55 protein-coding genes and 1 tRNA gene are annotated in these 57,451 nt (G+C 54.8%); 20 read left to right on the top strand and 36 right to left on the bottom strand.

The genetic code is table 11. The features are described from left to right. Positions 1 to 23: 23 nt before the first annotated feature. From IEX96_RS14135 to IEX96_RS12805, 3 genes are all read right to left on the bottom strand, one after another. Positions 24 to 395 carry a Plug domain-containing protein gene (locus tag IEX96_RS14135; RefSeq protein WP_229773737.1) on the bottom strand — a complete coding sequence of 124 codons (372 nt, stop codon included), beginning with the start codon at positions 393 to 395 and terminating at the stop codon, positions 24 to 26. Positions 396 to 636: 241 nt separating this feature from the next. Then, positions 637 to 1,671, bottom strand: coding sequence for an adenosine deaminase (gene add / locus IEX96_RS12800; RefSeq protein ID WP_229773738.1), 1,035 nt, complete (start codon positions 1,669 to 1,671; stop codon positions 637 to 639). Continuing rightward, positions 1,661 to 3,079, bottom strand: coding sequence for an amidohydrolase (locus tag IEX96_RS12805; RefSeq protein ID WP_150006373.1), 1,419 nt, complete (start codon positions 3,077 to 3,079; stop codon positions 1,661 to 1,663). The genes add and IEX96_RS12805 overlap by 11 nt, the downstream gene beginning before the upstream one ends. A gap of 111 nt (positions 3,080 to 3,190) precedes the next feature. On the opposite strand from IEX96_RS12805, the gene IEX96_RS12810 reads away from it, so the two are divergent. Further along, on the top strand, positions 3,191 to 4,018 hold the full coding sequence (locus IEX96_RS12810) for a phytanoyl-CoA dioxygenase family protein (protein ID WP_150006372.1): 828 nt from the start codon (positions 3,191 to 3,193) through the stop codon (positions 4,016 to 4,018). On the opposite strand, the gene guaD is transcribed toward IEX96_RS12810, so the two are convergent. From guaD to uraH, 7 genes are read right to left on the bottom strand one after another with little or no spacing between them, the layout of a single operon-like run. Continuing rightward, positions 4,000 to 5,322 carry a guanine deaminase gene (gene guaD / locus IEX96_RS12815; RefSeq protein ID WP_150006371.1) on the bottom strand — a complete coding sequence of 441 codons (1,323 nt, stop codon included), beginning with the start codon at positions 5,320 to 5,322 and terminating at the stop codon, positions 4,000 to 4,002. The two genes, IEX96_RS12810 and guaD, sit on opposite strands and share 19 nt — an antisense overlap. Further along, the gene (locus tag IEX96_RS12820) at positions 5,319 to 5,843 is read right to left on the bottom strand and encodes an ureidoglycolate lyase (RefSeq protein ID WP_150006370.1); all 525 of its coding nucleotides are present in this window, start codon (positions 5,841 to 5,843) and stop codon (positions 5,319 to 5,321) included. Before IEX96_RS12820 ends, guaD begins: the two co-directional genes overlap by 4 nt. Continuing rightward, entirely contained in the window at positions 5,843 to 7,060 is a 1,218-nt protein-coding gene (locus IEX96_RS12825) for a urate hydroxylase PuuD (protein ID WP_150006369.1), read from the bottom strand. Before IEX96_RS12825 ends, IEX96_RS12820 begins: the two co-directional genes overlap by 1 nt. Next, positions 7,060 to 8,076, bottom strand: coding sequence for a xanthine dehydrogenase accessory protein XdhC (xdhC, locus tag IEX96_RS12830; protein WP_188874045.1), 1,017 nt, complete (start codon positions 8,074 to 8,076; stop codon positions 7,060 to 7,062). Before xdhC ends, IEX96_RS12825 begins: the two co-directional genes overlap by 1 nt. Beyond that, positions 8,069 to 10,423: a xanthine dehydrogenase molybdopterin binding subunit gene (gene xdhB, locus IEX96_RS12835; protein WP_188874046.1), complete on the bottom strand. Its 2,355-nt coding sequence runs from the start codon at positions 10,421 to 10,423 to the stop codon at positions 8,069 to 8,071. Before xdhB ends, xdhC begins: the two co-directional genes overlap by 8 nt. Further along, positions 10,416 to 11,888: a xanthine dehydrogenase small subunit gene (gene xdhA / locus IEX96_RS12840; protein WP_150006367.1), complete on the bottom strand. Its 1,473-nt coding sequence runs from the start codon at positions 11,886 to 11,888 to the stop codon at positions 10,416 to 10,418. The genes xdhB and xdhA overlap by 8 nt, the downstream gene beginning before the upstream one ends. A 3-nt stretch (positions 11,889 to 11,891) precedes the next feature. Continuing rightward, positions 11,892 to 12,245, bottom strand: coding sequence for a hydroxyisourate hydrolase (gene uraH, locus IEX96_RS12845; RefSeq protein WP_150006366.1), 354 nt, complete (start codon positions 12,243 to 12,245; stop codon positions 11,892 to 11,894). A 207-nt stretch (positions 12,246 to 12,452) separates the two neighbouring features. Between uraH and puuE the strand changes: the two genes are divergently transcribed. From puuE to alc, 3 genes are read left to right on the top strand one after another with little or no spacing between them, the layout of a single operon-like run. Beyond that, positions 12,453 to 13,361 (top strand): allantoinase PuuE, encoded by a 909-nt coding sequence (gene puuE, locus IEX96_RS12850; RefSeq protein WP_150006376.1) that lies wholly within the window; start codon positions 12,453 to 12,455, stop codon positions 13,359 to 13,361. Further along, positions 13,358 to 13,876, top strand: a complete 519-nt coding sequence (gene uraD, locus IEX96_RS12855; RefSeq protein ID WP_150006365.1) for a 2-oxo-4-hydroxy-4-carboxy-5-ureidoimidazoline decarboxylase — start codon at positions 13,358 to 13,360, stop codon at positions 13,874 to 13,876. The genes puuE and uraD overlap by 4 nt, the downstream gene beginning before the upstream one ends. 20 nt (positions 13,877 to 13,896) lie before the next feature. Continuing rightward, entirely contained in the window at positions 13,897 to 14,907 is a 1,011-nt protein-coding gene (gene alc / locus IEX96_RS12860) for an allantoicase (protein ID WP_150006364.1), read from the top strand. Positions 14,908 to 14,916: 9 nt separating this feature from the next. Here alc and leuD read toward each other — a convergent pair whose 3' ends face one another. The 4 genes from leuD to IEX96_RS12880 form a co-directional block, all read right to left on the bottom strand. Further along, positions 14,917 to 15,528 (bottom strand): 3-isopropylmalate dehydratase small subunit, encoded by a 612-nt coding sequence (leuD, locus tag IEX96_RS12865; RefSeq protein WP_150006375.1) that lies wholly within the window; start codon positions 15,526 to 15,528, stop codon positions 14,917 to 14,919. Further along, positions 15,528 to 16,958, bottom strand: a complete 1,431-nt coding sequence (gene leuC, locus IEX96_RS12870; RefSeq protein ID WP_188874047.1) for a 3-isopropylmalate dehydratase large subunit — start codon at positions 16,956 to 16,958, stop codon at positions 15,528 to 15,530. Before leuC ends, leuD begins: the two co-directional genes overlap by 1 nt. A gap of 136 nt (positions 16,959 to 17,094) precedes the next feature. Further along, positions 17,095 to 17,844, bottom strand: coding sequence for a glycosyltransferase family 2 protein (locus tag IEX96_RS12875; protein ID WP_150006363.1), 750 nt, complete (start codon positions 17,842 to 17,844; stop codon positions 17,095 to 17,097). Then, positions 17,841 to 19,022 carry a hypothetical protein gene (locus IEX96_RS12880; protein ID WP_150006362.1) on the bottom strand — a complete coding sequence of 394 codons (1,182 nt, stop codon included), beginning with the start codon at positions 19,020 to 19,022 and terminating at the stop codon, positions 17,841 to 17,843. The genes IEX96_RS12875 and IEX96_RS12880 overlap by 4 nt, the downstream gene beginning before the upstream one ends. 258 nt (positions 19,023 to 19,280) lie before the next feature. Between IEX96_RS12880 and IEX96_RS12885 the strand changes: the two genes are divergently transcribed. Continuing rightward, complete coding sequence (locus IEX96_RS12885; protein WP_188874048.1) at positions 19,281 to 20,105, top strand: nucleotidyltransferase family protein; 825 nt, start codon at positions 19,281 to 19,283, stop codon at positions 20,103 to 20,105. Between the two features lie 46 nt (positions 20,106 to 20,151). Here the strand turns inward: IEX96_RS12885 and queF are convergent, their stop codons facing one another. Beyond that, a complete protein-coding gene (gene queF, locus IEX96_RS12890; RefSeq protein ID WP_150002008.1) occupies positions 20,152 to 20,616 on the bottom strand; it encodes a preQ(1) synthase in 465 nt (154 codons plus the stop codon). 215 nt (positions 20,617 to 20,831) lie between these two features. On the opposite strand from queF, the gene hspQ reads away from it, so the two are divergent. The 3 genes from hspQ (at position 20,832) to metC (ending at position 23,381) form a co-directional block, all read left to right on the top strand. Further along, positions 20,832 to 21,176 (top strand): heat shock protein HspQ, encoded by a 345-nt coding sequence (hspQ, locus tag IEX96_RS12895; RefSeq protein ID WP_229773741.1) that lies wholly within the window; start codon positions 20,832 to 20,834, stop codon positions 21,174 to 21,176. Positions 21,177 to 21,297: 121 nt separating this feature from the next. Then, positions 21,298 to 22,155: a 3-mercaptopyruvate sulfurtransferase gene (gene sseA, locus IEX96_RS12900; RefSeq protein WP_150006360.1), complete on the top strand. Its 858-nt coding sequence runs from the start codon at positions 21,298 to 21,300 to the stop codon at positions 22,153 to 22,155. Between the two features lie 53 nt (positions 22,156 to 22,208). Continuing rightward, positions 22,209 to 23,381 carry a cystathionine beta-lyase gene (gene metC, locus IEX96_RS12905; RefSeq protein WP_188874049.1) on the top strand — a complete coding sequence of 391 codons (1,173 nt, stop codon included), beginning with the start codon at positions 22,209 to 22,211 and terminating at the stop codon, positions 23,379 to 23,381. A 9-nt stretch (positions 23,382 to 23,390) separates the two neighbouring features. Here the strand turns inward: metC and IEX96_RS12910 are convergent, their stop codons facing one another. The 5 genes from IEX96_RS12910 to IEX96_RS12930 form a co-directional block, all read right to left on the bottom strand. Continuing rightward, positions 23,391 to 24,068: a DUF502 domain-containing protein gene (locus IEX96_RS12910; RefSeq protein ID WP_150006248.1), complete on the bottom strand. Its 678-nt coding sequence runs from the start codon at positions 24,066 to 24,068 to the stop codon at positions 23,391 to 23,393. Between the two features lie 53 nt (positions 24,069 to 24,121). Next, the gene (locus IEX96_RS12915) at positions 24,122 to 25,270 is read right to left on the bottom strand and encodes a GNAT family N-acetyltransferase (RefSeq protein ID WP_188874051.1); all 1,149 of its coding nucleotides are present in this window, start codon (positions 25,268 to 25,270) and stop codon (positions 24,122 to 24,124) included. A gap of 76 nt (positions 25,271 to 25,346) precedes the next feature. Further along, a complete protein-coding gene (locus IEX96_RS12920; protein WP_188874053.1) occupies positions 25,347 to 26,897 on the bottom strand; it encodes an oligosaccharide flippase family protein in 1,551 nt (516 codons plus the stop codon). Between the two features lie 2 nt (positions 26,898 to 26,899). Continuing rightward, positions 26,900 to 28,018, bottom strand: a complete 1,119-nt coding sequence (lptG, locus tag IEX96_RS12925; protein WP_150006244.1) for an LPS export ABC transporter permease LptG — start codon at positions 28,016 to 28,018, stop codon at positions 26,900 to 26,902. Continuing rightward, a complete protein-coding gene (locus tag IEX96_RS12930; RefSeq protein ID WP_150006243.1) occupies positions 28,015 to 29,220 on the bottom strand; it encodes an LptF/LptG family permease in 1,206 nt (401 codons plus the stop codon). Before IEX96_RS12930 ends, lptG begins: the two co-directional genes overlap by 4 nt. 250 nt (positions 29,221 to 29,470) lie before the next feature. Between IEX96_RS12930 and IEX96_RS12935 the strand changes: the two genes are divergently transcribed. Genes IEX96_RS12935 through IEX96_RS12945 form a run of 3 tightly spaced genes read left to right on the top strand, consistent with a single transcriptional unit; the run spans position 29,471 to position 32,039 of the window. Beyond that, on the top strand, positions 29,471 to 30,064 hold the full coding sequence (locus IEX96_RS12935; protein WP_150006242.1) for a DUF2141 domain-containing protein: 594 nt from the start codon (positions 29,471 to 29,473) through the stop codon (positions 30,062 to 30,064). Further along, positions 30,064 to 31,059, top strand: a complete 996-nt coding sequence (locus tag IEX96_RS12940) for a diacylglycerol/lipid kinase family protein (RefSeq protein ID WP_150006241.1) — start codon at positions 30,064 to 30,066, stop codon at positions 31,057 to 31,059. The genes IEX96_RS12935 and IEX96_RS12940 overlap by 1 nt, the downstream gene beginning before the upstream one ends. Before the next feature lie 14 nt (positions 31,060 to 31,073). Then, positions 31,074 to 32,039, top strand: a complete 966-nt coding sequence (locus IEX96_RS12945) for a hypothetical protein (protein WP_150006240.1) — start codon at positions 31,074 to 31,076, stop codon at positions 32,037 to 32,039. Here IEX96_RS12945 and spt read toward each other — a convergent pair. The 4 genes from spt to IEX96_RS12965 all read right to left on the bottom strand — a co-directional run bounded on the left by spt (position 31,957) and on the right by IEX96_RS12965 (position 36,412). Beyond that, positions 31,957 to 33,225, bottom strand: coding sequence for a serine palmitoyltransferase (gene spt, locus IEX96_RS12950; protein ID WP_188874055.1), 1,269 nt, complete (start codon positions 33,223 to 33,225; stop codon positions 31,957 to 31,959). The two genes, IEX96_RS12945 and spt, sit on opposite strands and share 83 nt — an antisense overlap. Before the next feature lie 6 nt (positions 33,226 to 33,231). Continuing rightward, positions 33,232 to 33,480, bottom strand: coding sequence for an acyl carrier protein (locus IEX96_RS12955; RefSeq protein WP_373293771.1), 249 nt, complete (start codon positions 33,478 to 33,480; stop codon positions 33,232 to 33,234). A 148-nt stretch (positions 33,481 to 33,628) separates the two neighbouring features. Next, a complete protein-coding gene (locus IEX96_RS12960) occupies positions 33,629 to 34,582 on the bottom strand; it encodes an NAD-dependent epimerase/dehydratase family protein (RefSeq protein WP_150006238.1) in 954 nt (317 codons plus the stop codon). A gap of 30 nt (positions 34,583 to 34,612) precedes the next feature. Then, the gene (locus tag IEX96_RS12965) at positions 34,613 to 36,412 is read right to left on the bottom strand and encodes a fatty acyl-AMP ligase (RefSeq protein WP_188874067.1); all 1,800 of its coding nucleotides are present in this window, start codon (positions 36,410 to 36,412) and stop codon (positions 34,613 to 34,615) included. A 282-nt stretch (positions 36,413 to 36,694) separates the two neighbouring features. Between IEX96_RS12965 and IEX96_RS12970 the strand changes: the two genes are divergently transcribed. Further along, positions 36,695 to 37,897, top strand: a complete 1,203-nt coding sequence (locus IEX96_RS12970) for an aminotransferase class V-fold PLP-dependent enzyme (RefSeq protein WP_188874057.1) — start codon at positions 36,695 to 36,697, stop codon at positions 37,895 to 37,897. Positions 37,898 to 37,920: 23 nt separating this feature from the next. On the opposite strand, the gene IEX96_RS12975 is transcribed toward IEX96_RS12970, so the two are convergent. Then, on the bottom strand, positions 37,921 to 38,886 hold the full coding sequence (locus tag IEX96_RS12975; RefSeq protein ID WP_150006235.1) for a DMT family transporter: 966 nt from the start codon (positions 38,884 to 38,886) through the stop codon (positions 37,921 to 37,923). A 46-nt stretch (positions 38,887 to 38,932) separates the two neighbouring features. On the opposite strand from IEX96_RS12975, the gene IEX96_RS12980 reads away from it, so the two are divergent. After that, positions 38,933 to 39,607: a regulatory protein RecX gene (locus IEX96_RS12980; RefSeq protein WP_188874059.1), complete on the top strand. Its 675-nt coding sequence runs from the start codon at positions 38,933 to 38,935 to the stop codon at positions 39,605 to 39,607. A 249-nt stretch (positions 39,608 to 39,856) separates the two neighbouring features. Next, the gene (locus IEX96_RS12985; protein WP_229773742.1) at positions 39,857 to 40,945 is read left to right on the top strand and encodes a fatty acid desaturase family protein; all 1,089 of its coding nucleotides are present in this window, start codon (positions 39,857 to 39,859) and stop codon (positions 40,943 to 40,945) included. Here the strand turns inward: IEX96_RS12985 and IEX96_RS12990 are convergent. Genes IEX96_RS12990 through IEX96_RS13000 form a run of 3 tightly spaced genes read right to left on the bottom strand, consistent with a single transcriptional unit; the run spans position 40,921 to position 43,346 of the window. Beyond that, positions 40,921 to 41,571, bottom strand: coding sequence for a nucleotidyltransferase family protein (locus tag IEX96_RS12990; protein ID WP_150006232.1), 651 nt, complete (start codon positions 41,569 to 41,571; stop codon positions 40,921 to 40,923). The genes IEX96_RS12985 and IEX96_RS12990 overlap by 25 nt on opposite strands. Before the next feature lie 19 nt (positions 41,572 to 41,590). After that, positions 41,591 to 42,673 carry an XdhC family protein gene (locus IEX96_RS12995; protein ID WP_150006231.1) on the bottom strand — a complete coding sequence of 361 codons (1,083 nt, stop codon included), beginning with the start codon at positions 42,671 to 42,673 and terminating at the stop codon, positions 41,591 to 41,593. Between the two features lie 4 nt (positions 42,674 to 42,677). Further along, the gene (locus IEX96_RS13000) at positions 42,678 to 43,346 is read right to left on the bottom strand and encodes an SRPBCC family protein (protein WP_150006230.1); all 669 of its coding nucleotides are present in this window, start codon (positions 43,344 to 43,346) and stop codon (positions 42,678 to 42,680) included. Positions 43,347 to 43,549: 203 nt separating this feature from the next. Between IEX96_RS13000 and IEX96_RS13005 the strand changes: the two genes are divergently transcribed. After that, positions 43,550 to 44,101 (top strand): cold-shock protein, encoded by a 552-nt coding sequence (locus IEX96_RS13005; RefSeq protein ID WP_150006229.1) that lies wholly within the window; start codon positions 43,550 to 43,552, stop codon positions 44,099 to 44,101. Between the two features lie 39 nt (positions 44,102 to 44,140). After that, positions 44,141 to 44,677 carry a DUF192 domain-containing protein gene (locus IEX96_RS13010; protein WP_188874061.1) on the top strand — a complete coding sequence of 179 codons (537 nt, stop codon included), beginning with the start codon at positions 44,141 to 44,143 and terminating at the stop codon, positions 44,675 to 44,677. A 66-nt stretch (positions 44,678 to 44,743) separates the two neighbouring features. On the opposite strand, the gene IEX96_RS14140 is transcribed toward IEX96_RS13010, so the two are convergent. From IEX96_RS14140 to IEX96_RS13025, 4 genes are all read right to left on the bottom strand, one after another. Continuing rightward, on the bottom strand, positions 44,744 to 44,935 hold the full coding sequence (locus tag IEX96_RS14140) for a hypothetical protein (protein ID WP_229773744.1): 192 nt from the start codon (positions 44,933 to 44,935) through the stop codon (positions 44,744 to 44,746). Positions 44,936 to 45,031: 96 nt separating this feature from the next. Then, entirely contained in the window at positions 45,032 to 45,418 is a 387-nt protein-coding gene (locus IEX96_RS14145) for a hypothetical protein (RefSeq protein WP_229773745.1), read from the bottom strand. 40 nt (positions 45,419 to 45,458) lie between these two features. Continuing rightward, entirely contained in the window at positions 45,459 to 47,528 is a 2,070-nt protein-coding gene (locus IEX96_RS13020) for a TonB-dependent receptor (protein WP_188874062.1), read from the bottom strand. Between the two features lie 25 nt (positions 47,529 to 47,553). After that, the gene (locus IEX96_RS13025; protein WP_188874063.1) at positions 47,554 to 49,737 is read right to left on the bottom strand and encodes a malate synthase G; all 2,184 of its coding nucleotides are present in this window, start codon (positions 49,735 to 49,737) and stop codon (positions 47,554 to 47,556) included. A 205-nt stretch (positions 49,738 to 49,942) separates the two neighbouring features. Here IEX96_RS13025 and IEX96_RS13030 point away from each other — a divergent pair. The 3 genes from IEX96_RS13030 to IEX96_RS13040 all read left to right on the top strand — a co-directional run bounded on the left by IEX96_RS13030 (position 49,943) and on the right by IEX96_RS13040 (position 53,112). Next, positions 49,943 to 50,019 (top strand) — tRNA-Pro (locus IEX96_RS13030). Between the two features lie 302 nt (positions 50,020 to 50,321). Continuing rightward, entirely contained in the window at positions 50,322 to 51,761 is a 1,440-nt protein-coding gene (locus IEX96_RS13035; protein WP_188874064.1) for a sigma-54 interaction domain-containing protein, read from the top strand. Next, positions 51,739 to 53,112 (top strand): transporter, encoded by a 1,374-nt coding sequence (locus tag IEX96_RS13040; protein ID WP_188874065.1) that lies wholly within the window; start codon positions 51,739 to 51,741, stop codon positions 53,110 to 53,112. The genes IEX96_RS13035 and IEX96_RS13040 overlap by 23 nt, the downstream gene beginning before the upstream one ends. A 57-nt stretch (positions 53,113 to 53,169) precedes the next feature. Here IEX96_RS13040 and IEX96_RS13045 read toward each other — a convergent pair whose 3' ends face one another. The 4 genes from IEX96_RS13045 to IEX96_RS13060 form a co-directional block, all read right to left on the bottom strand. Then, on the bottom strand, positions 53,170 to 53,760 hold the full coding sequence (locus IEX96_RS13045; protein WP_150006223.1) for a hypothetical protein: 591 nt from the start codon (positions 53,758 to 53,760) through the stop codon (positions 53,170 to 53,172). A 12-nt stretch (positions 53,761 to 53,772) separates the two neighbouring features. After that, positions 53,773 to 54,486, bottom strand: coding sequence for a C39 family peptidase (locus tag IEX96_RS13050; RefSeq protein WP_229773746.1), 714 nt, complete (start codon positions 54,484 to 54,486; stop codon positions 53,773 to 53,775). A gap of 12 nt (positions 54,487 to 54,498) precedes the next feature. Next, positions 54,499 to 54,954 carry a hypothetical protein gene (locus tag IEX96_RS13055; RefSeq protein ID WP_150006222.1) on the bottom strand — a complete coding sequence of 152 codons (456 nt, stop codon included), beginning with the start codon at positions 54,952 to 54,954 and terminating at the stop codon, positions 54,499 to 54,501. A 73-nt stretch (positions 54,955 to 55,027) separates the two neighbouring features. After that, a complete protein-coding gene (locus IEX96_RS13060; RefSeq protein WP_150006221.1) occupies positions 55,028 to 56,278 on the bottom strand; it encodes a hypothetical protein in 1,251 nt (416 codons plus the stop codon). Between the two features lie 157 nt (positions 56,279 to 56,435). Here IEX96_RS13060 and IEX96_RS13065 point away from each other — a divergent pair, with 157 nt between their 5' ends. Further along, positions 56,436 to 57,353: a hypothetical protein gene (locus IEX96_RS13065; RefSeq protein WP_150006220.1), complete on the top strand. Its 918-nt coding sequence runs from the start codon at positions 56,436 to 56,438 to the stop codon at positions 57,351 to 57,353. Positions 57,354 to 57,451: the final 98 nt, after the last annotated feature.

The following is a 57,451-nucleotide window of genomic DNA, read 5'->3' on the forward strand; positions in this document are numbered from 1 at the left end:
CCTTTGCCATGGTGAATCACGTATTACAACAAATGGGAATCCCCGAATTTAATAGGTCCTGACCCTAGGCCGCGAATATAGAAACGCGGAAAGGTGCGGCCAAAAGACGATTCAATGGTCAGGCTGGGGATGCGGCCAGACAAAAACCGGATATCCGATCCGGCGGAGTTCAGCACATCGAGCTTTTCCCCGGCAAGCGCCGCGACAGAACTGGGAACGTCTTGCAGGCTCTGCTCGCGCTTTTGCGCCGTAACAATAATTTCTTCCAGAACAAAACCGCCGCTTTCATCACGGCTCTGAGCGAAAGCCGGCGCGGCAACACTGCTGGCAGCAATGGCTGCAAGACTTGCACAAGCAAGCCATTTGGTCCGCATGGATGTCATTTCGAAACTCATGTCTTTCTCCACTCTGTCTGGTGGGATTTCATTGAATTGGCCGCTCAAATACACTTCACAGGATTTGCCAGCCTCACATCGGCGGATGTTGTGCACCATCCGCACGGCGCTGTTAATTAAAATCCTGACTCTACGGTCCATTTTATAGCAATTTGTTGCAGCACGGCACCAGTATGGGATGGGCGAACCATAACGGCCTCTCATGGTTCCAGACACAAATCGCCTCCCAAAAGAAAAATTTTCAGGCGTTCAACCTGCTCAACAGCTTTTCCTTGGTGTCTGCATCGCAAAAAGCACCTTCGATTGCCGTGCGCGTAAACCGCAGCAGATCCGCATCCTTGAAACCATGAACGCTTTGCGCCTGTTCATATTCCTGCTGCATATGCGTATGGAAAAAAGGCGGATCATCGGAACTGAGCGTCACACGCAAACCATTGTCCACCAATGCCCGCAAAGGATGGGCCGCCAGATCGGGATAAACGCCCAATGCAATATTGGAACCGGGGCAGACCTCCAGAATAATCTCCCGATCACGCAGTTCAGCCATCAATGCGTCATCCTCGATGGCCCGCACCCCATGGCCAATACGCGACAGCTTCAATGACTCAAGCGTATCGCGGATTCTTTCCGGTCCGCAGATCTCGCCGGCATGGGCGGTCAGCCCCAAGCCCGCATCAGAGGCCATGGCATAGGCTTTGGAAAAATCATGGGGCCACAAAAACTGTTCGTCCCCTCCCATCCCGAAGCCGGTAACAAAGGGATGCGGATATTTATGGGCCAGATCCGCCAGCTTTTCCGCCTTTTCTACCCCATAATGGCGCACGGCAATCAGGATAATCCGGCAGACAATGCCAAAATCGCGCTCGGCGTCTTTCATCGCCGCCGATACGCTATCGATCAGCGTTCGATAGGCTATGCCGTGTTGCAGGGCATGATCGGGCGAGACGAAACTCTCCCCATAAATCACTCCGGATTGCGCCACCTTGCTGTAATAATCATAGGTGATGTCATAATAATCTTCCGGCGTGCAAATGGCCGCCGCCATCCGATCATAGGCACTGAGGAATTCCTGAAAATTTTTCCAGGAATACTGACCATTCGCATCAATTGTATCCGACAGATCAATGCCATGCCGCGCCCCAAGCCGCATCGCCATAACTGGCGATACGGTTCCTTCCAAATGGCAGTGCAATTCCGCCATCGGTACGGAGGATTTCGGTCGTTTTTGGGCGTTTTCCGGCGTGAACTCTGATCTCATCTGCAGATCAGCGCTCATTGCGAATGCCGCCCTCCAAGGTTTCGGCGAAGGCTTTTACCCGGTCTTTTACCGCGTTCCACTCGGCATCATGGCTTTCCACATCGATGGTAAGAATCGTCCGGTCTTCCATCACCCGCTGGCCATTGACGATGGTGGTCAGCACATTGCCCGGATAAGCACCAAAGGCAATGGCGGCATAGACATCATAGCCCGGCTGCATATTGGGGGCATCCCGGTCGATAATGATCAGATCGGCGCGTTTTCCGGCCTCCAAAGACCCGATATCCTCTTGTTTATCAAGGGCGCGCGCGCCGCCAATGGTGGCCATTTCCACAAGTTCAAGGGGCGTATAAGGGCGGGCATCATGAAGCCGCAACCGCGCGACAGAGGCCACATAATGCATCACCGTCAGGATATCCATCTGGTTCGAGCTCATAGGACCATCGGTACCAAGACCGATATCGACGCCTTTTTTCATCATTTCCCATGCGGGAGAAATGCCGCTGGCAGCCTTGGAATTGGCCTTGGGATTATGGGCAACGCCCACGCCGCGCTCTTTCAAAAGATCCATATCCGCATCATCCAGATGGATCACATGCTTGGCCAAAAGGCGCGGGCTCAAAAAGCCGATCTCGTCCAGATAAGCGATTTCGGAACGGGCATTTGCCATATCGGGATGACGCTCAAGCACCATCTCATATTCATCGGGGAACTCGACCATATGCATCAGCATGGGCACGTCATATTTGTCGGAAATGGCCCTTGCCGCCAACAGATGTTCTTTATCCACCGTATAAGGCGCATGGGGGGCAATGGCCGGTGTAATCAGATCATCATCCTTGAAATCCTGGATGAATTTTTCCGCATAAGCCAAGCCGCCATAAGGCTTTTCTGAATCGACAACGGGAAAGCCGATTACCGTTTCGCCCAGCACGCCGCGCAAGCCCACCTCTTTGGTCGCCCGCGCCACTTCATCCTCGTGATAATACATATCGGCAAATGTGGTCACGCCGCCCATGGCCAGTTCAATGGCTGATTGGCGGGCAGACACATGGATCAGATTGCGGTTCAACAGCTCTTTCTCGAGCGGGAACATCACATCGAACAGCAGGTTTTCCACCTCATATTCACCAAGCCCGCGAAAGGCCACCATGGAAATATGATTGTGCAGATTGATCATGCCCGGCATCACAATGTCGCCCCCGGCATTGATCACATGATCCGCTTCATAAGACGCTGCCAGATCAGCCCCGCCAATGGCCACGATGTCACGCCCCTTGATGGCCAGTGCTCCATTTTCAATCACCCGCCGCTCGGCATCCATGGTTACGATGGTGGCATCGGTAATCAGGATATCGACAGGCTCTGCCAAGACAGGGGCAGCGATCGAGAGACACAGTCCAATGAGGCTTAAACGTCGCGACATATTTTTCATCCTTTTTTTTCAATTGTTGTCGGTGAAGCCGGTGGGATAGGCTTTGATATATGGCAGAGAAAAGGCCGTCATGGCTTTTTTCTTTAAAAACAGAGAGCCCACATGCCTGAATTGACAGTCGATCCGCGCGCCTATGGCTTTGAATGGCAAAACAAACCCACTAATGACCTTCGCATAGCTTCGCCTGCCCAGATTGCACAGTTCAATCAGGATGGCTATTTTCTTTTGGAAAAAGCCATCAGCCCGCAATGGATAGAGAAACTTCTCGCCCAGATCGACCCCATTGAGGCCGGCATCACGGACACCACCCTCACTTTGGAAGGCGACCGTTCCTTTACCTACAAGGCCGATGCCATCACTTTTGTGCGCAATCTGGTGGCCCATAGCGATATGGTGCGGGATTTGGTAAAAAGCCCGGTCTTTCGCGGCCTTGGCCATGATCTTATCGGCCCGGATGTGCGGCTTTATTGGGATCAGGCGGTTTATAAAAAGCCGGAAAAGGCGCGCACATTTCCGTGGCATCAGGATAACGGCTATACGTTGACAGATCCGCAAGCCTATCTCACCTGCTGGCTGGCGCTGACCGATGCCACCTTGGAAAATGGCTGTCCATGGGTGCTGCCGGGCCTTCATAAACACGGCACCTTGATCCATGACAGCACGCCCGATGGCATCCAGTTGCGTGGGGCCACGGCCCCGCTTATGGAAAAAACGGCGGTCTGTGTTCCGGCGAAGGCGGGGGACATGGTGGTGTTTTCCTCGCTTACCCCGCATAAAACCGGGGCCAATACCACATCCAGCATCCGGAAAGCATTGATCATTCAACTGATGCCAGACGGACTGGCCTTCATCAAAGAAGACGGCACGCGCAGCATCAAGAACGATCCCGTGCTGAATATGCCAATCCTGTCTCATGGCGCCGCCTGTTGAGTTGCCGCAAAGGCATGGCCCGCAACGGGCTTGCCCGCCAGATAGACATGACGCACGGCCCGATCGTCGCCCAGCATCATCAAAACGAACAAACGTTCCATGAAATCACGGGCCACGGCCATGCGTCCGGCAATCACCGGCGTTGCCGCATAATCAAGCACCAGAAAATCCGCTTCCATACCGGGCTTCAAACTGCCCACCCGATCCGCCATATGAAGGGCGCGCGCGCCGCCCAATGTGGCATGATAAAAGGCCTGTTCGGCGGCAATCACCGTGCCTTTTATATGGGCGACCTTATAAGCCTCGGACATGGTGGCAAGCAGCGACAGGCTGGTTCCCGCCCCCACATCACTGCCCAAGCCGATTTCAATCCCTGCCTTGCGCGCGGCTTCATAATCCATCAGGCCGCTGCCCAAAAACAGGTTCGAACTGGGGCAAAAGGCAATGCTGGAACGGGCCTTGGCCAGCCGCGATAAAGCCCCCTCATCCAGATGCACGCAATGGGCAAAAACCGAACGGTCCCCCACCATGCCGCTTTGCTCATAAACATCCAGATAATCATCCGCTTCGGGGAACAATTCAGCGACCCTGGCGATTTCCGCATGGTTTTCCGACAGATGCGTTTGCAAAAGAATATCGGGATATTCAGCCAATAAACGGCCTGCGCTTTGCAGGCTTTCCTTGCTGCAAGTCGGTGCAAAACGCGGTGTCACCGCATAGCCAAGCCGTCCTTTTCCGTGCCAGCGCTCGATCAGCGCCTTGCTTTTTTGGTAGCCTTCCTCTGCTGGCTCCAACAAGGCATCCGGCGCATCCCGATCCATCAACACTTTACCCGCCACCAAGCGCATATTGCGGGCATAGGCAGCTTCAAACAAAGCCTCTACCGATTGTTCATGCACACTGGCAAAAACCAGAGCCGAGGTGGTGCCATGCGCCAATAACGCATCCAAAAACACCGGTGCAGCCGCCTTGCAATATTCCGGGTCGGCAAAAGATTCTTCTGCAGGGAAGGTATAGCTTTTCAGCCAATCCATCAGTTGCTTGCCGGGGCTGGCGATCATCGACAATTGCGGGAAATGCACATGCGCATCCACAAAGCCCGGCACCATCACGCCGTTTTTGTGATGGGTAACCGGCATATCGGGCGATAATGTCGGGCCCAGGCTGTCCCACGCACCGCAAGCGGTGATGAGGCCGTCTTCAATGACCAGCACACCATCGGCATGATAGACCGCAGCCCCGGCCCCCTTGGCCGGATCGTCTGTCAGGGTGAAAATCTCACCACGATGGGCGGATGCATTCATAGCTCTGCCTCTTCCAGATCAATGGTCATCGCCGGGTCAAGGCGCACTTCATCCAGATTGGCACCGGCAGCGTCTTTTGGTCCTCCCCGGTCGATCACCAGAAAATCGCTCACGCCGCCCAAAGCCAGCGAATAATGATGCCATGTACCCGCATGATAATTCACCCCTTGGTCCGGACGGGCCAAAAAGGCCACCATCGCCTTTTGGTCGAACGGCCCTTTGGGGGCCACCACCACCAGATATGGATTGCCGCTCAAGGGATAAAATGCCTGACTGCCAAGGGGGTGACGTTCCATCAGCTCCAAGCGTAAGGGCCGGGCTTTTGGTGTGGAGCGGAAAATACTGATCAAAGGAAGCCCGCCTTCACGCCCCAGATCCAAAGCCGCCAGATCATGAAAGCGTGTGGTATGGCCTTCATTGATCGAGAGCGCCTCCTTGGCCGACGCACAGTCGATCACATCGCCATAAGGGGCGAAGGCCGCCGCTGTCAGCGGTTGCAGGGGAAGAATGCGGCTCGACATCACTGCCCTGCCCCATTGGCCGCTTTTTCCGCATCAAGGCTATTGATCCACGCCCCCAATATCGCGCGTTCTTCCATTGTCATGCCGGTTTCATTCCCCAAGGGCATCATATCTGCATCCACGGCCTGGGCCCGCACCCGGTCCGCATATTGCTGGATCTGCGCCTTTGTTTCCAGCATCACACCGGATGGAGCCACATCGAAATATTCATGTGTGGGCTGTGCCGCATGACAGGCCGCACAGTGCTTCGAGATAAGCGGAGCCACATCCGCATAGGTGACCGCATTTTTGGGCGCCAGCGCCTGCGATTGACGGTGCTGCATATCGGCAGCGAAGATCATGGTCAGCACAAAAATCAACACTCCCAGAAAGATCAGCCCGGTCTTTACCTCGCCCCGATGACGCAGATTGAAGAAATGCCGGATCGCAATCCCTGAAAGGGCAATGCCCGCCAAAACCGCCCAGCCATAAGGGTTGGAAAAGGTCATGGGATAATGGTTGGACACCATGATGAACAGCACCGGCAGCGTCATGTAATTATTGTGCAGGGATCGCTGCTTGGCGGCGATGCCCAAAGCCGGATCGGGGCGCTTGCCCGCCAGCATGGCTTTCACGGCTTTTTTCTGATTGGGAATGATGATGAAGAACACATTGGCCACCATGGCCGACCCCACCATCGCCCCCACATGGATATAGGCCCCCCGGCCCGAAAAAATCTGGGACAAGCCATAGGCGGCGGCCGTCAAAATCCCAAACCACAAAATGCCCAGAAGCCGGTTGTTCTTGCCCAGCGGAGATTTGCACAAGCCATTATAGACCAGCCAGCTTACCGCCAACGAGCCAAGGCCAAGGCCAATGGCTTCCATTTGGCTAAGATCGGCTTTGGTGCGGTCGATCAAATAAAGCTCCGCCCCATAATAATAGACCACACCCAAAAGCAAGAACCCGCTTATCCAGGTGAAATAGGCTTCATATTTGAACCAGTGCAGATGATCGGGAAGATCATCCGGTGCCACCAGATATTTCTTGTTGTGGTAAAATCCACCACCATGCACGGCCCATAATTCGCCCGCCTCGCCTTCTTTGGTGGCGGGGCCTTTGCGCAAATTATTATCCAGCCACACGAAATAAAAAGACGATCCGATCCAGGCGATGCCCGTAATCAAGTGCAGCCACCTGATGGCAAGGCCGATCCAGCTTGCCCAATCAATACTCATCACAGCGCATTTTCCTCAGTTATCGGGCTCAAAGACCGAACCATATCCAAAAGTTCGGCCGCCACGGCAATGGCAATCACTTCCGGTTCTTTGCCTTGAGGACCGCCCAGTCCTATGGGGCAGGTCAGGCGACCGATTTGTGTTTCATCAAGGCCCACATCATCGCGGAACCTTTTTAAAAATCTTGATCGTTTCGTTTCCGAACCGATCAATCCGCAATAGGCGGCATCGCCCCGTTTCAAGATTGCGGCGGTGATATCGAAATCCAATGGATGGGAATGTGTGAACACCAGATACAAGGCATCTTTCGGGGCGCTTTCTACCACAGCCACGGGATCTTGCGTCACCAAGCGCCTGACCCCTTCGATGGGACTGGGAGGAAACGCCTCGGCCCGGCTGTCGATCCATGTCACATCAAAAGGCAAGGTGCTCAATATCCGCGCCACCGCCCGGCCCACATGGCCCGCACCAAACATATAAAGCGGCGCATAAGGCGATCCCAATACCTGCACCACAGCCCCCACATCGGCGACATCCACCCGCATGTCCCCATGCGGTTTACCTGCCTTATCCAGCAAGGCCACCACCTTGCCAGCCTTCACCAGTGCTTTGGCATCATCGGGCTGGCAATAAATATGGGGGGCATCACAGCCCAGCTTCGTAATCAGATGGGTAGAACCATCCCCCTGTGCGGCTTTTATCGTGTGTGCTTCATCGGGTGTGAAAAGGTCGAACAGCACCATCACGCGGCCGCCGCAACACTGATCCAGCTTCGGCCCCAAGGCATAATCGCGGACAAAAGCAGCACCGCCCGATTGCAACAAAGCCTTTGCATCGGCAATGGCTTGATATTCCAATGCGCCACCGCCAATGGTGCCACTGACAGCCTCCATCGTCACAACCATCCGCGCTCCGGGTTCACGCGGGGCAGAGCCGTAACTTGCCACCACGCTTACCATCACCGCCCGGTGCTGCACCAAATGCTGTGCAGCCAATGCGGTCAGCCAGTCAGCCATCGCCCCTCTCATTTTGTGCGGTAACCGCCTCTACCGCCCGTAGGATCGCTTCCGGCGTTGCGGGCGCATCCAATGGCGGAAGCTGCGTTCCATCGCCAAGGCTTGCCACCGCATCCAAAAGAGCGGAATGCACCGATACCGCCAGCATGAAGGGCGGCTCCCCTACAGCTTTGGACCGATGAATGGTGGCTTCCCGATTGGTATTGGAAAACAGCGTGATATTAAACGCATCCGGACGATCGCTGGCCACCGGAATTTTATAGGTCGAAGGCGCATGGGTGCGCAGCCGCCCCTCAGCATCGCTAACCAGTTCTTCCGTGGTCAGCCATCCCATGCCCTGAATAAAGCCGCCTTCGATTTGCCCCAGATCCACCGCCGGATTGAGCGACCGGCCCACATCATGCAAAATATCCACCGCCAGAACCCGGCTTTCGCCCGTGAGAACATCAATCACCACTTCAGACAGTGCCGCGCCATAAGCAAAATAATAAAAAGGTCTGCCCGTATGGCTGTCGCGGTCATAATGGATGTCGGGGGTTTTATAAAATCCGGTGGACGACAAGGAGATGCGCGCCAAATAGGCCTCATGCACCAGATCATCAAATGTCACGAAATCATTGCCAATAAACACTTTATTGGATTGAAAGCGAATTTGATCCTTGGGAAGCCCGCGGCTTTCGGCAATAAAATCAACCAACCGTTCCTTGATGGTACGGGCCGCCGCCTGTGCCGCCATACCGTTCAGATCAGACCCCGATGATGCCGCCGTGGCCGAGGTGTTAGGCACCTTGCCGGTATGGGTGGCCGTTACTTTTACCCGATCCACATCGATCTGGAACTCTTCGGCCACCACTTGCGCCACCTTGACCATCAGGCCCTGGCCCATTTCCGTGCCGCCATGGTTAAGATGCACCGATCCATCGCTATAAACATGGACCAGCGCACCCGCTTGATTGAGATGCTTGGTGGTAAAAGAAATGCCGAACTTCACCGGCGTCAGGGCAAGGCCTTTTTTCTGCCAGCGATGGGCCGCGTTGAACGCCTTGACCGCTGCCCGACGCTTTGCATAGTCCGTCTCTTTTTCCAGCGCCCCAATGATTTCGGGGATCACATTATCGGTAACCTGCTGATGATAAGGCGTCACATCCCGGCCCGGGCCGCCATAAAGATTGGCTTTCCGCACCTGCAAGGCATCAAGGCCCAAATGCAAGGCAATGGCATCCATCACCCGTTCAATGCCGATCACCCCTTGCGGGCCACCAAATCCGCGAAAAGCCGTGTTAGACACTGTATTGGTACGGCAGCGGAACGATTTGATTTCCACATTCGGCAGATAATAGGCATTGTCCGCATGGAACATGGCGCGGTCCGATACCGCCAGCGACAGATCGGCCGCATAGCCGCATTTGATGAACTGCTCAAAGCGAATACCATCAATCCGGCCATCGGTATCGAAGCTTACATCATAAGCGATTTCCGCCTCGTGCCGTTTGCCGGTGATGATCATATCGTCATCCCGGTCGAGACGGAATTTCGCCGCCCGCCCGGTGCGCTTGGCCGCCACCGCTGCCAGTGCTGCGAAAATCGCCGCCTGGCTTTCCTTGCCGCCAAAACCGCCACCCATACGGCGCACTTCCACCGTCACCGAATGGCTGGCCACGCCCAACACCTCCGCAACCAGATGCTGAAGCTCGCTGGGATGCTGGGTGCTGGAATATACATGCACATCCCCATCTTCACCGGGAATGGCCAAAGATACCTGACCTTCCAGATAAAAATGATCCTGCCCATTGACCGACAAGTGCCCCGACAAACGGTGCGGCGCACGGTTTAGCGCGGTTTTTACATCACCACGCCCCATGCTTTGCGGCGGTTCCAGATAGGATTGGGCTTCATGGGCATCCTTGATGCCAAGGATCGCGGGCAGCACCTCATAATCGATCTTGGCAAGGGCGGCCGCAGCCCGAGCCTGCTCGATGCTCTTTGCGGCCACCACAAACACCGGATGGCCGTTATAAAATACTTCGCCGTCGGCCAGCAAAGGTTCATCCTTGAACACCGCGCCAATCTGGTTATGGCCGGGAATATCCGCCGCCGTGATCACAGCGACAACACCGGAGGCTTGGCGCACGGCATCCAGATTCATGGATGTGATGCGGGCATGGGCATGGGGGCTTTGCGCCGCATAAAGGTGCAGCATGTCCTGTGGTTCGGGCAGATCGTCCACATAAAAAGCCGCACCGGCCACATGCTTATGGGCGCTGTCATGGGTGATCGGCTGCGCCACGCCACCATGGATCGGGTCGCACAAGGATGCAGTATCGGGTGCCATGCTTTGATCAGACATGCGCGGCCTCCTTCCCCACAAGGCGCAATGGCCCTTCATCCCCTGCACTTTCAAGCCATGCCTTTAACAAAAGATTTTGCGCGACCTTCAAGCGATAGTCCGCACTGGCACGCATATCCGTGATGGGTGCAAAATCATCGGCCAGTTTTTTCATGGCTTGACGCATGGTCGCCTCTGTAAATTTTTGCCCCATCAAAGCGGATTCTGCGCGGCTGGCACGTTTGGGCGTTGCCGCCATGCCACCAAAGGCAATGCGCGCCTCGCACACCCGGTCCCCTTCAAGGCGTATAGAAAAGGCGGCACAAACGGCGGAAATATCCTGATCGAAGCGTTTGGAAATTTTATAGCATTTGAAGATCCGGTCCGCGATCGGCAAAGGCACATGCACGCTTTCCAGAAATTCACCGGCCTGACGGTCTTGCTTGCCATAATCGATATAGAAATCTTCCAAGGCCAATTCACGGCGCACATCGCCCCGGCGCAGCACAATTCTTGCGCCCAAGGCAATCAGCGGAGGTGGGCTATCGCCGATGGGAGAGCCATTGGCGATATTCCCCCCCAAAGTGCCGGAATTGCGCACTTGCACCGAACCAAAACGCCGCAGCAGCTCTCCCAAATCGGGATAAAGCGCTCCAAGCCGGTCCATGGCATTGCTATGGCGCACGCCCGCGCCGATTTCCAGCCACCCGTCGCGCTCTCGTATGAACCGCAGATCCTCCACCGCGGTCAGCGAGATGACGTGATCCAGCCGCTTATGTTGTTTGGTGACCCACAAGCCCACATCTGTGCCGCCCGCCAACAGCACGGCATCAGGCGCTTCCACCAGCATATGTGCCAGTTCATCGCTGCTGAGCGGGGCCTGATAGCGCTTGGGTTTGCCGCTGATCGGGCATGTGGCCACAATATCCAGGGGAACATCCCGCTTCAAAGCGGACAAACGTTTGGCAGCGCCATGATGGTCATGGTCGCTTGACGCTTCTTTGCCGATGCGTTCTCCGGCATCCAAAATCGGCCCATAGCCGGTACAGCGGCACAAATTACCCGCCACAACATCTTTCAACACCGCACGCTCGAACGAGCCGCCATTCAAATAATGCGCATAAAGCGCCATCACGAAGCCGGGGGTGCAAAAGCCGCATTGCGAGGCATGAAGGTCCACCATGGCCTGCTGCACAGGATGCAAGGTGCCATCCGCACGGCGCAAGCCTTCCACCGTATAAACATCTTTGCCATCCAGTTCAGGCAAGAACAAAATACAGGCATTGACCGCCCGATAGCGCAGCTTGTCACCTTCCAAAGAGCCCAGCACCAATGTACAGGCCCCGCAATCGCCTTCGGCACAGCCTTCTTTGGTGCCTGTCAGACGCATGCCATAACGCAAAGCGGACAAAACACTTTGCGTGCTATCGCTCACCGGCCGCTCGATCAAGGTGCCGTTCAGATAAAATCGTATAGAATCAGACATGTATCAGCTTCCGCGATAGGTGCTGTAGCCAAAGGGCGACACAAGCAAAGGCACATGATAATGGGTCGTGCTGTCGGATACACCGAAATCGATGCACACCACATCCAGAAATGGTGGATCGGCCAGCACAACACCGCGTGCCTTGAAATAAGCCGCCACATCGAACGTCAATCGATAACGCCCGGATTTCATATCTTGCGCCGAAAGCAACGGCGCATCGGTGCGACCATCGGAATTGGTGCGCGTTTCAACAAGCAGCGTATCACCGGCATCCGAGCGGCGATATAGGCGAAGCGCTACATCCGCTGCAGGTTGGCCGTGGCTGGTATCCAGAATATGAGTCGTTAAGCCGGCCATTGCCGCCCTTTCTTCGGTCTGATTGTCGGTTTTTTCCTTATGACTTGCCAGTTTCGGGCGTGTCGAGGATGAATGCAAGGCAAATTGTTAGCAATTTTGCGTTGAGAAGTTTACAACTTGGCACAATATCGTAAACGGATATAGTAATCACATCCAAATCCAACCCTTGAGGCACCCACAGTGACGCACGCGCCCTATCCTCGTGACATGATCGGCTATGGCCCCACCCCACCCCAGGCAAACTGGCCGGGAAAAGCCCGTTTGGCGGTGCAGTTCGTGCTCAATTATGAAGAAGGCGGCGAACGCACCATATTGCATGGCGACCGGGAAGCAGAAATGTTTCTATCGGAGATCGTTTCGGCCCCACATATCGAAAACGCCCGCCATATGAGCATGGAATCGCTTTATGAATATGGCAGCCGTGTCGGTGTCTGGCGTCTTTTTGATCTGTTTCGCAGCTATGACATCCCCCTCACGCTGTTTGCGGTGGCCATGGCCATGGAGCGCAATCCCGCCGTGGTGGAAGCCGCGCTAAAAGATGGGCACGAGCTGTGCTCTCACGGCTATCGCTGGATCGATTATCAAACGATGCCCGAAGAACAAGAGCGCGAGCATCTGGAGCGGGCCATCGAAATCCACCGCCGTCTCACAGGGTCCCCGCCACTTGGCTGGTATACCGGACGCACCGGCCCCAATACCCGCCGTTTGGTGGCGGAAAATGGCGGCTTTTTATATGATGCCGATGATTATAATGACGACCTGCCTTTCTGGACCTATCCCGTGGGAAAACCGCATCTGGTTGTTCCTTATACGCTGGATGTGAACGATATGCGCTTTGCAACGGTGCAGGGCTTCAACTGTGGCGATCAGTTTTTCAGCTATCTGAAAGACAGCTTCGATACGCTTTATGCAGAAGGTGCGCATACCCCGCGCATGTTGTCGGTGGGGCTGCATTGCCGGATCGCTGGCAAGCCCGGACGCATCGCCGCCTTGCGCCGTTTTCTGGATTATATTCGCGGATTTGACGATATCTGGCTGTGCCGCCGCATTGATATCGCCCGCCATTGGAGACAGATGCACCCCGCCCCGAACCCCACCGGGGAGACAGCCCCATGAGCGTTCTTTCGCCCCGCCCTTCGGCATTAACCACCGATGCATTCATAAAGGCTTTTGGCGGCATTTATGAACATTCCCCATGGGTGGCCCAAGGCGTGGCATCCAAGGCGGCCAGCGGCGCACTGGATAGCCCTGCCGATCTCCATAAAGCCATGAACGCCACTGTAGAAGCCGCGAGCCACGCGCAAAAGCTGGCGCTTATCAAAGCGCATCCCGATCTGGCCGGACGCGCCGCCCTTGCGGGAAATTTATCCAAAGAATCCACAACGGAACAAACGGGCGCGGGGCTGGACCGTTTGACGCCAACACAGTTCGCGCGCTTTCAAAAGCTGAATGATGCCTATCAATCCCGCTTTGGCTTCCCTTTTGTGATTGCCGTTCGGGGCCTTGTGGCCGATGACATTCTCGCAGCCTTTGAAACCCGCCTGCAACAAGACAGTGCGGCCGAATTCAAAACCGCCCTTGCGGAAATTCACAAAATCGCCCGCCTGCGCCTCAATGCCATGGCGGCTTGACCCTTGAATGGATCTTAGCAATGACAGACACGCTTTCCATAAATCCTCGCTGGACCGATCTTGCAAGCCCACGCCTTGGCAGTGAAGTCATCTTTGCCAGTGACGATTTCTTCGCCGACAAGACCCGCCTGATCGATCCTGATGACCCGGTGTTCATTCCCGGAAAATATGACGACAATGGCAAATGGATGGATGGATGGGAAACGCGGCGGCGACGTGCGGCGGGCCATGATCTGTGCATTATCCGCCTTGGTCACAAAGGCATCGTCAAAGCCTTTGAAATCGATACCCGCCATTTCACCGGCAATTTCCCGCCAGCGGCCTCCATTGATCTATGTATGCGGGAAAGTGGTGATCCTGATGCCAATACCCTGTGGCGTGAAGCGGTTCCCATCACAGCCCTGAAAGGCAATGACCGCTTGCTGGTCACCCTGCCCGATGCCATGGAAGCCAGCCATATACGGCTCAATATCTATCCCGATGGCGGGGTGGCACGCTTGCGGGTTTATGGCCATGTGGCATTTGATCCCCAAAGCCTGGCAGCCGGGGAAAGCATCGACCTTCTGGCGCTTGCACATGGCGGACGGGCCATTGCAGCCAATGATGCGCATTTTGGCAAACCCGACAATCTGATTGCACCGGGGCGCGGCATCAATATGGGCGATGGATGGGAAACACGGCGCCGGCGCGAGCCGGGCCATGATTGGGCCATCTTCGCCCTTGGCTGCCCCGGAGACATTGAAGAGGTCTTGATCGACACCGCCCATTTCAAAGGCAATTTCCCCGACCGTTTCTCCCTGCAGGCCGCTTATTGCCCCGACAGCCCCGATGAACTGGCCATTGTGCAATCGCAATTCTGGCCGGTTTTGCTAGAGGAGCAGACATTAAAAGCCCATGCGGAATTACGTATCCGCGATGGTCTGGCAGCGCTTGGCCCCATCAGCCATGTGCGGCTGAACATCATCCCCGATGGCGGGGTCAGCCGCTTGCGTTTGTTCGGAAAGCCAGCACAAGGCCAGACTAAGGGGTAAAAAAACGCTTCAGCCCCGATAAAGCCAAGGCATTTCCAGCTTTTGCCGCTCTTCAAAGGCGGCAATGGCTGGGCCATGGTTTTGCAAGGTCAGCCCCACCTCATCCAACCCTTCCAGCAGGCACCGCCTGCGGAATGGATCAAGGGTGAAAGGATGGCATTGCCCATCAGCACGGGTAACGGTTTGCGCGTCCAGATCGACAACAAGCGCCCGGCCCGCTTCGCCTTCGGCGGCCAGTTCCGCCACGATATCTGCATCCAGGCTGATGGTAAGAATACCGTTCTTGAAGGCATTGGACGCAAAAATATCCGCGAAATCCGGTGCGATGACACAGCGATAGCCCAAATCCGCCAAAGCCCATGCTGCATGTTCACGGCTGGAGCCACAGCCGAAATTATCCCCGGCCACCAGAATTTGGCTGTCTTTATAGGCCGGCTGGTTAAACACGCTTTCCGGATCGGGATCGCCATTTTCCAAAGTGCGTATGCTGGAAAATGCCCCCTTGGCCAATCCACTGCGCGACACGGTTTTCAACCATTCTGCCGGAATGATCACATCCGTATCCACATTATCGCGCAAAAACGGTGTGGGGATCGACGTTACACGTTGAAACGGCTCCATCATGCGGCCCCTTCTTCTAAACGAGCAATGGTTCGAATATCGGTCAAATGGCCGGTAATGGCCGCAGCCGCTGCCATAGCAGGGGACAATAAATGCGTGCGCGATCCCGGCCCTTGTCGTCCGACAAAATTACGGTTCGAGGTGGATGCACAACGGGCCCCCGGCGGTACTTTATCGGGATTCATGCCAAGGCACATGGAACAGCCCGGCTCCCGCCATTCGAACCCCGCATCCAGAAAGACTTTATCCAGCCCTTCCGCTTCTGCCTGATGCTTCACAAGGCCCGATCCCGGCACCACCAATGCCTGCTTGATGCCAGATGCGATCTTTTTACCGCGCAACACCGAGGCCGCCTCACGCAGATCCTCGATCCGGCTATTGGTGCATGACCCGATAAACACATGATCCACAGCAATGCTCTCAAGCGGCATACCGGGCTGAAGCCCCATATAGGCCAGCGCACGGCTGGCAGCCTCTTGTTTGCCCGCATCTTCAAATATGGTCGGATCGGGGATGACCGCGCCGATGGGGGCCACCTGTTCAGGGCTGGTGCCCCATGTGACCTGCGGTTCGATCTCGCTCGCATCCAGTGTCACATCTTTATCGAATACGGCATCATCATCGCTATACAGCGTTTTCCATACCGACAGCGCTTGCTCCCACTGTCCGGCTTTCGGGGTGAAGGGGCGGCCCTTGAGATAGGCAAAAGTGGTCTCGTCCGGAGCAATCAACCCGGCCCGTCCACCAGCCTCGATGGACATATTGCACAGGGTCATGCGCCCTTCCATGCTTAGGCTGCGCACGGCATCACCCGTAAATTCGATCACATGCCCAGTGGCCCCTGCCGTGCCGATCTTGCCGATAATGGCCAGCGCCATATCCTTCGCCGTCACACCTTTCGGCAAGATGCCATTGACCGTCACCCGCATATTTCTGGATTTCTTCAAGGTCAGCGTCTGGGTGACCAGCACATGCTCCACCTCCGACGTTCCAATGCCAAACGCCAAAGCACCGAACGCCCCATGGGTAGAGGTATGGCTGTCGCCGCACACCAGTGTCAGCCCGGGCTGGGTGAAGCCCTGCTCTGGCCCGATCACATGCACAATGCCTTGGCGGCTATCCAGCATGTCATACAGCTCGATGTTCCAGCGCTTCACATTGTCACGCAAAAGATCAATCTGCTTTTTCGACAAGGGATCGGCAATCTTTTGCGACCGGTCCGTTGTGGGAACATTATGATCGGGAACCGCCAAAGCCGCATCGGGACGACGCACTTTGCGCCCATCCAGCTCCAGCTTTTCAAAAGCTTGTGGGCTGGTCACCTCATGCACCAGATGGCGGTCGATATAAATCAGCGCCGATCCGTCATCCGATTTGGCCACTTCATGTCTGCGCCATATCTTGTCATAAAGCGTCTCAGGATTTGACATGAACATACTCCGCATCCAGCATTAAAGACATTATCTTTCCCTAAAGAGTGGGAAATTCTTTTGCAATGCAAAAAAGGCGGGCCCTTATCAGCGCCCGCCTTAATCATAGATCTGTTCGTCCAATAAGGATCGTGCGTTACCGGGTCTGGGTTGGCCAATAACCCGATAGAAGACGCTCGCCCGTATGGCCGCCACCAATTTCGTCAATCACACGGCTGCCGATGCCAGACAAATTCTGGCCATGCATCCGGTAAGAGAACAAAGGTTCGGCAATATGTTTGCCGCGCCAGCCATTCTCGATAATGCGCCGCCATTTATGATGCTTGGTCCCCTTGCGGATCGTTTCATCATAGGGGCTGGCTTCCATCACCGCAGCCATCAGCGTCACCGCCGGTTCAGGGATAAAGCTGAAACGCTCGATCAGGCTGGGATCAAAGGCCGTGGATTTGCCGCGGCCAATATCGGCCCCATTTTCATCCACAAGTTGGCAATTGGAATAAATGAAGCCAAGCTGCGGATCCTCCTTGCGGCCTTCATTCAGCTCGTGAATGCATCGGCTGGCATAGCTATCCGTCAGCAGATCATCCGCATCGAGCACGATCACATATTCACCGACGCAATATTTCAGGCCGGCATTCATCGCCGCCAACTTGCCCGAATTGGTGGGCATTTCCACCACTTCGATCCGGGACAACGAATTCGGGCGCTTTATGGCATCACGGATGGCCTCCAAAGAATGATCCGTGCTCCCATCGTCAACGACCACCAGCTCGATAGAGCCATAGTCCTGACGGAACACACTTGCGATCGTTTCAGCGATGAAGCGACCGTAATTGTAATTAGGGATAATAACGGACAAGAGGCCCGGCGATGATAAAGATTTCATTGGTGCTGTCTCGCAAAAGTCTTCTGAGAATCGTCCCCCCCAAACGGGGCGTTTTTAGCGAAAAGGTTTCGCTTCGAATGGTCGAGTCGTGCGATCAAGTCTGCGCAGGTTTCTTCAATCCGCGCACGCTCGTCTTCAGAGAGCGCAGCCTGCTTGGCCGCACGGTCATCTGAAAAAGTGCTGGAATTACTATCGTCCTTAGAGTGATAGCGGAACTGTTCAAGCATGGCTAGACGGTCGTCTTCCTTTAAACATAAATCTAACCCCTGTTCAGCAACTCTCGTGAAGCTGTGTGGACCCAAATCCCTATAATTCACAAGAGAAAGATTGCATTTTGCATCTTCAACCACTTCAAAATATCGTGCATAGCACGCTGTCAGATAGTCCACATCACTCAATTCTGCGCCTTTTTCACGGGGTAAACCGGTTAAAAAAGCGCCTTGATCTGTGCCTCTTGTCAGAAGGGCGGCAGTGGTATCGCGTTTAACGGAAGCAATCACCTCAACGGGATCACGATACAGAAAAAGCGCCGGGACATCAGGAAAGGCCGCGGCGATCAGATCCACATAAACCACATTCCAGCTGATAAACTTCACAAAGGCCCGGTGCTCGTCACCACATCTGGGGCGTGTCATGGCCAAGACAAGTGTGCGCAATCGCCGCAGGGTTTTTTCGTCCGGTTCGGCGGGTCGGGTCCAGTCTTTGGTGATATGGGCCCAAAAACCACGCTGCAACGGCCCGCCCTGACTAATCATCATATGGCCATTGGGCCGTGCCAATGCTTTGGCGGTCAGCGTTGATCCGCAACGAGAGATATGGTGAATAAAGCCGGAAGGATAAAGACTGTCAGCAAACAACTCTTCATGGTCGAGAATGTCTATCGGCGTTGAAAACGCATCGCCAATGCTTTCCTGCGCTGCCAAATGCTGGATGGTGAAGATATATTGCCATTCCCGGAAGGGATGGACACCCAGATCGCCCCATATCACCCGGCCTTCCCCACGGGGATCAATGGCCAGTGGCACAAGACCGGTATATGTGCGGATCAGACGCGCGGCCTCTTCCACCGCCACATGCCGTTCCACGGCACGGGGCAGCAAGACCTCCACCACCTCATGGTCCGGCAAGGCATAAAGCGCATGTTTTTGCGTGGCGTTATGGTGCGTGCGCATCGTCATCCGGTTTCAGACACCTCTAAATGATACAGGGACGCAGAGCCCCCATCGAAGCGCATCAGCAAATACGCCCATTCATATTGTCTCCAAGAATGAAGGACAACAGCCACCCAAACATGGCGGAAAAAGGGCAATGCGCCCAATTCTATGTGAGCACCCCTTCCGATCTTGGAGAATCACCATGACAAATATCTGTTGACAGAGCGACAAGCAAGCAGCAGTTCAAAGCCCAGCCAAATCAATCGCCACGGAAAGCCCGACATGCCTCACAAAACCGCGCCCGCCCAGCCTTTTACTGCTCTTGTTCTGGCCGCCAGCCGCCGCGGCCCGGACGATCCCGTTGCCCGCCTTCAACAAAAATCACATAAATGTTTCGTGGACATTGCAGGCCAGGTCATGCTGGAACGGGTAATCGACACCTTGCTCGAAAGCCAGCAATTCCGCACGGTTCTGGTCTCCATCGAACAAGAAGAGCTGTTACATTCTACGGCGCGCTTGAAAGCGTGGATGGACGAAGGCCGCATTGCCTTTGTTCAAAGTGAAGGCACATTGGCCGACAGTGTTATGGCCGCAGCCAAGGCGATGGATGCGCCCTTCCCCATGGTGATCACCACCGGCGACAATTCCTTGCACACGCCGCAATTGTTGCGCGATTTTTGCGAAAGCTGCCGCAATAGCACAAGCAGCATCGGCGTTGGCATCACCCCTGAAAAAATGGTGAAAGACGATTATCCCGATGCGCCCCTTGCCTATCATCGCTTTAGCGAAGGGGCCTATTCCAACTGCAATTTGTATATGCTGCGCGACAAGCAGGCACTGGCTTCGGCAGAGGCCTTTCGGGGCGGCGGCCAATTTGGCAAAAAACATGCCCGACTGATCAAGGCGTTCGGTTTTGCTTCTTTCCTTTATTACAAAATGCGGCTTAAAACCGCCGCGGACTTTCTGATGCATGTGGGCCGCCGCTTTGGCACCACGGCTGAGCCGATTATCGTGCCTTATGCCTTTGCGCCCATCGATGTGGATAATGCCGCCAGCTTCAAACTGAGCGAAGACATTCTGTTAAAACGCCAAAAGGCCGCTCAATAAGCGGCCTTTTCCTCCAAGGAACGTCCATCCGATAGCAACAGATGCCCTAGCCTCGGCCGCGATAGGGCTGAACGCCGTGATCGGGAATCCATAAATTTTGCGGCGGTTTTCCGCTTTGGAAAAACACATCGATAGGAATACCGCCACGCGGATACCAATAACCGCCCAAACGCAACCATTTGGGCTGCAATTCCTCGATCAACCGCTCGGCAATGCCCACCGTGCAGTCTTCATGGAACCCCGGATGGTTACGAAAGCTGTGCAGATAAAGTTTTAGCGACTTGCTTTCCACCAATAACCGCGCAGGCACATAATCCAGCACAAGATGCGCAAAATCTGGCTGGCCTGTCACCGGGCATAAGCTGGTGAATTCAGGACAGGTGAAACGAACCAGATAATCCGAGCCGGGACGCGGATTGGGAACAGTCTCAAGAGTTGCCTCTTCGGGGCTGGCTGGCATCGGGGACGAGCCGCCAAGCTGAGACAGATTTTCATATATATCGTTGCTCATAAGAATGGCTTATGATGCGCTATCGGTCATTTGTCAAAAGCATATGGCCTTCGGGCTTTCCGGATGTTCAGATTCCGTTCAGCTTGGGTCCGATATAATTTCTATGTGGCGATAAGCTGTGAGCGGATTTTTTCGATTTTCGCAAACAGCACATTTCACAAAGCTTGCTTCCCACCGACCAGATGCAGGGATTCCTGCCACCAAAGGAGCTTTTCATGGCCATGGCCGAACTGCCAAAAGCACGCTTCTCGATCGGACAGGTCGTGCGCCACAGGGTGTTCGGATATCGTGGACTGATCTTCGATGTGGACCCGTTTTTTTCCAGTAGCGCCGATTGGTATGAAGACGCGATGGCCGCCCGGCATCAAGATTGCGGACCGCAGAAAAACAGCCCTTGGTATCATGTTATGGTGGATGGGGCAGACCATGTGATCTATGTGGCGGAACGCAATTTGATGGCCAGTGAAAAATCGGACGATCCCATCCAGCATCCGCTGGTGCCAGAATTTTTCACCTCCCGCCAGCCCGGCCAATATAGCCGCCGCTCTCCGCAAAACTGAGCCGGTATGGCGCCGCCTTTGATGCACTGCGACAAACAATCCCTTTCAAACGGTTTCGATTAATCCAAAAATGTCCTAGTCTGCGCCAAAGAACATCCATGGCAGGCGAAGGACCATCATTATGAACAGACATGCCCCCTCACCGCTTGTCTCGACCGATTGGCTGGCGCGGCATCTTTCGGCCCCCGATGTGCGTATTCTGGATGCTTCCTGGCATTTACCCGATTGTGGCCGCAATGCCCATGCCGACTATGACAGTGCCCATATTCCGGGAGCCGTTTTTTTCGATATCGACGAGATTTGCGATCCCGACAGCCCCTTCCCCCATATGTTGCCGTCTCCGGAAGCGTTTTCTTCACAGATGCGCAGGCTGGGCATTGGCGATGGCTCCACCATCATTGTTTATGATACCGGCGGCGTACATGGGGCGGCGCGGGCCTGGTGGATGTTGCGGGTATTTGGCCAGCGCGATGTGAAGGTTCTGGATGGCGGCCTGGGCAAATGGCGTCACGAAGGGCGCCCCTTGGCCGATCTTCCCCCCGGCCCTCGTCTGCGGCACTTTTCAGCCCGCCGCCACGATCTGTTGGTGGCCGATCTGGATCATGTACGCGCCGCCTCGGAAAATGGCAAAGCGCAAATTGTCGATGCCCGCGGCGCGGCTCGGTTTCGCGGCGATGAGCCAGAACCCCGCGAAGGGGTGGAAGCGGGCCATATTCCCGGTGCCATCTCGGTTCCTTATAGCACGTTTTATGATGAACAAGAGTGCCTGAAACCCAAAGAGGCCCTGATTGCCCTGTTCCAAGAGGCCGGTGTCGATCTGTCAAAACCGGTCATCGCCAGTTGCGGTTCGGGAATTTCCGCCTGCTCTCTGGCTTTGGCGCTTGATGTTGTGGGCCATAATGACTGGTCGGTCTATGATGGTTCATGGGCGCAATGGGGCAGTCTGCCCGACCTTCCCAAGCGCAAGGGAACGGCCTAGAACATTTTTCACCTGCCCCCCCACAGACTCTCCATTGAGGACAATTTGATCTTATGAAGCGCGATACCACGATCATCGAAGCCGGTCGCCGCCCCGAATGGACCCAAGGCATTGTCAATCCCCCGGTTTATCGAGCATCCACCTGTATATTCGAGCGCTATCAAGATCTGCGCGATGGTGTAAAAGATCCCGATGCCGGGCTGTTTTATGGCCGCCGGGGAACGCCGACCCATTGGGCCTTGCGGGAAGCCATTACCGAGTTGGAAGGGGGCGCAGGAACATGGCTTTATCCTTCGGGAATGGCCGCAGTGGCAGGGGCCATTATGGCTTGCGTCCGCACAGGCGACCATATTCTGGTGACAGACAGTGTCTATGAACCCACGCGCTTTTTATGTCAGGGCATGTTGCGCGATTTCGGCGTCGAAACCACCTTCTATGACCCGGAAATCGGTGCGGGTATCGAGGCATTGTTCCAAGAGAACACACGGTTGGTAGTCACGGAATCTCCCGGCTCGTTGACCTTGGAAGTGCAAGACCTGCCTGCCATTTCAAAAGTCGCCCATGCCCATGATGCCTTGGTGCTTTTGGACAATACATGGGCGACACCGCTTCATATGCGGGCCTTTGATCTGGGCGTTGATATTTCTGTGCATGCCGCCACCAAATATATCGTTGGCCATTCCGATGTGATGCTCGGCACCGCCACCGCCAATGCCCGCGCATGGCCAAAGCTGAAGCACGGGGCCGTTCAATTGGGCCATACCGCCAGCCCTGATGATGTCTGGCTGGCGCTGCGGGGCCTGCGAACCCTACCGGTGCGCTTGAAACAGCATGAAGCCAGCGCTCTGAAAATCGCCAAATGGCTACAAGACCGCGAAGACGTGGATCAGGTGCTGCATCCCGCCCTTCCCACCGCTCCCGGCCATGATCTGTTCAAGCGCGATTTTTCCGGTGCGTGCGGATTGTTTTCCTTCACACTCAATCGCGGATCATATGACACGATCGACGCTTTTGTCGATGATATGCGGTTGTTTAAAATCGGGTTTTCCTGGGGTGGCTTTGAAAGCCTGATCCTGCCCACAGACCCTGCACGGGTGCGCAGCGCCACCAAATGGCAGGCTCGGGGCCCCTTGTTGCGGCTGCATGTGGGGTTGGAAGACCCCGATGATCTGATCGACGATCTGGCAAAGGCCTTTGACCGCTATAATCGCCTTTTGAACGCCTGAGCCCGGCCCTTAGCAGTCGCCATCCTTGCCGGTTTTATCGCCCAATGCGACGATCGTGTCGCGTTGGGCTTTATCCGCACCATTCGGAGTCACCAGACCGGCCGAAATGATATATTTGATCGCCTGCTCGATCGTCATATCCAGATAGACACAATCCCGCTTGCGTACGAACAGCAAAAAACCCGATGTCGGGTTGGGCGTTGTGGGCAAAAACACATTCAGCATTTCTTCGCGGCTGGTTTTATCCTGAATTTCCTGTGTGGCGGTGGAAGAAACAAAAGCAATCGCCCACAGCCCCGGCCGCGGATATTCGACCATCACCACATCGCGGAAGGTGGTCGAACTTTGCGCCATCACCGTTTCGGCAATCTGTTTGACGGTGGTGTAAATCCCGCGCACCACCGGCATCCGGTTTACCAGCGATTCACCCATACGGATCATTGTGCGCCCGAAAAAATTGGCCGCCAAAGCCCCCATCAGGGTCAGCACCACAAAAGTAATCAGCAACCCGATGCCCGGCACATCTACCGGCAGATAGGTTTGCGGATTATAGCTTTGGGGCAGCAGGTTAAGGACGATCCGGTCAATTCCGCCAATCACTTTCCAGGTCAGGAAAATGGTGATGGATATCGGCGCGAAAATGACCAGCCCCGCAAGGAAATAGGTTCTCAGCTTCAACCACATCATCGCGCCTCATTTATCCAAAATCGGGAATCGGCAAAAGCGATCAGGCCATAAAATCAGGCAAGCGCCTTTTCATAAATCCGGTACGTCTTGTAGACAGTACAGCCAATTTCCTCGAGAATTTTGCGCATCCCGAAATTATCTTCCAAAATCCACGAAAGCTCGCTCCAATCGGCTCCACGGCGCACCACTTCGCGGCGTGTATGTTCGATCATCATCATCGACATTGCGGCAGAATAGCGGCTTTTTTGAAACTCTTTACGAACCCCCATCAATGGGGTGCGCATCCGCTTAGGATAAGACAAAAACAACTGCCGGATCAAACGCAGCCAGCCAAAGGGAAGCAGATTTCCATTAATGGACCGGATACTGGCATTGATATCGGGCAAGGTGACAAACATCCCCATGGGTTTCCCCTTCACCTCGCAGATACGGACCCGATGCGGCGACACAATGGGCTTGATTTCCTTCGCCAAATAAGCCGCTTCTTCCGTGGTGAGTGGCACAAAGCCCCAGTTTTCCGACCAGGCATCATTGAAGATATCAATGATGGTGCGCAGTTCTTCATCATAGCGCGACATATCGATTTCCCGCAGATGATAATCGTCATTGCGGTCGACCATATTCACAAAGCGCTCCAGACGCGGCGGCAACGGCTTTTTCAGGTCCAGTTCATAGGCTAGCAGATCCTTGGCCTTTTCATAGCCTTTGGCTATCAGATGATCCTGAAAATATGGGCGTGCATGGCCCATCATCAATGCCGGCGGCGTATCAAAGCCATCCACCAGCAAACCACATTCCCCATTGCTTGACAAATTATACGGCCCCTGAACATGGGTGCAGCCATTCTCGCGCAACCATTCTTCAGCGCGATTCAGCAAAGCCTGCGCCACATTGGCATCATCAATGGTTTCAAACAGGCCAAAATGCCCAAGCTGTCTGCCGGTCGTCTCATAAACAAAACGGTCGATCTGGGCGCTGATCCGCCCCACCGGCCGACCTTTGTGGCAGGCAATCCAATAAGCGGCATGGGCATGGCGGAAATAGGGATTTTTCTCCCTGTCCAGCAAAGCCAGGCGTTCAGCCATCAAGGGGCGAACCCAATGGGGGTCGCTGGAAAAGATGTGATCGGAAACCCTGACGAAACGCTTGAGATCCTTTTTGGTCTGAACCTCACGCACCTCGATTTCCATATGATCAATCATATCCCTTATCCCCTACCGCATTTTCATATCTCATTCCCTGATAAGGGACTGGCCTTTAGAAGGAGCTGGCCTTTTGTCATTTATGGCCAAGCCCTTTCCGGGCGAACCGCGCCAGCCCGCCAAGGGCGGTCGCATCCGCGGCTGACATGCCATATCGGAGCAATCCCAGAACAGACAAGCCCATTGACGCAATCAGCACAAGAAGTTGAAGAAAAGCAGGGGATTCCTTGAGCAACAAACTGATGCCAAAAAGCAAAGCACTGGCGCAAAGGGCCGCAATCAAAGGCCGCCACATTTCACGGCTATAAGGCCAAAGCCGTGAAAGTACCGCCACCTCAAACAAGGGCAAGCCGCGGCTGATAATCAATCCGGCAGAAGCCGCAATGGCCGCCCCCGCAGGGCCATAATCATCCACAAGGAAATATAGCAACGCTCCCATGGCCAATAAGCCGAGAATACCATTGGCCAAGGTCCAATAGGTGGATGCCAAAATCCGGACCATGGCCGGAGCCTGCCCGAAAAAGAAGGTAGAAAGCCGCCCCAGAACCAAAATCACCAGCGCCACCGCCGCAGGCTTGGCTTCGGGCCCCAAAAGATCGAGCAAAGCATGGCGCGCCCCGATCATGCCACCGGCCAGCACAAGGCCAAAGGCTATCATCAGCCGCGTGGAATACGCATACATATCTGCAATGGCATCGCGCCCGCCCCGGCCTTTTTGAAAGGCTGTCAAAGGCGCAATCACATAATCGAAGCTGTTATGGATCACCTGCATAACGCTGGAAAGTTTGCGGGCGATAGAATACAGCCCCGCCGCTGTGGCCCCTGCCGCACCGGGAATGATCACATTGAGCAAAACCACCGGCAATTCCGAAAAAAAACGCTGGATAAGCGTTGCCGGCATCATCGGCAGCGCATAATGCAGCATTGTTCCGGCCAGTTTTGGATCAAAGCCAATGGTGGGCAGTTTCTTGAGATCGAAATAGCGCGATACCAATGCCATCGACAAAATGGCGGCAATGGCCATGGAAACGATATGGGCAAGAAACAGGCCGTAAGCTGTCATTCCCGCCACCGCCAGTATAACGGCGAACAGAATACGCAAAACCTGTTCATAGAAGAACCGGATGCGGATTTCCGGCCCAAATTTCCGCCGCGCCCTGACACAGGCGGTCAAAACCTCGACGCTGGTCCATAAAGGCAAGGTCCACGCATAAACGCGGATGATGGCCACCACATGGGTAATGTCTTGCCCTTCACCATTGATCAAGCGGGCAATATCCGGCGCAAAAACAATCAGTGTCAGCGCCCCCAAAATTCCCGCGCTCAATGTTGTAACCAGAGCCACAAGCAGCGCCCGCAGCACATCCACCTCATTATCATAGGACGGGACAAACCGTTGCAGCGCCACATCCATGCCCATTTGCGTGACCCCGCTGGCGATGCGCACAAAGGCATAAAGCGTGGCAAACAAACCGAAGGTGACAGAGCCATAAAGCCACAAAAAGATTGGGAACCCCGCCGCTTCCACCAGCGCGCCCAAACGGGCCAAAAGCGCAAGGCTGGCGCCACGCGTCATTTCCTTGCGCGCCGATTGATGCGCCGCAAGGCTGCCCTGCTCTCCCTTCATTACTATTCCTCAATCCTGAAAATGACCGCAAGGCCGACAGCAGCAAAAAAGATCATTGCCCCAAAGGCCGATAAAAAAGGCGGTGCCGCACCAAATTTGCCCATGGCCAGCATGAAATTGTCGGCCACGAAAAAAGCAAAGCCCAAGCCCATTCCCATCGCGATGCGGGCAAAGATCTTCCCGCGCCTTTGTGCGCCAAATCCGGCAATGGCCCCTAAAATCGGCATCAAAAGCGTTGCCGCAGGTCCGGCAATCTTGTGCAACAGCGCCGCTTTCAAGGCGGTAACTTTCTGACCTTCTTTTTCAAGCTGCGCGATGGAATCGCTCAACGACCCAAAAGAACTTTGCTCCGGCACCACGCTTAACGAGAAAAACCGCTCCGGCGGGGCTGTTAAAGCCCAAGGCATGCTTTCTGCCGTCGTGATGGCATGGGTTGCCACATCAAATCTGCGCACGGCATAAAGTGTCCAGACCCCATCGGAATGCCACGCAAAGCCCGCCCGCAAAATGCCCGATACCATGCCTTGCTTGTCCCGTTCATAAACGGTCACCTTGTCCAGAATCACCAGATTCCGCGATCGACTAACAGCTTTCACCTGAACCAGAGAAGAGCCTTCGGTCAGCCATAGATCATCCAGAACATCCGGTGGTGGCGGCAGGTCTGCGGCATAATCAAAGCGTTTCCAATAGTCCAGTTCCGCCGTTGCCGGGGCCACCAGCTTCTGATCCAGAAAGAAATGGAAAAGGGCGATGGCGCCACAGGTCAAAACCAATGGCAGCAAGATGCGATGCGCCGACATGCCCGATGCCTTCATCACCACGATTTCGCTATGCTGGGCCAGGGTGGCAAGGGTGAGCAACACCGCAAGCAAGGCGCTAAAGGGAATGAAGCGGCTCAAAAGATCGGGGAAACGCAGAAAAATATAACGCCACAGGGCTTCGTTTCCATTATCCTGAGCGGCCAGAATTGCATCCGATTGGGTCAGCAGATCCAGCATCTGCAAAACCACCGCCACGCCGATTGCAAGGCTGAAAAACCGCAGCAAAAACACCCGGGCAATATAATAGCCCATGGTGCGCGATGGCAGAAAATACCGCCGGAGAGGCCGAAAAACGCTCATGTGCCATCCCCCTTCAGCATTCTCACCAACACCCGCAAAGGCATCACAACAAAATCCACAATGCGGTCAATGGCCCCGGCAACACCGCGTCCGGGCCGCAACACGGATGTGGCGAACAACACCGCCCCGATGGCCGCATATAAAAACAACAAAACCCACAAGGCCATGAAAGGAGACGCCCCATCAAAGGCGACTTTGCGTTCACCGGCCTCCAGCAGTTCATTGAACACGATCAGGCCAGCCAGACCGGCCACAAGTCCACCGGCAGCCCCCGTGCGCTTATTGGCCAATCCCAAGGGCACGGCAACAAAGGGAATCACCAGCAGCGTTAAAATATTAACGATCCGCCAGTGATAGCTCGACCGAAAACGCGCGCGCATCACCGGATCGCTTTCTCCGCCATTCAGCGCCTGATGCAGCTCTGTAAGGGTGGTTTCCAGTTCTTCCCCGCCCCGGCGCCGGAATTCTTCAACCGCTGGCAAATTGATCACGATATCCTGCGCTTCAAACGACAAAACCCGCGGCTTGATTTTATCCGTATCGAAATCAATCAAGCGCCCGTCAAAAAGCCGCAGCAACACGGTCTGGTCATTATCAGTGGCATAAAAAGCGCCGCGCTTTGCGGTGGCAGAAATTTCCTCCGTCGTCCCTACATTGCGCTTTAAAAAAATATCCAGTAATTCTCGCCCGCCATCGCGCGTGCCGCCCACCCGCAGCAGCAGGCCATCAGAAAGCGTCACAAAATCCCCGACATCAATGCTGGCGCCAAGCGCACCAGACCGCAGCTCGAAATCCAGTTGGCGATATTCATATCGGCTATAGGGTTGCAAATAACCCAACAGGCCAAATTCGACGATGCTCAGGAAAACCGCCAAAATCATAATCGGCCGAATCAAGCGCGTCAGCCCGGCACCGCTGGCCATCATGCCATCCAGTTCGCTGGATAAAGACAGGCCGCGAAACGCCAATAACGCCCCTAAAAACAACCCGACAGGGATCGCCATCCCCATATAATGCGGCACCAGATGCGCCAGCATTTGCCACACAATATCGATGGGGCCGTTTTCATTGACCACGAAATCGAACAGCCGCAGCATGCGTTCAAGCAAAAGCAATGCAGCGGTGATCGCCACCGTGGACAGCAGCGGAACGGCGGCCTTACGAAGAATATAAATATCAATGCGGCTTAGAAGCGGTGCCATTCACTCACCAAACATTCTCTTTCAACAAATTGCCCGACTTTCGCCATCAGAAGAACGTGAAATCCCGTCAAGATCACGTGTTATGGGTAAGAAATCTCTGGAATCGTCCCTATTTCTTTTGGCAAGACAGAGTGAGTCATATTTCTGACACGATATTTATATCTCTGACGCATCATTGAATACTGGTTGAAACCTTTGTTCACGCTCAGGGAAATGGCTATATCAGACGACTGAAAGCAAAGCGATCAGAATGCGGACTTTGATTTCATATATGAGTGCCTTATGTGCCTTGCTTGGCTTTTGGACGCAAGGGGCGTCAGCAAGGGGCACCTGCTCGGAGACACCCACCGAAAGCTGGGTCGAGGTGGTGGTGCATGGCGTGCGCTCCAATGAAGGCAATATGCGCGCCCAGATCTACAGCGATGATCCTGCCGATTTTTTAAGAAAAGGGAAGCAGATTATCCGGGTCGAGGCGCCCAGTCATGAAGGCATCACCCGCTTATGTGTGCCTCTCCCCCATGAAGGAAAATACGCGCTGGTGGTGATGCATGATCGCAATGCCAATGGACGGGCCGATTTCTATACGGAAGGATTCGGTTTTTCCAACAATCCGCGCCTGAGCGTCTCAGCGCCGGATCATGCAGATACCGTCTTTAACGCTCTTGCAGGTGGCAAAACACTTGACGTCTTCCTTGGCTATATGCTTTTCGGTCGTCTGTCTCCTCAAGATCCACAGATGAATCCCGGTTCTGGATCGCAATCGGCGCATGAATCCGCCACTTCTGCGCCAAGCATTCAGCCGACCAGTACTGATATCAACATCAAGGAAGTAAAGAAAAATTGATGCTGCAAGCCCCTTTGAAAGCTGCACAAAACAGTTCCTCCCAAGCCCTGATCGGGGTGTTGTCCAATTGTGCCAGCACGGCAAATCGTGTGCATCTCTCTCAGGTTCGGGCGCTTGTTTCTGCCAATCCGCATGTGTTTCATTTCGAATTTGAAAATATCGACGACATCACAAAGGGCTTGTCCATGATGGCCGATGCCGGCGTGGCGCTTTTGATTATCAATGGCGGCGACGGAACCATTCAGGCCACCTTGTCCCGGATCATCAACGACAAACCGTTTACAGTCATTCCGCCACTGGCCATTCTCCCCGGCGGCAAAACCAATATGATTGCCGATGATCTGCGTGCCAAAGGCAAGCCCGATAAAGTGCTGGACCGGCTGATACGATTGGTCCGCACAGGAAAGCTCGCCCGCCATCTTACTCGTCGTCATCTGATCGGGCTGGATATGTCCGATGGTCAGCCCACGCGCTATGGCTTGTTTTTCGGAAGCGCCGCTATCGTCAATGGTATTTTGTGGAGCCGGAATCATATCCATACGGGGAATTTACCCACCCGTTTGGGGCATGCCCTGGCCATTGTTAAGCTGGTATTGGAAACGGCTTTCAGCCCGAAGCCCTCGCCCATGCGGTCGTCCCATACAAAAATCACTCTGGGCGACCATCAAAGCCATGAGGGGGAATTCAATGTAATTCTGGCAACAACGCTTTCACGGCTGCTGATGCGGCTGCGGCCTTTCGGACGCACAGGCGATGGCGCCCTGCAGGTTTCGCTGATCCAGTCGCGCCCCGGCGTGATGCGGCGGGCGCTGTTTGCCTTGCTGACAGGCCGCTTCGATAAAGGCATTGTCAAAGGATTACACACAGCCCGTGTGGATAATATCACCATCCACGGCCCCGATCCTGTCACCCTTGATGGCGAGATTTATTATCCCAATGATGGACGCCCGATTATCCTTCAGGGAAACAAAGCATTGAATTTCGTGCGCTTATAAGCGCATATCCGGCCATGTCCAAATCTCATGACCCAAAGGCGCTTGAAGCACTTGTCGCCGCCGAATTATTGAAAGCCCAACCGGACGCGGTGGTCAAAGCCGCCGAACATGCCGCCGCGCGCCATAAAGGCGCTGTTTTGGGGGTCTTGTTTTACGGCTCGTGCCTGCGCACCGGAGAATTGGACGACAAGATCCTCGATTTCTACCTGATCGTGCCGTCTTATAAGGCCGCATATGAAGGCCGGGGGCTGGCCTTGGCCAACCGGTTGTTGCCCCCCAATGTGTTTTATGACGAATTCGAGCATGATGGCCGCACATTGCGCACAAAATATAATGTCATCAGCCTGGACGATATGCATCGCCGCGTCCAACATGATTGCCGCAATGTCTCTTTGTGGGCGCGGTTCTCGCAGCCCATGGCGCTGCTGATTGCCAAAGACGAGACGGCCATCAAAACTGTGGTGGCAGCCGTATCACAGGCGGTGCAGACAATGATCGGTGCGGCCCTGCCCCTCTGTGCGCCAAAAGAGAGCGCGGCACAGATCTGGACCCGCGCTTTCGGGCTGACCTATGGGGCCGAATTGCGTTCGGAACCGCCAGGAAAGGGAGCTGAAATCTATCAGATGGATCAGGCCAGATATGACCGCTTCTTTGGCCCGTCCATCGCAGCCTTGGGGGTCGCCCATCTGTTCGCCAATGAAGGCGATGGCCTGCCCGGCCTTAAAGCGCTGCCCAGCCGGAAAGACCGCCACCGCGCCCAGCGTCAGTGGCGGGCGCGGCGGCTGAATGGCAAGGTCATCAGTTTCTTACGGCTGATAAAGGCCAGCACCACCTTTGATGGTGGCATTGATTATCTGGCTTGGAAAATCCAGCGACATTCTGGCGTCGAAATCGAAATCAGCCCGTGGCAACGGCGGCATCCGGTGATTGCCGGTCTGCTGCATTTTTATCGCCTGCGGCGTCGCGGAGCGTTTCGCTAGCGCTAAATTTTTCCTGCGCCGCTTTGAAGGCGGCCAGAATCTGATCCACCTGCTCGACACTATGACCCGCGCCAAGGCTGCAGCGGAGCAGATAAATGCCCATGGGCGTTGCCGGTGGGCGCGCCACATTCACATACACACCTTCCGCCAGCAACAATTGGCACATGCCGAACAGCTCTTCCTGGCTGTCAAAGCACACGGCAACGATGGGGCTTTCAACGCTTTTTGTCCCCAGCTTGAAGCCCAAATCCTTCAGGCCGCTATGCAGCCGTTCCACATTGGCCCATAAATGCGCCCGCTTATTGTGGGCGTTCTTGAGCGACCGGATCGAACTGATGGCCGAAGCCACCACCGAAGGCGGCAAAGAGGCGGTGAACATATAAGGGCGGCACGCAAAACGCAAAACGTCAAATTTCGGATGGTTGGACAAGCAAAAGCCGCCCACGGTTCCAACACTTTTAGAGAAGGTGCCGACAATGAAATCCACTTGATCTTCAACACCCAGTTCTTGCGCAACACCGCGTCCTGTCTCGCCGCAAAATCCCATGGAATGGGCTTCATCCACCAGCACTTGCGCACCGGCAGCCTTGGAAACGGCGATCAATTCAGCCAAGGGCGCGCGATCGCCCAACATGGAATAAACGCCTTCCAGAACCACCAACTTTGCCGCATTTTCAGGCAAGCGTTTGAGGCGTTTTTCCAAGTCTTCCACGCTGTTGTGGCGAAAGCGCAATATATCCGCATTGCCCATGGCGCAGGCATCATAAATGGACGCATGGCTGTCCGCATCGATGATCACATAATCACCGCGCCCCGCCAGCGTTGAAATCATGCCCAAATTGGCCTGATAGCCGGTGGAAAACACCATGGCATGATCCATGCCGTAAAAATCTTCCAGCTCCCGTTCCAGCGCTTTATGGCCCTGATAGGTGCCGTTCAGAATGCGGCTGCCAGTGGTGCCGGTGCCAAATTTGTCCAACGCTTCTTTCGCCGCAGAAATGGCATCGGGATCAAAGGTCATCCCCATATAATTATTGGTGCCCGCCAAGATGATCTTGCGGCCATTGATCATGGCTTCAGTGGCCGATAACACTTCATCCATCACGATATTCAAAGGATCCGGATCACGATAGCCCATGCGATCACGCTCGGCGATCAATGGATCGAATTTATCCAGCAAATCCATGATGCATTATCCCTTTATGATTTTTTCAACGGCATCCGTCACTTGCTGGATCGTTTCCAGATCCGGCAGCATATTCAACGGCAACACAATATCGAATTCATCCTCGATGGCAGCCACAAGGTCCATCACGGTCAAGGAATCGAAATCCAGATCATTGGCAAAGGTGGTCTGTGGGGTTAAGGGCACAGATTTTTTATTGAACGGCTCGATCAACTGGCAAATACGACCGTAGATCACGTCCTTGCTCAACCCCATATCGCTCATGACAGCACTTCCTTCACAAATGTTTTCGATCCGCTTTCAAGCGAAAGACCGGATATAACGGGCTCAAAGTCGAAACAACAGCGTTAAATGCCTTTGCATTTTTCACAGACTTTTTCCGGATAGCCATAACAATCCGTTTTTAAAACTGCCCCGTCTTTTCTGCCCAGTCCAAAGTCTCGACCAGACCCTTTTCAAAGCCAGTTCGGGGCGACCAAAACGCCTCGAAACCATCAACGCTCGGCCCCACCACCCAATCGGGATGAGAAAGCTCCCGCGCTTTGGCCGCTGTCAGCATAGCCGGGCGGCCCGTAATCTTTGCCACGGCAGATCCCATATGGCCCATCGCAGATAAAAGCGGCAAAGGCACAGGCACAGGCCGCACAGGCCGTCCTAGCCCGCGCGACAAGATGCGCGACAAATCGAGATAGGAATATCCCCCCCGACAACCATCATCCACTTCCAAAACAGTCCCATGGCACAGGCCATGAACCGATCCGTCCATCAACGCAAGATCGCGCAACAATGTGGCAAGATCCGGCCCGAAAAGCAAAGACACCTTATTTTTTACCGCCCCGGGGGCTGGCAAAAAACCGCGCTTTGCCGCCTTGATCAATTTCAGGATTTCCTGATCGCCGGGCCCATAGATCCCCGGTGGGCGGACGATCGCCCAATCGTGCAACTGCGTGCGGGCGGCCTCGGCAACCACTTGTTCAGCGGCATATTTGCTGGCGGCATAAGGAGAAAGCTGCGGCTCACGCGCCGCCAAAGACGAGACATACACAAAACGGGCATGCGGCGCATGATTTTGAATGGCCGCCAAAAGGCGCTCGGTGCCATCGCGATTGGCCGCGAAAAACTGGTGTGGGGTCAAAGCTTTAATCAGGCCCGCCAAATGAATGACCGCATCCGCCCCCGAAACAAGACGGTCCAGCGCCTTTTGGTCTTCCAGCGCGCCCGGCACCCAAACAAGGCCCTCGTCATTTTCTTGTGGTCGGCGCGCAAGCGCACGAACGGAATGTCCCGCATCACGCACGGCAGCGATCACATGGCGTCCAACAAAGCCCGTTCCGCCTGTGATCGCAATTGTTTTCATAGGTCAAAGCCTAAACGGCACAGGCCGTTTTCAATAATCCAGCGCCGTGATCTTGCCCGACAAGAATTGCTGACGTGCCTTTGACCGGCTGAGTTTCCCGGACGATGTGCGTGGCAAAGACCGTGGAGCCACCAATTCGATCCGGCATTGAACCCCGGTGATCGCCATAACCTGGCGCTTGATCGCATCGGCAAATGCCTGCCGCTCGGCCATATCGCGGACACGACACTGAACAAGCACCGTCGGCACTTCGCCATGATCGCGGCTGGGCAAGGACAAGGCAGCAATATCGCCACTGCGCACGCCGTCCACCTGTTCGGCAGCCCATTCGATATCCTGCGGCCAGTGATTGCGACCATTGATGATGATCATATCTTTGGCGCGGCCGATCACGAACAGGGATCCCGCGCTCAGATAGCCCATATCGCCGGTATCCAGCCAACCATCAGAGGACAACACAGCCGCCGTGGTTTCCGGATCGTTGAAATATTCACTCATCACACTGGCGCCGCGCACGAAAATCCGGCCGATTTCGCGATCTGCAACGCTGACCCCGTCCTCATCGCGGATCTCAAGCTCATATTCGGGCAAGGGAACACCGCAATTCACCACTTCGCGCAGCCGCACCCCTTCATCGGATGCGGTTTTCAGCATCACATCGCCATCGGCCAGATCAGCGCTTTGCGGCACAGCCTGTTCTACCCGGCCCATCATTTCGCCGGATAAAATCCGCTCATCCACTAGATCCACTTCCATGCCCCGGCCAATGGGCGCAAAGCTCACGGCAAGGGTACATTCCGCAAGGCCGTAGCTGGGAACGAAAGTGGTCGGCTTGAAGCCGGCTTCGGCAAAGGTTTTTGCAAAATTATTGATCACATCGGGGCGGATCATATCGCCGCCAATGCCGGCCACGCGCCATGCGGACAGATCCAGCTCTTTGAGCAAGCTGGCGCTCACGCGGCGGGCGCAAATATCATAACCGAATGTGGGGCTATAAGTGATGGTGCCCCGATTGCGCGACATCAGGCTCAGCCATTGCATGGGCCGACGGGCAAAATCTTCGGTGGCCAGAAAATCCACCGACACCTGATTGGCAATAGGCGTCAGCAATGTGCCTACAAGGCCCATATCATGGTAGAAAGGCAACCAGGAAATGCAGCGATCCGTATCGACAAGCTGCACACCATCGCGCCCTTGCCCACCGCAATTGGCCATCAAAGCCTTATGGGTGATGGCAATGCCATGGGGAAACCGCGTCGAGCCCGAAGAATATTGCAAATAGGCAAGGCTATCCGTTGCAGGGCGCACAAGCGTCCCGTCCGGGCAATCCAGCGCCTCGAATTCTGCAAAGGTTCCAGCGAATTTCAGTCCCAGGCCTTCGCCTGCTTCTTCGCCAAATTCCACCATGCTATCGGGACCGATCATCGCGGTCGCACGGCAGCTTTCCACCTGCAGACGGAGCTGGCTCACATAGCCGTCACGCCCACCAAAGGATGTTGGCAATGGCAAGGGCACCGGCAATACGGAAGCATATTGGCACCCTAGAAAGAAAACCACGAAATCCAGATGTGTTCCGGCAATCAGGGCCACACGGTCCCCGCGATCGAACCCCATCCCCGCCAGTTTTCGCCCGACGCGCTCTGCACGGCTGCGCAGGGTCGCATAAGATGCCGACACTTCAAGGACACCGCGGGCGGAATAAAAATTCACACCCCGTTCACCTTGGGCGGCATATTCCAATGCATCGATCAGAGTTGGGAAGTCCCCAAAACGCCGCGGCAAACGATCCTGCGTTGGCGTTGGCTCTATCGTGTCAAAGGTGTTTTTCACAGCCGTCAAACTCAATGAAACGCCTCAAGCTATTTCTAATAAAAGACAGGAAAGAGCAAGGACGGCAAAGCCGTTTTTTCCCTGAAGCCAGAATGAACTGGAAAGATATTCAGGTATATCCCACTCTTTCAACGAAAGTTATACAACAAGCACGCCCCGACCGCATCGGCCCCTTCACATGCCCCTTGGGGTCAATTACAGGAGATGGAAGATAATTCGCAAGCATTTTGTCTTGGAAGACCGATCCGAGGTCGCCGCTTAAAAGGGAAATATGACCAAACCATGACCAAAGCCCCTGCTGCCCTTCCCCTTTCCGTCCTTGAACGCTTGCGTGCCGATACCCCCGCAACCGGACATCGCGTGCATCTTGACAATGCGGGGGCCTCTTTGATGCCCGCCCCTGTGGTGGACGCAATCCAGCGCACTGTAGCATTGGAAGCTTGCGTGGGTGGCTATGTGGCCCATGAACGCATGGCGGATCAATTGGAACGAAGTTACAGCGCTTTGGCCCGCTTGATTGGCGCAAATCAAAGCGAAATCGCCTTTCTACAAAGCGCCACAGAGGCATGGAATCGTGCCTTTTATAGCCTCCCCTTACAAAAGGGGGACCGGATCATCACCGGGTTTAACGAATATTGCTCGAATTATGTGGCCATGCTGGATCGCGCCGAAAAAACCGGCGCCCGCATTGTGGTTATCGGTCCCGATGCACAGGGCAATCTGGATCTTTCGGCCTTGAACGACGCACTGGATGATCGCGCGAAAGTGATTGCCATCAGCCATGTCCCGTCCTCATCGGGGCAAATCAATCCTGTCAAGGCCGTGGGTGAAATCGCCCGCAAACACGCCGTGCCCTTTTTGCTGGATGCCTGCCAAAGCATGGGGCAACTGCCGGTGGATGTGGAAGATATCGGCTGCCATATGCTGACAGGCACAGCCCGGAAATTCCTGCGTGGCCCGCGCGGCGTTGGATTTTTGTATATCCGCGACAGCTTTCAGGCCCGGTTGCGTCCGGTGATGCTAACCAATCAAGCCGCCACATGGACATCGGCGACGGGCTATGAATTGCGCGACGATGCAAAGGTGATGGAGGCATGGGAGCGCAATTTGGCAGCCCAACTGGGCTTTGGCGCGGCTCTTGAATATCTGTTGTCTTTTGACATTGATGCCTTATTCCAGCGATCCAATGCCTTGGCGGCCCGATTGCGGACCTTGCTGGCAGAGCATCCCCCGATCCGGATCACCGACCCCGGCACCCGTCATTCGGCCATTGTCACATTTCGCCACGCCACGCTGTCCCCTGCGACGATCAAGGCGGAAATGGAAAAGCAGGGCATTGCGGTGCAGGTGGCCTCAGTGGTGCACACAAGACTGGATCTGGAAGCCCGCGGCATAGACAGCGCGGTGCGGGTTTCCCCCCATTATTACAATACTGAAGAGGAACTGGAGCGTTTCATGCACGCCCTTGAAAATCTCGGCTCTTGAGGCAACAGACCGCGCATAAACACTCAGCCCTTTTGGGCGGCATCCGCGGCGCTGCTTTTTTCCGCCATCATATGGATCTGGCGGCGTTGCACATATTGCGTGATCAGCACACCGACCAAAATCAGGAGCAAGCCAAACACCCGCGACAGGCCAAAGGGTTCCCCCAGAATGAACACCCCCAATAAACTGCCCACCACCGGCACGAAATAATTGTTCAGGGCCACAAATGTAGCTCCCACCCGGGCAATCACCGCCACCAGCACCAAAACGGCAATGGCCGAGGGCCAAACGCCCAACCAGACCACCGCCAATATGCTGCGGAAACTGGCAGCTGTGCTGAGCGGATTGTCAAAAATCAGCGCCACCGGCACAATCAGGGACGCACTGGCCAATAACACTCCTGCCGCCCCGACAAAGGTGGGCATGCGGCTGGCCCGGCGCAGCAACAAAGCCGATACCCCATAGCCCATGGCCGCCATCAAGACGGCCAGCTTTCCCGCAATGCTCATGACACCAGATGAAGAACCCGCCGGCGCGCCGCCGCCCACAAGAACCGAAACGCCAAGAATCCCGACCACAAGGCCGGTAATTTTACCACCGGTTATTTTTTCATCATCGGTCATCCAATGGGCGAAAAAAAGCGTCGCCAAAGGTGTGAAGGACATCAGAATCGCCGCTTCTGAACTGCTGATATAAGATTGCCCCCAAGCGATCAGCGAAAACGGGATCGCCGTCCCGATGGCGCCCGCAAGAAACAGCAGCTTCCAGTCTCGCGCATTATCGGGCAATCGATGGCCTTTCAGGCGGGCGACGATGGTGAGTAACACGGCGGCAATGGCAATGCGGCTGCCCGCAATGGCCAAAGGACCAAAGCTTTCCAGGGCGATTTCCACAAAAAAGAAGGACGAGCCCCATGTCAGAGCCAAAACGGCAAGGCCCAGAAAATCGACCAAAGATGGCGCTGCAATGGGTTTCAAAGTCTTCCTCATGATTAAGGGCTTGCGAAACGCTGCGCTTGGGCGGCATTTTCAGCCTATGACCAAGCGCCCTTATGAAAAATCGGCAGCCAAGCCCATGACGCCCGACAGGCTGGAGCGGGCTGCCTATCATTATCTGGAACGCTTTGCCACAAGCGCGGGTAATCTCCGCCGTGTTTTGGAACAAAAAATCCGTCGGCGCAATGCGTCCTTTGCCCCCCCATCCGCCGAGCAGAAACAATGGATCGATACGCTGATCGAAAAATTGCTCCACCTGCAGTTATTGGACGATCGCGCCTATGCCGAATCCATGGCCAGAAGCCAGCATTTGCGCGGCAAACCCAAACGGGTCATCCAGCATTGGTTAAAAGCGCGGGCTGTCAACGAAGCGGATATTGATGCCGCCCTGAATGCCTTGGCAGACGATATCGGCCCCATGACAGACCCCGATCATCTGGCCGCCATGCGCTTTGCCCGCAAACGCCGCCTCGGTCCGTGGAAGCGCGATATGAAAGACCGCGACCCCGAAACACCGGATCGACGCGCCATCTACGCCCGGCAAACTAAAGAGATTGCCGCTTTTGCCAGAGCGGGCTTTTCCTATGACATTGCCCGCAAGATTCTGGCCGCAGACACGGAAGAAGAACTGGAGGCACTGTTTGGCGATAGCGATGCCCCGATCATTGATACAATCGATTTTCCTGCCGACCCCGATGACGGGGAATTGCCCTGAATTGCCCTGAATTGCCCTGAATTGCCATGGCTTCCCGGATTTTTCCCAAGCGGCGACAAAAAAGCCATGCCCATGAAATCCGGTGCAGCACAGGTCTTTCTTTTGTAATTTGGGGATATCGTCCCATATCTGGCAGCATGGATGATCCCATTGCGGCCTTGCGGTCCCTTGATTTCCCTTTAAAAGGGTGCCACTGCCAAATGTGGACGGACAGTTTCGTGCCACCTGAGACAAAGATGGATGACAGATATGGCGCGCCCCAACGCCGAAAATTTTCCGCTGAAAGAAGCCCGTGCCATTGTAAAAAGTCTGGCGCGCCCCAATCCGTGGATCTATTGGCCTGATTTTCTTATCAGTGCCGCCCTTGGCTGGGGGGCCTTTGTGCTGGCCGTGATCAGCCCGAATTTCGGGGCTGTGCAACTGGCCGCGCTGTTTGTCGCGACCTTCGCCCTTTATCGGGCCGTGATCTTCATCCATGAATTGTCGCATTTAAAGCGCGGCACCTTCAAACTGTTCCGGCTGGCCTGGAATCTGATTTGCGGTTTTCCCATGCTGGTGCCGTCCTTCACCTATGCCGGCGTGCACACGGACCATCATTTGCGCAAAATATATGGCACCCATGAAGATGGGGAATATGTACCTTTTGCCACAGGCTCGCCTTTGGGGCTTGTGGGCTATGTACTGCTGTCGTTTTTCCTGCCCTTGTTATTTGTGGGGCGGTTTTTGCTGCTTACCCCCATCAGCTATGTGGTGCCGCCGGTGCGCCGTTGGGCATGGGAACGGGCCTCCTCCCTTACCATCGACATGAATTATCGCCGCCCGCCTCCCGCCAAGCGCGACGATAAAAGCTGGCGCTGGCAAGAAGCCGCTACTTGCCTTTATGCCTTCGGGTTTTTGGCGCTGTTTGTCACCGGTGTCCTGCCCTTGAAGGTGCTGGCCATCTGGTATCTGGTAACCGTGCTGATTTTCCTGTTCAATTCCTTGCGCACCTTGTGCGCCCATGCTTACCGCAATCCCGGCGATGCCCCTATGACCACAGCGGAAGAATTTCTCGATTCCGTGAATGTGCCGGGCAACCGGTTCTGGACCCCCTTATGGGCGCCGGTGGGCTTGCGCTTTCATGCCACCCACCATCTGTTCCCGTCGCTGCCCTATCATGCTTTGGGAAAGGCCCACCGCAAACTGGTGCAGGAACTGCCCGATAACAGCCTTTATCTGGAAGCCAGCCGCGCCAGCATGTTCGATGCCCTGAAACGCATCTGGCAAGAAACCCGCGAAGGCCAAAACAACCGCGCTAAAGAGGCACAGGCGGGTCAATCGCGCTCGAAAGCCGCATGAATCCGGGCAAGGCTTGCGGGATCATCGGCATCTTGTAAAATCCCTTGATCCTTCACATCCAGCGTCTGGATTTCTGATCCAAGCGCTTTCAAAAGCCCCCGCGCCCCCTGATCGCCTTGAAGGGCTGCCAAAGCGAAGAACTGCGAACGGTCCCATAAAACCGGATTGCCCCGCTTGCCATGATAATACGGCACCACTGCCGGCGGCTTTTCTGCGGCCCAATAGCTTTGGACAAGAGAGTGCAGAGTTTCCGGCGCCACCCTTGGCATATCCCCCAGCATGAAAAGCGCCGCGGCGCAATGGTCCGGCACCGCCTGCACGCCGGCCTTCACCGATGCAGACAGCCCGCATTCATAATCAGGATTTTCGACAATCCGGACCATTTCCCCCGCAAGGCATTGGCGCACCGCAGCCGCCTGATGCCCCACCACCACAAGGATCGGGCCGATCCGGGCCTTTTGCGCGGCCCGCACGCTATGCACGATCATGGGCACGCCCTGTAAAGGGGCCAGCATTTTGCTTCCCCCGCCCATACGCCGCGATAAACCCGCCGCCAAAATCACGCAGGCAATATTTTGGCCATCTGGCCGGGATCTGTGCGACTCAGGATGTGCCAAAGCAGACATCACTCCCTCAAGGGCGGTTTCAGGCTGCAGAATCGGGTTTTATCGCGCCTTGCCGCAAAACTTGTGTGATCTGCGCCATGATTGACAGGGCGATTTCCGCCGGACTTCTCGCTCCGATTGCAAATCCAACCGGTCCATATATTCGTAAAAGTGTATGTTGTGGAAAGCCGAGGGAAAAAAGTCTGTCAAGCCGTGCTTTATGGGTCTTTCGGCTTCCTAGTGATCCGATGTAAAAGGCTTTGGAGCCGAGCGCTTCCTTGAGCGCCGCATCATCCAGTTTCGGATCGTGGGTCAGCGTAACCACGGCGGATCGTTCATCGAGGTGCTCGGCCACCAATGCCGTATCGGGCCATTCTTCTATCAGGCGCACCGATCCAAAGCGGGCGCTGGTGGCAAAAGCTCCGCGCGGATCGATCACCGCCACATCATAGCCCAGTCCCTGCGCCATTGGCACCAGCGCTTGGGCGATATGCACTGCGCCAATCACAAACAAGCGCAAGGGCGGATTGAACACATGCATAAACAAGCGCCGCCCACCGGTTTCGACCAGACCCGACCGATCAAGACGCAAGGCATCCGTTAAGGCTTCGTCAGGAAACGCCACATTGAACCGGCGGGATATCTGGCCAGCCACATCTTGTTCCTGTGTCTGAAACAGGGCTGTATCGCCCCCGTCGAGATCGGTCATGCGCACCACGGCCTGTCGGGCGCTGCGAGCATCAATCAAAGCCCGAAGCATATCCAAAGCGGCTGGAGGAGCCTGAGGCCCGCTCACCGGCTCCAGATAAACGGAGATACGCCCACCGCAGGCAAGCCCCACCTCCCATGCTTTGGCATCGGCCACACCGAAAGACCGTTCCTGTGTGTCCCCCGATGCGATCACATCCAGCGCGTCCACAATCACCGCGCCTTCCACGCAACCGCCGGAAACAGAGCCTTCAAAACGCTCGTCGGTGCGGATCACAAGCTGGCTTCCCACAGGACGCGGCGCAGAGCCCCATGTGGAAATCACCGTTGCCAAGGCCACGCCATGCCCCGCCTCGGCCCATGCCAAAGCCGTTTCAAGCGGATCGGGCGCGCCGGATGTCTCTCTGTGCCCCATCTGCTTATCGTGCCAGATAATAAAGCAGGCCCAAAACCAGCGCGATCAGGGCAAACACCCATAGAACAGGTTTAAGGCCGGGCCGATCTTCGCCAATGGGAACATCTTGGGTCGGCGGGGTTGGTGCAGGCGGTGCACTTGGTTCTGTCGGACTGTCCTTGATGGGTTCTGCCACAGGGACGGGCTGTTCTACCACCGGAGCCGTGGGGCCTGAAGGGGCCTCCTTCGCCATCCGTTCCACAACCAGATCGGAAAAACAGGTAAAAAAGTCTTCGGCATATTTTTTCGCTGTGCTGTCAATCAGTCGCGCCCCCATCTGTGCCAGCTTGCCCCCCACATTGGCTTCTACGGACCATGCCAGCCGGGTTTTATCCCCTTCCACATCATGCAGGGCCACATCCGCCCGCCCACGGGCAAATCCGGCAGCACCCTTGCCTTGTCCAACCAAGGTATAGGCATGGGGCGGCGACACATTCTCCAGCATCACCTCGCCTTTGAATTTCGCCTTCACCGGCCCCACCTTGGCCGTCACCGATGCGGCCAACTGGTTGTCTCCCAATCGCTCCAGCGCTTCGCAACCGGGAATACATTCGATCAACAGGGTTTCGTCGTTCAAGGCGTCCCATACGATCTGACGCGGTGCCGGTATGATGGTTTCGCTTTCAAGTTTCATCGTCTGCTCTCCAATGTTCCATCGACCGCAGGGACGCATGGTGCGTTATCTTCTGTATATGATACGGGCCGCTCTCTCTTCCATCCCATTTCATCGAAGCAAGATCAAATACAAAGGCTTGGCAATGACCACCTGTTTGCGGCATGATTTTGCTTCGCTATAGAGCCGTGTTAATATGGTATGTGCGTAATGGGGAGCAGTTGATGATGGCACTTGGGGAAGCGTCCGAACCTATGGCCGAAGAACAAACCGTTGAGGTGCGTGGGGTCGTCAAATGGTTTGATGCGGTGAAAGGCTACGGCTTTGTGATCGCAGACGATGGTGGAAGCGATGTACTTTTGCATTTTTCTGTCCTGCGCGAGGTGGGGCGACGGTCCGTGCCCGAAGGAACAACCGTTCATTGTGAAGCGGTGACACGCCCGCGCGGGCGGCAGGCAACCCGTGTAATCACTTTGGATTTTTCCACCGTAACGGCACCCGATGCCGAACAAGTGCCTGAAAACTCCAATGGTTTTGCCCGCCATTCCGGCGATCAATCCGGCGCCTATAGCGAAGCCGTCGTGAAATGGTTCAACCGCATCAAAGGCTATGGTTTCGTGTCTCAGGGGGAAGGCACGCAGGATGTGTTTATCCATATGGAAACCCTTAGAAAAGCAGGGATCGACGATATACAACCAGGGCAAAGGGTGCGGATCGCCATCGGGAAGGGAGAACGCGGCCCCCTTGCATCCGAGATCATATTGTTGGATGGATAAGACTTCCGTTCCTTTCCAACCGTTTCAATGGACAGTGTCATGCCAGCCCAATTTTCGGCCAAGCCTTCCCCCATGCTTTTGGTCAAGCTTCTTGTAGGCCTCGTTCTTACATGGCTTTGGGCTGGACTTTTGGCTCCCATGGGGGCGGCTCAAACACCGCAATCCCTGGAGACCATGCCGTTAATCGTTGAAAGCGAAAACGGCACGCATCATTTCACCGTTGAATTCGCCAATGATCCGGAAGAACGCAGCATCGGCTTGATGTTCCGCAAGGAAATGCCCGAAGATCATGGCATGCTCTTTGATATGGGCATGCCGGTACGCGCCAGCTTCTGGATGAAAAACACCGATTTGCCGCTGGACCTTATTTTCATCAAAACCGATGGAACCATTGCCAATATCGGCACGGGCGTTCCCCATCAAATCAGCCCGCCGGTACAATCACGAGGGCGGGTTTTGGGCGTGCTGGAATTGAATGAAGGCACCGCGAAAAAACTGGGCATCAAACCCGGTGATCGGGTGCTACATCCCATATTCAACAATTGGGACAATAAAATAGAGACGCAGCCCAAATAAGGATAGGATAGGATAGGACAGGACATCACGTCCTTTGCGTCTCTTTCTTGTTGATAAACCGGCGATTTAGTTTTCTTTCAAGGCCGCCACAATCTGCGATGCGAAATCCACATAGGAAAAGCCGCTTCCGCCCACCATGTCATAGCCCCGCCGCACGATCACCAATTCCAGCGACGGGATTACCACCAGATATTGCCCACGATTGCCCACAGCAACAATGCTGTCTTTGGGAAGCGCCGGATCATAAGCGTTCAGCAACCACCATTGCGCCCCATAACCGGGACGGGGGCTGCCATTGGGGAATTTGGGCGGGTGCTTTTACATCGATCAGGCCCTGTTCAACCGCTGCGCCGATCACACTGGCGCCGATGCTTTTGGCCACAGACCATGTGCGCTGTGCGGTGACGGAGCTGTGACCATCCTTTTCCTGTCATAAGCCACACTGACCCGCTTGGCCTGATAATCGATCTCCGCCTGCAATTGCCGTGCTTGATCCTCGACCAATGGATAGATGCCGGTCAGTTCATCTGCTTCGATTTGGTCCCGTGTTTTGCCACCATTAAACAAGGCGCTACACAGAAAACCGGCCTTATATCCAGCAGCATAGGCGCCGATTGTCGCTTCTGTATTACGCTCCGCCGATTTGGGGGCTGTGCGCAATTGCTCCAGCGTTTGGGCGTGAACCGCCCCGCTTATTAACATCAGCGTTGTGGCCATCAACATGGATCGGATGGGCTTCATTCTTCTCTCCCCAATATATTTCGTGCCGCGTGCATGATTGTTATAAAGACAATTCCACACCAAGGGAAAAAAGCTGCGGCTGGGCACGCAGAATGTCCCCGTCACCGGTGGTTTGGCTTTCCACCGTTTCACCAAAAATATTCTCAGCAGCAAGAAACATCTGCATATCCGCGCTCAGCCTATAGCGGATGGCCAGATCAAGCGTGAAAGCCGACGACAAAGAGCGGCTGTTTCCGTCATCATCAAATTGAGCGCCGGTATAACGGCCATCGAAATTGACCGACCATTTGGGGGCGGGTGTCCAGTCTGCGCCCACTGTCAGGCTGTGTTTGGGGCTTTGTGCCACCCGTTTGCCAGCAAGATCCGCAATCTCGCCCGCATCTGTGATCCGGGCATTCACATAAAGATAGCGCAGCACCATTGAAAGCTGCCCGCCCACCGCCACACGGCCTTCCATCTCTATTCCATCGGCGGTGATCCGGTCGATATTTTGCCTTTGCCTCAAAGACCCGCCTGCAGGCACAAAGCCGGTGGGCGGAAAGATGCCGGGGCCAAGGGCCACTGTGATATTTCCCACCCCGTCATGCAGCCAGTTCCGGAAATATGTGGCGCCCAGACTGATGGTATTCAGCGGCTGAAACTGCACACCCAAATCAAAGCCATAAAGCCGCTCCGGCTCTAAATCCGGATTGGCTTCGGTGATATCATTGCCCACACGGAAAGGCCGGAAAAATTCATTGAGGCTGGGCAAACGAAAGCCGCTATAGCCTGAAAAACGGGCCGATAACGCATCGGTCAGGCGATAGCGCGCTCCCAATCTGCCATTCAGCAAAAGCCCGTCGCGGTCGAAAATGGCATCATCGCGCACCAGCGATCCATCGGCCAAATCACTTTCCATTAGAACGCCGTTGAATGTGCGCCAGTAATCCAGCCGTATTCCGCCCGAAAGATCCAAACGATCAAACACCGTGCCCGCATAATCTGCATAAAGACCGGCCAGCCATTGGTCGCCACCCGCCCGGCGCACCCGGGTGAAGCCATCGCCTAGATTGCGAAAAGATTCATTGGTTTCCCCTTCAAGCCGCCGCACATCCCCGCCCAGATCAAGGCTTTGTCCGGCCCCCAAAGGCACCCGCAATACCGCCAGCAGTCCCGCCCCGCGCGACGGGACACTGAATTGATCCAGAACAGATCTTTCCGAGGCGCGCGCTTCATCAACCGCACTGAACCGGCTGGAAAAATCCCGTTCCGTTATAAAGGCGGTCAGCTCATATCCCAGTTCCGACGGCCCGGCATCGCGCACCAGACGCAAGGACCCATCCAGCACTTCCGCATCATTGCCGGTGAGCAATGTGCCGTTGGAGCGGTTTTCCTCAAACCAGCCCAGCTGCCCGCTTAAGGTGATATTATCGGACATAGCCGCTTCCACCACGCCCGAAAGCCGTGCCACATCGCTTTTTGCAGGCACGTCCACAGCGCCCCGGCTTTGCTTGTCGCGTAAAATAAAGCCATCGCTTTCCCTATAATGCCCGGAAAGCGCATAGCTCATCTTGTCGTGGCGATCGCCTATTCCCAAGGATAAAAGCCTTGTGCCGCGGGTGCCGATCTCCGCCATACCGTCCAGCGTAAAATCGGCGGGCATTTTGCTCTCAAGGCGGATCACGCCAGTCAGCGCCTGATTGCCATAGGGCCCTGCCCCGCTGCCGCGCACCACGCTTGCTTGTGCAATTCGCCGAGGATCAAGTGCAGACCAGAACACCCAACCACCAAAGGGATCGTTCAGCGGCACGCCATCCAGCAAAACCAGCGCCCGCCCTGCCCCATTGGGGCCAATACCGCGCAGGCTAACCCCTTGGGTTGTGGGGTTGGCCAATAAAGACGATGCCCGGCGAAACAACGAAAGCCCCGGAATTTGCCCCAGAATTTCATCCATATGAATCGTGGGGGCTTTGGCGAAATCATCGGCCAAAAGCACGCTTTCCCCATAAACCCGCCGGGCTTCAGGGTCGGAAAGCCGCGTAGCCGTGACACGGATTTCGTCCACGATCTGGGCAGAAAGCGGGGAACCGGGGACCATGGACAAGCATAAAACAACGCCCAAAGCCCTCACGATCCCCTCCCTTTCCCCATGGACTTTAACTGCCCTGAATTCGGGCTTTCGCCTCGCGGCGGCTGCGGTGCAATACCGGCTCCGTATAGCCATTGGGCTGCTCGCGGCCCAAAAACACCAGATCGCATGCCGCTTGAAAGGCAATGGACGTGTCAAAATCCGGAGCCATGGGCTGATAGGTGGGGTCGCCTTCATTTTGCTTGTCAACAATCCGGGCAATCCGCTTCATGCTGTCGATCACCTGCTGTTTTGTGCACAAGCCATGATGCAGCCAATTGGCCATATGCTGGCTGGAAATCCGCAAAGTCGCGCGATCTTCCATCAAGCCCACATCATTGATATCCGGCACTTTCGAGCAACCAACCCCTTGTTCCACCCAGCGCACCACATAACCGAGAATGCCTTGCGCATTATTGTCCAGTTCTTGCTGGATTTGCTGCGGCGAATAGCGTGCATCACAATCCACCGGAGGGGTCAGTAAAGGTCCAAGCCCGGCTTTGGGACGGTCTTTCAAAGCTTTTTGCCGCTCTGTTACATCCACCTTATGATAATGCAAGGCGTGCAATGTGGCAGCCGTAGGGGACGGCACCCAAGCGGTGCTGGCACCGGACTGGGGATGGCCGATTTTTTCCTTCAGCATATCCGCCATACGGTCCGGTTTCGCCCACATGCCTTTGCCAATCTGGGCATGGCCAGGCAAACCGCATTGAAGACCGATATCCACATTGCGGTCTTCATAAGCCTTAAGCCAAACGGCATCCTTCATCTGTGCTTTCGGTATCATGGGGCCGGCTTCCATAGCGCTATGGATTTCATCGCCGGTGCGATCCAGAAAGCCCGTATTGATGAAGAACACCCGATCGCGCACGGCAGCAATACATCTGGCCAGATTGGCGCTGGTGCGGCGCTCTTCATCCATGATGCCGATTTTCACGGTGTTCGGGGCCAAGCCCAATGCGGCTTCCACATGGCTGAAAACATCATTGGTAAACGCCACTTCATCAGGCCCGTGCATTTTGGGCTTAACGATATAAATCGAACCTTCCCGACTGTTGCGATAAAGGCCCCTGCCAGCCACATCGCGCATGCTGATCAGCACCGTTATCATGGCATCTAAAAGGCCTTCAAATACCTCGTGGCCTTCGCTGTCCAGCACTGCGGATGTGGTCATCAAATGCCCCACATTGCGCAACAGCATCAGGCTACGGCCCGGCAAGGTAAAAGCCGATCCATCGGGCGCATGATAGCTGCGATCCGCCTTTAATCTGCGCTCTATGGTGCGACCGCCTTTTTCAAAGCGTTCGGCCAGATCGCCGTTTATCAAGCCGAGCCAATTGCCATAGGCCGCAGCTTTGTCTTCCGCATCCACTGCCGCGATGGAATCTTCCAGATCCATGATGGTGCTGAGCGCCGATTCCATCATCACATCCGCCACACCGGCAGCATCATTGCGGCCAATGGAATGGGACCGGTCAATCACGATATCCACATGCAAGCCATGAAAGCGCAGCAAAATGCCGTCAGGCCCTGCGGCTACGCCGCGATAGCCCGCAAAGCGTTCCGGATGGGCAAGTTTTGTGGATACTGCGCCAGAAAGCCTAACCACCAGCGCACCATCCTCAACCACATAACCGGTGGCGTCCTTATGGCTTTTGCCGTCCATAAGGGGGGCGATCTCGTCGAGAAACCCTTTGGCAAAAGCGATAACTTTTTCCCCGCGCTTGGGATTATAGCTGCTGCCGCGCGCGCAACCATCCGCTTCGGGCAGCACATCGGTGCCATAAAGCGCATCATAAAGGCTGCCCCAACGCGCATTGGCGGCATTGATGGCAAAACGGGCATTCATCACCGGAACCACAAGCTGCGGCCCGGCAATCTTTGCAATTTCTGGGTCTATATGATCGGTACTGACCGCGAATGGCTCCGGTTCGGGCAGCACATAGCCGATCTCTTCCAGAAAGGCCTGATAAGCTGCAAGATCGAACCCGTCGCCCTTGTGATTGCGGTGCCACGCATCAAGCTGCGCTTGCATGGCATCACGGGTTTTCAACAAAGCGCGGTTACGGGGAGCCAAAGCGGTGTGCATGGCTTCAAACGCCGCCCAGAAACCGGCCACATCCAGGCCATCCGATCCATGAAGGGCGCGTGCCACCAGATCATCAAGGCCCAAGGCCACTTGTAAACCGCCATATTGCCTGCGCTGTGTCATCTACACCCCTTCTTTCTGTGGAGTCGTCTATCGTTTCAAACGGATCAATTGATAAATCACGAGAGGGGTAGCGCTACAACCCGCCTCTGTCTAGGCCGATCCTTGTGATGGGCAGACCGTGACCGCATACACATTCGAAAGAAAGAGGCAAACATGCAAGATGCCTCTTGCGCAAGACGGCGGCATTCCTTAAACACTCAGCCGTCGGGGAGTAGCGCAGCCTGGTAGCGCATCTGCTTTGGGAGCAGAGGGTCGCAGGTTCGAATCCTGTCTCCCCGACCATTCCCCCCCCCTTCTCTTTCAAAGACCTATCTTTTGTCGTGGCTTTTCCGGAACAAAACGGAGAGACGCCCGTTTCTATTGGACGCGCAATAAAAGCAGATCAATCAGATCGAAAAATCTCTCCCTTGCAAAAAGAATAAATGCAGACCCATCCATATATTGGATTTAGTATAATTAAATAAACCTATTTTTATTTGAATAGTTAAATAATATATACGTTGTCATTATTATTTTAATTATTATTTTTTCTTATATGCTATGATTGGCATCGCAAGTGAAATATTGTGGTGGGAGATTTTTCAATGCACGAAGTACGCAAGGGAGCAGCGTGCGATCGTGGCGATAGATCCAAACGCCTTTTAATCATCGACCCTGCGCGAGAAGACGCATCCGGTGCGGCACATCAGGTTCATCGCCTGATGCCTTTGTCCGATATTGCGTACACCATCCCGGACAAGCCTATCTCCAAACTTCACCACACCTATTTCTGCGCCGTGATCTCGCTAACGGCGCATGTGCACATCTCTGATCGGCTGTATCAGCAATTGCTTCGTCTTGCCCGGGCCATGCGCGTTATCGCTTTGATCGATAAAAGCTCGCAAGGCCGTAACCGGGTCTGCCGGCTGCTGCACGATGGCGTGCTTTATGATTTTCACACCTTGCCCATCGATCACGAGCGGCTGTGTTTTACCATTGGGCATTTACGCGGCATTTTTGAGCATGAAGCGCGGCCCAAAGACATCCGCCGCGCCCCGTCCGCGCCATACCAAGCCCTGCTTTTGGGGAAATGCCCGGCAATGGATGCTATCCGCAAACAGATTTCTCAATATGCCAAAACCGATCTGCCTGTGCTGATCGCCGGAGAAAGCGGAACAGGCAAAGAACTGGTCGCCCGCGACATTCACCAACATTCCAGCCGCACCGATCAGGTTTTTCTGGCCATCAATTGCGCGACCATCCCTCCGCAATTGGCAGCCTCCGAACTGTTCGGCCATGAAAAAGGGGCGTTCACCAATGCCATCAGCGCCCGGCCGGGCCGCTTTGAACAGGCATCGGGCGGCACATTGTTTCTGGATGAAATCGCGGATCTGTCGCTGGATATTCAATCGCAGCTTTTGCGGGTTCTGGAAGATGGCCGGATATACCGTTTGGGGGCACATCAACCACGCCAGACCAATGTGCGGATCATTGTTGCCTCCAATATAAATCTGGAAGAAGCGGTTCGGAAAAAACACTTTCGGCTCGACCTGTTCCACCGCTTGAACGTTCTGCCCTTGATGATGCCACCGCTGCGCGAACGGGAAGGCGATGCCATTTTGTTGGCCAAATATTTCATCGCCTTGGCGATACAAAACCATGGATTAAAACCCGCCAGTCTGACGGAAGAAGCCGAACGCGCCATCCTCGCCTATTCCTGGCCCGGCAATGTGCGCCAACTTCAAAATTGCATCCAAAGGGCCATGGCCCTGAACAGCAGCGGAAAAATAGACCGGCGCCATTTGGGATTATCGCGGGACAAGGCAACAGCCCCATCGGTGCAAACTTTGGCACGGGCACGGGCCGAAGCGGAAAGCGCCCTTCTATCAAAGGCCATCCGAACATTCGACGGCAATATCAGCCGCGCAGCCACGGAATTAGGCGTTTCAAGGGTGGGATTGTATCGCCTGCTCAAGCGCCATGATCTGGATCATAAGCAACTGGTCAACGGGGGAAAAGACCATGACTGGGATACTCAAGTCTGAACCATTTCATAAATCCAGGACGTCCATTTCCATATTCGTCATCGGCGGGGCATTTTTGCTTCCCTGCACCATGGCATTGGCGCAAGATCAGAGCACAGGCGACCCGGATAGCAGCCTTGAATCAGCAGACCGCAGCGAGCTGCAACGGCTAAAGCAGCAAATCGACCGGCAAAGAGAGCAGCTTTCCCAGCAAGCACAACAGCTTGAGCAACAACGACAAATCATCGAAGTACAAGCCAACCGTATTGAGCAGGTTCTCTCCGGACAATCTGCAACAGCTTCCATAGCAGAGCGAAAAGCAGCGCCGGAAGCCATCACACCCACGGTCCGGCAACAGGCACAAAATCAGCCCCGCCCCGCCCCGTCTTCCACAGCAACCGAAACCGTAGGGCAACAAGCACAAGCGGATAATGCGGCGCAATCCCAAGCCAATGCCCGCGCAACGGAAGTGTCAATTTTCGCAGATGTGGGAGGCGTGCTTACTCCCAAAGGGCGTTTTTCGCTGGAACCACGCATTGATTACACCCAATCGGGCGTTAACCGCTTTTTCTTCCAGGGGGTGGAAATTGTCGATGTGGTGCTTGTGGGTCTGTTCGAGCTCACCGATGCAGACCGCGATACCGTTACGTCTTCGCTCACCGCCCGTTACGGGATCACCGACCGGTGGGAGATCGATGCACAAATTCCCTATCTTTACCGCAATGATCGCATCACCAATGAGGTGGTCGGCCTTGATAACCGACGCCAGATCCGCGAACTCAGCGGCAATGGCGTTGGCGATGCGGAAATCGGGCTGCATTACCAGATCAACCGCGCCGGAAAAGGCCATCCCGTATTCATTGCCAATCTGCGCGGGAAATCTGATCTGGGGAAAGGTCCGTTCGATGTGGCCCGCGATGAAGACGGGCTTGAGCTGGATCTGCCGGTGGGCTCCGGTTTCTGGACCGTTGAGCCCTCTCTCACCATGATCCACAGCCTTGATCCGGCTGTGTTGTTTGTGAATGCGGGCTATTTGTTCAATCTGTCGAAATCGGTGAATACCCTGATTGGCGACACCCTGATCGACCGCGTCAATCCCGGCGACAGCATTCGCGCCGGTTTTGGTTTGGGCGTGGGATTGAACGACACGCTGTCTTTCAGTTTGGGCTATGAGCATAATCATGTGTTCGGCACAAAAACCTTCATCGCCGATACCAGACAAAAAACCAGCAGTCTGGAAGTGGGAAGCTTTCTCTTTGGCTTGTCCATGGGATTAACGGATCATATCGGGCTGAATTTGAACACCCAATTAGGGGTCACCGACGATGCCCCCGATGTGCGCATCAGCTTGCGTATTCCCTTTAGATTCTAGGGTTTTTATACCGTTTCCAAATATTGGCCCGGTTCGAGATCGGCATTGGGGGAACAATCAGTTCCCCATCTGCTCCATCGCGGCGCGGCGGGCGATATCGCCCAATTGCATGGATAAACGTCCGGTGCGGCTGACCTCTTGCATATTTTCCATCACCACGGTCAGTTCAAACACCTGGACAATGCCGACACCGTCCAAGGTATTTTCGATGATCCGGGTTCCCAGCGGCAAGGACGATGCCTCACCCGCCTCGCCAGCACCATTGATGCGGGCAATATCCACCCCGTCAGCCCCGATCACAATGCGGTCTGCGCCCACAACCACCGGAGCGCCTTCATTAATGGCCTGAATCCGCGATGCCAAAACAGGCACGAACTGTCCATTATCATTCAGTGAAAAATTTGAAATCGCCACCGGCTGACCATCCACAAGGCTGCTAATGGCAAATCCCAAAGCAATATCAAAGGCCCCCAAGCGCATACCGCCGCGCGCGTCTTCCAATTCTTCATCTGCCATCGGTGTCAGCGCAGCAAAGGGATCATCTTCCGCCTGACCGTTCAAAGGTATGGCGGCAAAAAGCATCAGCCCCGCAATCAATCCCGATTGTAAAGGCCGAACCATTGATCCCGATGTGCGTGCATACCGCATCGAAGAATCCTTTTAAAAGCTATTGGCACCGCGCCATAGCTGCACGGTGAAATCAGACAAAGCCGTTTGGGACAAGGAATTCCCCAAAGGCGCTTTCACCCGAACGGACCAATCATCCTGGCTATTGAAATTCTTGCGCCCCAAAGACACCCGATCCCGGATCACAAACGCAATGCCGTCCCAGATGCTTTCAAATTCCGCGCGGCTTAGAACCCGCATGCCCAAGGCCGGATCGCCCAGCATAACCTCGTCGCCCATAATGCCCTTCAAGACGATGAAATGGCGATATCCAAAGGTGTTCACCAACACGATGGCGGGAACCGCCGCCTTTTCCAGACGGTCCAATGTCAGCCGGAAGCCATCGGCGCGCAATCCAAGGGTTTTGAGATAGCTTTGCATATCCAGCAAAGAAAACCCCACCTGCCGGATGCGACCCTGATCGCCAACTTCAAACATTTTTTTAAAAACATCGGTTTCGCTGACAGCTATATCATAGTGATAACTCAGCAAGGTGGCGGTGGCAGCCGATCCGCAACTGAAATCATATTGTTGGGGAACAAGATTACGAAAGCGCGCTTCCTTCAGCGATTCCACCGGAACGCGGAAATATCCACCAAAGCCCGGCATATCCACAGATCCGGCCACGACCACCGCATTATTGGCAAAAGAAAAAGCCGCACAGACCCCGATCATGGGCCAAAAGCGCCGCATTTTGTGCGATCGCATCACAAGGCCCCCTTATTTCACAAAGACATTAACCTGAATTGTGCTTTGAAAATTCACATTATTCCCGGTGTTGAACATCAAGGAGTTGATCCCCGAAAGCTGCTCGATGCTGTTCTGCCCGATAGCGCCATTGTTGAACTGGCCGGTCATATTGGTATCGGAGATCCCCGCGGTCTGATCCGATAAATTCACCGCAATATCGCCCAGATCAAGAGAGGCTCCCCCTTCAAGGCCAGCCAATTGGCCTTTATCAAGGGTTTGGAAATCCGAAAACGGATCGGGCGTTTTTTCTGCTAATGGCCGCTCTGCCCCTGCCACATTCACGGTCACGGACAAAGCCGGTTTATCGGCCTTATGTGCATCATCGGAAACAGACAGAGCCTGTTGTGCCAATGCCATCGGGCTGGCCGTCACGAAAACGAGCCCGGAAAGCACAATAAAGGCGCGACTGCTGATCCTGATAGCCATGATGTCCCCTTTCGCAGCCAGACTGGAAAAGAGGGCGGGCCGAAGCCCGCCCGAGTTTGCCGGGGTAGAACTCTTATTGGCCGCCAAAGGAGTTGTTCACATTGGCATTCACATTGATCACAGCGTTCTGGTTGGCAAAACCTGTGTTGAATTGCTGTTGGGACAATCCATTAAGGCCGCTGACACTGTTATTGCTGATATTACCGGTGGAGATTGATCCACCAGCGCCTTGACCATCATCCGGGAAAGCGGTTGTCAAGGTGATCCCGCTGACGGTGGTGCTCAGCGTGGTGCTGCTGACCATGATATCACCGGTGGTGATGTCCAGATCCAGACCATCATCATCGCTTTGATCGTTGAACGATCCGTTCAGTGAATTGTCCAGATCAACGCCATCATCATCGGAGTTGTCGTCCGTTGTTGAATTGTCGTTGTTGGAATTGTCGTTGTCCGTGCCGTCGTCATCGGAATTATCGTCGGTCGTTGAATTGTCGTTATTGGAATTGTCGTTATCCGTGCCGTCGTCATCGGAGTTGTCGTCCGTGGTGGAATTGTCGTTGAAGGAATTATCGCTATCCATTCCATCATCATCGGAATTGTCGTCCGTGGTCGAATTGTTCGAGTCTGTCGTGTTGTTGGAATTGTCCGTATCCGTACCGTCGTCATCCGAATTGTCATCGACCGTGGAATTGTCGTCATTGGATGAGTTGTCATTGAAGGAATTGTCGCTATCCATCCCGTCATCGTCGGAATTATCGTCGACTGTGGAATTGTCATCGTTCGACGAATTGTCGTCATTGGATGAGCTGTCGTTGAAGGAATTGTCGCTATCCATCCCGTCATCGTCGGAATTGTCGTCGGTGGTGGAATTGTCATCGTTCGACGAATTATCGTCATTGGACGAACTGTCATTGAAGGCGTTATCCAGATCCACGTGGTCGTCATCGGAATTATCGTCGTTCGTGGAGTTGTCGTCATTGGAATCCGTGGACGAGTTGTCATCGTTGGACGAGTTATTGTCATTCGATGAATTATTGTCCGCAGACGAATTGTCATCGTTGGACGAATTGTTGTCATTCGATGAGTTATTGTTGCCGGAATCGGAATTATTGCCGCCATCCCCTTGCTGCGATCCGTTATTAGAACTGCCGGTCCCGGAGCCTTGGTTGGTTGACGCGTCATCAGCGCCTTGCGAACCATTGTCGGCCTGGAAAGCAATATCTGGGTTTTCGTCTTCATCCACTTCTTGCGCAACAGCCCCATAGGAAAATGCGATCCCAAGACCAATAGCCGAAACTGTTTTCAAAAAAGAAGAGCGTGTCATTGCATGTCTCCGTTCAATTTCATTGCAAATCGCCGGATTGGCGGTGCATCACACGGCCCTTGGGGTCATTCATCGCGTTTAAGGATTTTGCCAGCCCCCGGCACCGTGCCCTCAGAGAAGCAAAAGGCGGGCCAAGTCGGGAAAATTCCATAACCGATTGTTTTATAAAGACAGTTTTTTAAAGAGAGATGTTCTGCATCCATTCCTTCAGGGTGGACGTATCACTGGCGTGACACCAAAAGGATATAACCCACCAAAAACCGTAGAAATCTGCGCTTATCCCATTGTTCCGATACTATATTTAAAGATAATTCACAGTGTAACATTGTTGTTACAGGCGACAGAAAATATCTCTGCGCCACATGCCAATAAAATTATCATGGCGATAGATTGTCCTTTTGATTACAGAATGACCATTGTAAAAAGAACGGCGCTGGCTTTTAAAAAGGCAAAAAGACAAAATCGGGGAACAAGCGCCATGAAATACAAATATCACCTTTATTCCAAAGCACTTATTTCCCTTGGCATCATAAGCAGCACCTTTGGCACAGCCGCATCAAGCCAGACCGTTGGGCTGGATAAATTACAAGCCTGCATGGCGATTGAAAGCCAGTCGCAACGGCTGTCCTGTTTTGAAAATCTCGTTCAAAGCGCACAGATTCAAGCCATCACAGCTCCGATGCCTGCGCCAGAATCCCCGGCACACTCCGTCGCCGTGCCAAAGGTGCCGTCCGTTGCCTCTCCGCCCACGCCTGCAGCCCCTTCGGCGCCTCCGATTGCATCATCAACGTCTGGCGCTAAAAGCCCGGCAGATGATCAATTCGGTTTACCGGAAAAACCTGTTCGCAAGCCGGTTGAAGATCAATCCCGCAATATGGTGCTTGCCTCTGCGGAGAAAAACCATAAAGGCCGGTGGGTCTTCACCATGGAAAACGGGCAACTATGGCTCCAAACGGATAGCGCACAAATTCCTCCGCCTGCAGAAGGAACCGCCGTGCATATCGAAGAAGGCCTTTGGGGGTCTTTCAAAATGCGAATCGCCAAACGAACCGTGCGGGTTAAACGACAAAAATAAGCAATTCGTTCACGAAACGCCTCTCAAATACCCATGAGAAGATGGGGTTTGGCTCAAAATTTGGGGTTGCTCCAAATTTTGGCAAGACCCCTTCGTTT

Origin of the sequence: Iodidimonas muriae (assembly GCF_014647255.1) — a bacterium.
In the GTDB taxonomy this organism is placed as follows: Bacteria; Pseudomonadota; Alphaproteobacteria; order Sphingomonadales; family Rhodothalassiaceae; genus Iodidimonas; species Iodidimonas muriae.

Coding starts and splice junctions, on each gene's coding strand:
- IEX96_RS14135 (WP_229773737.1), bottom strand. CDS start 395: ATGAGTTTCGAAATGACATCCATGCGGACCAAATGGCTTGCTTGTGCA.
- add (WP_229773738.1), bottom strand. CDS start 1,671: ATGAGCGCTGATCTGCAGATGAGATCAGAGTTCACGCCGGAAAACGCC.
- IEX96_RS12805 (WP_150006373.1), bottom strand. CDS start 3,079: ATGTCGCGACGTTTAAGCCTCATTGGACTGTGTCTCTCGATCGCTGCC.
- IEX96_RS12810 (WP_150006372.1), top strand. CDS start 3,191: ATGCCTGAATTGACAGTCGATCCGCGCGCCTATGGCTTTGAATGGCAA.
- guaD (WP_150006371.1), bottom strand. CDS start 5,322: ATGAATGCATCCGCCCATCGTGGTGAGATTTTCACCCTGACAGACGAT.
- IEX96_RS12820 (WP_150006370.1), bottom strand. CDS start 5,843: ATGTCGAGCCGCATTCTTCCCCTGCAACCGCTGACAGCGGCGGCCTTC.
- IEX96_RS12825 (WP_150006369.1), bottom strand. CDS start 7,060: ATGAGTATTGATTGGGCAAGCTGGATCGGCCTTGCCATCAGGTGGCTG.
- xdhC (WP_188874045.1), bottom strand. CDS start 8,076: ATGGCTGACTGGCTGACCGCATTGGCTGCACAGCATTTGGTGCAGCAC.
- xdhB (WP_188874046.1), bottom strand. CDS start 10,423: ATGTCTGATCAAAGCATGGCACCCGATACTGCATCCTTGTGCGACCCG.
- xdhA (WP_150006367.1), bottom strand. CDS start 11,888: ATGTCTGATTCTATACGATTTTATCTGAACGGCACCTTGATCGAGCGG.
- uraH (WP_150006366.1), bottom strand. CDS start 12,245: ATGGCCGGCTTAACGACTCATATTCTGGATACCAGCCACGGCCAACCT.
- puuE (WP_150006376.1), top strand. CDS start 12,453: ATGATCGGCTATGGCCCCACCCCACCCCAGGCAAACTGGCCGGGAAAA.
- uraD (WP_150006365.1), top strand. CDS start 13,358: ATGAGCGTTCTTTCGCCCCGCCCTTCGGCATTAACCACCGATGCATTC.
- alc (WP_150006364.1), top strand. CDS start 13,897: ATGACAGACACGCTTTCCATAAATCCTCGCTGGACCGATCTTGCAAGC.
- leuD (WP_150006375.1), bottom strand. CDS start 15,528: ATGGAGCCGTTTCAACGTGTAACGTCGATCCCCACACCGTTTTTGCGC.
- leuC (WP_188874047.1), bottom strand. CDS start 16,958: ATGTCAAATCCTGAGACGCTTTATGACAAGATATGGCGCAGACATGAA.
- IEX96_RS12875 (WP_150006363.1), bottom strand. CDS start 17,844: ATGAAATCTTTATCATCGCCGGGCCTCTTGTCCGTTATTATCCCTAAT.
- IEX96_RS12880 (WP_150006362.1), bottom strand. CDS start 19,022: ATGACGATGCGCACGCACCATAACGCCACGCAAAAACATGCGCTTTAT.
- IEX96_RS12885 (WP_188874048.1), top strand. CDS start 19,281: ATGCCTCACAAAACCGCGCCCGCCCAGCCTTTTACTGCTCTTGTTCTG.
- queF (WP_150002008.1), bottom strand. CDS start 20,616: ATGAGCAACGATATATATGAAAATCTGTCTCAGCTTGGCGGCTCGTCC.
- hspQ (WP_229773741.1), top strand. CDS start 20,832: ATGGCCATGGCCGAACTGCCAAAAGCACGCTTCTCGATCGGACAGGTC.
- sseA (WP_150006360.1), top strand. CDS start 21,298: ATGAACAGACATGCCCCCTCACCGCTTGTCTCGACCGATTGGCTGGCG.
- metC (WP_188874049.1), top strand. CDS start 22,209: ATGAAGCGCGATACCACGATCATCGAAGCCGGTCGCCGCCCCGAATGG.
- IEX96_RS12910 (WP_150006248.1), bottom strand. CDS start 24,068: ATGATGTGGTTGAAGCTGAGAACCTATTTCCTTGCGGGGCTGGTCATT.
- IEX96_RS12915 (WP_188874051.1), bottom strand. CDS start 25,270: ATGATTGATCATATGGAAATCGAGGTGCGTGAGGTTCAGACCAAAAAG.
- IEX96_RS12920 (WP_188874053.1), bottom strand. CDS start 26,897: ATGAAGGGAGAGCAGGGCAGCCTTGCGGCGCATCAATCGGCGCGCAAG.
- lptG (WP_150006244.1), bottom strand. CDS start 28,018: ATGAGCGTTTTTCGGCCTCTCCGGCGGTATTTTCTGCCATCGCGCACC.
- IEX96_RS12930 (WP_150006243.1), bottom strand. CDS start 29,220: ATGGCACCGCTTCTAAGCCGCATTGATATTTATATTCTTCGTAAGGCC.
- IEX96_RS12935 (WP_150006242.1), top strand. CDS start 29,471: ATGCGGACTTTGATTTCATATATGAGTGCCTTATGTGCCTTGCTTGGC.
- IEX96_RS12940 (WP_150006241.1), top strand. CDS start 30,064: ATGCTGCAAGCCCCTTTGAAAGCTGCACAAAACAGTTCCTCCCAAGCC.
- IEX96_RS12945 (WP_150006240.1), top strand. CDS start 31,074: ATGTCCAAATCTCATGACCCAAAGGCGCTTGAAGCACTTGTCGCCGCC.
- spt (WP_188874055.1), bottom strand. CDS start 33,225: ATGGATTTGCTGGATAAATTCGATCCATTGATCGCCGAGCGTGATCGC.
- IEX96_RS12955 (WP_373293771.1), bottom strand. CDS start 33,480: ATGGGGTTGAGCAAGGACGTGATCTACGGTCGTATTTGCCAGTTGATC.
- IEX96_RS12960 (WP_150006238.1), bottom strand. CDS start 34,582: ATGAAAACAATTGCGATCACAGGCGGAACGGGCTTTGTTGGACGCCAT.
- IEX96_RS12970 (WP_188874057.1), top strand. CDS start 36,695: ATGACCAAAGCCCCTGCTGCCCTTCCCCTTTCCGTCCTTGAACGCTTG.
- IEX96_RS12975 (WP_150006235.1), bottom strand. CDS start 38,886: ATGAGGAAGACTTTGAAACCCATTGCAGCGCCATCTTTGGTCGATTTT.
- IEX96_RS12980 (WP_188874059.1), top strand. CDS start 38,933: ATGACCAAGCGCCCTTATGAAAAATCGGCAGCCAAGCCCATGACGCCC.
- IEX96_RS12985 (WP_229773742.1), top strand. CDS start 39,857: ATGGCGCGCCCCAACGCCGAAAATTTTCCGCTGAAAGAAGCCCGTGCC.
- IEX96_RS12990 (WP_150006232.1), bottom strand. CDS start 41,571: ATGTCTGCTTTGGCACATCCTGAGTCGCACAGATCCCGGCCAGATGGC.
- IEX96_RS12995 (WP_150006231.1), bottom strand. CDS start 42,673: ATGGGGCACAGAGAGACATCCGGCGCGCCCGATCCGCTTGAAACGGCT.
- IEX96_RS13000 (WP_150006230.1), bottom strand. CDS start 43,346: ATGAAACTTGAAAGCGAAACCATCATACCGGCACCGCGTCAGATCGTA.
- IEX96_RS13005 (WP_150006229.1), top strand. CDS start 43,550: ATGATGGCACTTGGGGAAGCGTCCGAACCTATGGCCGAAGAACAAACC.
- IEX96_RS13010 (WP_188874061.1), top strand. CDS start 44,141: ATGCCAGCCCAATTTTCGGCCAAGCCTTCCCCCATGCTTTTGGTCAAG.
- IEX96_RS14145 (WP_229773745.1), bottom strand. CDS start 45,418: ATGAAGCCCATCCGATCCATGTTGATGGCCACAACGCTGATGTTAATA.
- IEX96_RS13025 (WP_188874063.1), bottom strand. CDS start 49,737: ATGACACAGCGCAGGCAATATGGCGGTTTACAAGTGGCCTTGGGCCTT.
- IEX96_RS13035 (WP_188874064.1), top strand. CDS start 50,322: ATGCACGAAGTACGCAAGGGAGCAGCGTGCGATCGTGGCGATAGATCC.
- IEX96_RS13040 (WP_188874065.1), top strand. CDS start 51,739: ATGACTGGGATACTCAAGTCTGAACCATTTCATAAATCCAGGACGTCC.
- IEX96_RS13045 (WP_150006223.1), bottom strand. CDS start 53,760: ATGCGGTATGCACGCACATCGGGATCAATGGTTCGGCCTTTACAATCG.
- IEX96_RS13050 (WP_229773746.1), bottom strand. CDS start 54,486: ATGCGATCGCACAAAATGCGGCGCTTTTGGCCCATGATCGGGGTCTGT.
- IEX96_RS13055 (WP_150006222.1), bottom strand. CDS start 54,954: ATGGCTATCAGGATCAGCAGTCGCGCCTTTATTGTGCTTTCCGGGCTC.
- IEX96_RS13060 (WP_150006221.1), bottom strand. CDS start 56,278: ATGACACGCTCTTCTTTTTTGAAAACAGTTTCGGCTATTGGTCTTGGG.